Origin of the sequence: Bordetella hinzii LMG 13501 (assembly GCF_001548475.1) — a bacterium.
In the GTDB taxonomy this organism is placed as follows: domain Bacteria; phylum Pseudomonadota; class Gammaproteobacteria; order Burkholderiales; family Burkholderiaceae_B; genus Bordetella; species Bordetella hinzii.
The window spans coordinates 1-45,306 of the sequence record NZ_LRUJ01000040.1 but is presented as its reverse complement, the minus strand read 5'-3'; the positions used below and the strand labels follow the sequence as shown (position 1 = coordinate 45,306).

Here is a 45,306-nt window from a genome sequence, read left to right as displayed (position 1 = left end):
GACACCGGGGACTTGGCCGGCCTGTTGCCCGCCGGCCCGCCGGCGCTGCGCGAGGTGCCGGCCGGGCTGCGTCCGCGCGGACAGGCCCTGCCCGAAGCCGGCTGCGCCCTGCTGTGCTGGCCGGGCGCGCCGCCGGTCACCGCCTGCGTGGCGGCGCCCTGGCCCAAGCCCGGACGCATCGTGATCGAGCGGGTGACGCCCGCGGTGCCCGATGGCGCGGTCAAGCGCATCGTCCATGAAGCCATCCAGGTCGAAGCCGACGTGTTCATCGACGGGCATGACGCCCTGGCGGTGGACGTGTGCTGGCGCGCCTGCGACCAGGCCGAATGGCAGCGCCAGCCCATGCAGCCCCTGGGCAATGACCGCTGGCGGGCCGAGTGGCGGGCCGCGCGCATCGGGGCGCACGAGTACCAGGTGCAGGCCTGGGTGGATGTCTGGGCCACTTGGTGCCAGGAGTTGCAGGCCAAGTTCGAGGCCGGCCAGGATGTGCGGCTGAGCCTGCGCGAGGCCGCGCAATGGCTGGCCGGCGTGCTGGACAACGACGCCCCGGCCTCGGCGCGGCGCGCCCTGGCGGCGCTGGAGCAGGCGCTGGACCAGGGCTTGTCGGCCCGCCTGTTGGGCCAGCTGCGCGCGCCCGGCGCCTGGCTGCGCGGAGCCGGGACGCGGCCTTTCCTGGGCGCCTGCCCGCCGCTGCCCTTGCGGGTGGACCGCGCCGCCGCCCGCTACGGCAGCTGGTATGAGCTGTTTCCGCGTTCGCAGTCGGCGGCCGGGCACGGCCGTTTCGACGATGTGATCGCGCGGCTGCCGGACATCCGGGCCATGGGTTTCGATGTGCTGTATCTCACGCCCATCCATCCCATCGGTCACACGCGGCGCAAGGGCCGCAACAACAGCCTGCAGGCCGAGGCCGGCGATGTCGGCAGCCCTTACGCCATCGGTTCGGCCGAGGGCGGCCATGACGCCATCGCGCCCGAGCTGGGCAGCCTGGCGGACTTCGAGCGCCTGGTTGACGCGGCGCGCGGCCACGGCCTGGAGCTGGCCCTGGATTTCGCCATCCAGTGCTCGCCCGACCACCCCTGGCTGCGCGAGCATCCCGAGTGGTTTTCCTGGCGCGCCGACGGCTCGCTGCGCCACGCCGAGAATCCGCCCAAGAAGTATGAAGACATCGTCAACGTGGCGTTCTACGACGGCGCGCGGCGCCGCATGGGTCTGTGGCGCGCCCTGCGCGACATCGTGCTCTTCTGGGCCGGGCGCGGCGTGCGCATCTTCCGGGTGGACAACCCGCACACCAAGCCCCTGCCGTTCTGGCAATGGCTGATCGCCGAAGTCCATGCGCGCGCGCCGGATGTGATCTTCCTGTCGGAGGCCTTCACGCGGCCGGCCATGATGTACCGCCTGGCCAAGGCCGGCTTTACGCAGTCATATACCTATTTCACCTGGCGCAACGGCAAGGCCGAGATCGAAGCCTATCTGGCCGAGCTGTCGCGCCCGCCGGTGGCGGATTTTTTCCGGCCGCACTTCTTCGTCAATACGCCCGATATCAATCCCTATTACCTGCAAAACCATGGCCGGCCGGGCTTTCTGGTCCGCGCGGCCCTGGCGGCCACGGCATCCGGCCTGTGGGGGATCTACAGCGGCTTCGAGCTCTGCGAGGCGCGGGCGCTGCCGGGCCGCGAGGAGTACGCCGACTCGGAGAAATACCAGCTGCGTCCGCGCGATTGGCTGGCCCCGGGCAATCTGCGCGCCGAGATCGGCCGACTCAACGCCATACGGCGCGCCAATCCGGCTTTGCAAAGCCACCGCGGCTACCGCGCCCTGCCCGCCGGCCCGGAGCCGGTGCTGGCCTATCTGCGCCAGGCCGATGGCGCCAGCAACCTCGTGCTGGTGATGATCAACCTCGACCCCGGCCGCGCGCTGCTGGCCAGCGCGCGGCTGGATGCGCCCGGCCATGGCGAGAACCTGCTGACGGGCGCGCATGAGCATTGGCCCGAGGGCGTGGTGCGCGCCTGGCTTTCCCCCGAATCCCCCTATGGCATCTGGCGGTTGCCCGCCGCGCCCCTGCCCGCGAGCCCGATATGAACGCTGTTCCCGCCTCCTCGCCCGATTGGTACAAGGATGCCGTCATCTATCAGTTGCACGTGAAGTCCTTCTTCGACGCCAACAACGACGGGGTGGGCGACCTGCCCGGCCTCATCGCCAAGCTGGACTATGTCGCCAGCCTGGGCGTCAATGCCCTGTGGCTGCTGCCTTTCTATCCTTCGCCGCGCCGCGACGACGGTTATGACATCGCCGACTATCGCGGGGTGCACCCCGAGTATGGCCAGGTGGCCGATGTACGCCGCCTGATCCGCGCCGCGCACGCGCGCGGCTTGCGCGTCATCACCGAGTTGGTGGTCAACCACACCTCGGACCAGCACCCCTGGTTCCAGCGCGCCCGGCGCGCCCGGCCCGGATCCGCGGCGCGCAACTACTACGTGTGGTCGGACAACGACCGCGCCTATGCCGGCACCCGCATCATTTTCTGCGACACGGAAACGTCCAATTGGACCTGGGACCCGCAGGCCCAGGCCTATTATTGGCATCGCTTTTATTCGCACCAGCCCGACCTGAACTACGACAATCCCCAGGTCTTGCGCGAGATGCTCAACGTGATGCGCTTCTGGCTGGACATGGGCGTGGACGGGCTGCGGCTGGACGCCGTGCCCTATCTGGTCGAGCGCGAAGGCAGCAACAACGAAAACCTGCCCGAGACCCATGCGGTGCTGCGCCGCATCCGCGCCACCATGGACCGCGAGTACCCCGGCCGCATGCTGCTGGCCGAGGCCAACCAATGGCCCGAGGACGCCCAGGAGTACTTCGGCCAGGGCGACGAATGCCATATGTCCTTTCATTTCCCCCTGATGCCGCGCATGTATATGGCGATCGCCCAGGAGGACCGCTTTCCCATCGTCGATATCCTGCGTCAGACGCCGGACATTCCGCCCAACTGCCAATGGGCCATCTTCCTGCGCAACCACGATGAGCTGACGCTGGAGATGGTCACCAGCCGCGAGCGCGACTATCTGTGGCAGGTCTACGCGGCCGATCCGCGCGCGCGGATCAACCTCGGCATCCGCCGGCGCCTGGCGCCCCTGCTGGAGCGCGACCGCCGCCGCGTGGAGCTGATGACCAGCCTGCTGCTGTCCATGCCGGGCACGCCGGTGCTGTACTACGGCGACGAGCTGGGCATGGGCGACAACATCCACCTGGGCGACCGCGACGGCGTGCGCACGCCCATGCAGTGGTCGCCCGACCGCAATGGCGGCTTCTCGCGGGCCGACCCCGAAAGCCTGCGCCTGCCCGTGCTCATGGGGCCGCTGTACGGCTATGAGGCCATCAACGTCGAAGCCCAGCAGCGCGACCCGCATTCGCTCTTGAACTGGACCCGGCGCCTGCTGGCCCAGCGGGCCCAGACGCAGGCCTTCGGCCGGGGCGGCCTGCGCTTTCTGTCGCCGGGCAACCGCAAAATCCTGGCCTATCTGCGGCAATGGGAGCAGACCACCATTCTGTGCGTGGCCAACCTGTCGGCCTCGGCCCAGCCGGTGGAGCTGCCGCTGCAGGCGCATGCCGGCCTGGTGCCGGTGGAAATGCTGGGCGGCGCGGTCTTTCCCGCCATCGGCGAACTGCCCTATCTGCTGACGCTGCCGCCCTATGGCTTTTACTGGTTCGACCTGAGCCGCGAGGCGCTGGCGCCCGATTGGCAGTCCCAGGCCCCGGAGCAGATGCCGGAGCTGGTCACCCTGGTGCTGCGCTCGCGGGGCGGCACGGAGCTGACCGACGCGGCGCGCCAGCTGCTGGAGACCGAGGCCCTGCCCCAGTATCTGACGCGCCAGCGCTGGTATGCGGGCGCGCCGAGCGGGCGGCTGCGCCTGCGCGACACGCCGCCTTTGCCGCGCGAGGCCGAGGACGCGCCGGCCGCCCAGGTGCGCTATCACTGGGCCACGGTCAGCCAGGACGAGGATGGCGGACAGCGCCTGAGCATCCCGTTCTCGCTGGTGTGGGGCGAAGAGGCCCAGGCCAGCTATCCCATGGCGCGCCTGCGGCGCGGGCCCGAAATCGGCCTGCTGGCCGACGCCTTCCTGCAGGCGGATTTTCTGCGCGCGCTGGCCGCGGGCCTGTGCGCGGCGCCCGGTCCGCGCGAGCCCCTGCCGCCTTTCGCTTCGGGCACGGCGCCGCGCGCCAGCCTGCGCTACCGGCGCCTGGCGCAGGACTGCCAGGCGCCGCCCGCCGACGCGCCGGTCCAGTGGCTGGGCGGCGAACAGAGCAATAGCTCGGCCGTGGTCGACGGCCGCATCATCGTGAAGATCCTGCGCAGCACCGTGCCGGGCCCCAATGCCGAGGTCGAGATGAGCGCCCAGCTGGCCCGCGCCGGCTATGCCAATACGCCGGCGCTGCTGGGGACGCTGGAGCAGCGCGACGCCGACGGCGCGGTGCGCACACTGGCGCTCTTTCACCAGTTCGTGCCCAACGAGGGCGACGCCTGGCGCTGGACGCTGGACTACCTGCACCGCACCCTGGCCACGGCGCTGCCGGCCGGCGAAGACGCCGACGCCTTCGAGGCCAGCCTGGCCGGCTATCTGGCCTTTGCCGCCGTGATGGGGCGGCGGCTGGCCGAGCTGCACGCCGCCTTGCTGCCGGCTGCGGCCCCCGCGCGCGCCGAGCCCGGACCGACAGCCGACCGCGTGAATGCCCAGTGGCGGGCCGCGCTGGCGGCGCTCGAATCGCAGCTGCCGGCCCTGCCGCAAGCGCTGCGCGCCAGCGCGCAATGGCTGCTGGAACACGAGTCGGCGCTCGCGTCGCGGCTGCGGCGGCTCGCCGGCTGGGCCGGCAGCGCGCCCACGCTGCGCGTGCACGGCGACTTCCATCTGGGCCAGGTGCTGGTGGCGCAGGCCGATGCCTATCTCATCGATTTCGAGGGAGAGCCGTTGCGTGACGCCGCCGAGCGTGCCGCGGCCGATACCGTCTACAAAGACCTGGCCGGCATGCTGCGCTCCTTCGACTACGCCGCCGCGCTGGCCGCGCGCGACAGGGCCATGCCCGCCCCGCCGGCGGAGGCCGACGGCACGCCGCCGGCCGCGCTGGTGGCGGGCGCCCCGCAGCAGGACGCCTTGCTGGAGCGCTTCCGGGCGCGCGCCGGCCAGGCTTTCCTGGAAGGCTACCGCCAGGCCAGGCCCGACAGCCTGGCCCTGCCGCCCGAGGCCGAATCGTCCTTGCTGGCCCTGGCCCAGTTCGAGAAAGCCGCCTATGAGGTCTGCTATGAGGCGGCCCACCGGCCGGACTGGCTGTCGCTGCCGCTGGCCGCCCTGGCGGAAATGGGCCGCGGGCTGCTGCTATCGGAGGCGCTGGACGCCGAAGGCGGTGGCGCATGAGCCGCGATCCCCTCTCCGCGGCCGAGCGCGAGGCCTTGATCCACGGCGTGCACGGGGATCCCTTTGCGCTGCTGGGCCCGCACGACGGCTGGCTGCGCGTGCTGGCGCCCGGCGCCTCGCGCGTCAGCGCCCACCTGGCCGATGGCAGCCTGATCGATCTCCAACCCTGCGCCGCGACGCTGTTTTCCGCCGCCGTGCCCGGCCTGCAGGGGCGCGGCCCGCTGGCCTATCGCCTGCGCATCCACTGGAGCGACCGCATCGAGGACATCAACGACCCCTATGCCTTCGGCCCGCTGGCCGACGAGGCGACCCTGGCCGCGCATGCCCAGGGCGATTGGCGGGCCGTCCAGGCGCTGGCGCCGGCGCTCACCGAGCACGAGGGCGTGCCGGGACTGCGCTGCGCGGTATGGGCGCCCAATGCGCGCTGCGTGGCCCTGGTGGGCGACTTCAATGGCTGGGATGTCAGGCGCCATCCCATGCGCCTGCGCCACCGCGCCGGCATCTGGGAGTTCTTCCTGCCGGATGCCCGTCCCGGGCAGCGGTATAAGTTCGCCCTGCTGGGCCAGGACGGGCAGTGGCGCTGGAAGGCCGACCCTTGGGCGCGCCGCGCCGAACTGCCGCCGGCCACCGCCTCCGTGATCGACGACGGCGGCGTGCACGCCTGGACCGACGCCGGCTGGATGGCCCGCCGCGCCGCTGGCCAGGCGCCGCAGGCGCCGATTTCCATCTATGAAGTCCATGCCGGCTCCTGGCACGACCCCGAGTCGGGCGATTGCCTCTGGGACCAGCTTGCCGACCGGCTGCCGGCGTATGCGGGCGCGATGGGATTCACCCACGTCGAGTTGATGCCCATCATGGAGTACCCATTCGGCGGGTCCTGGGGCTACCAGCCGCTGGGCATGTTCGCGCCCACGGCCCGGCTGGGGCCGCCCGAGGCCTTCGCGCGCTTCGTGGACCGTTGCCATGCCGCCGGCGTGGGGGTCTTGCTGGACTGGGTGCCGGCCCACTTTCCCGACGACCCCCATGGCCTGGCGCGCTTTGACGGCACGGCCCTGTACGAATACGCCGATCCGCGCGAGGGTTATCACCCCGATTGGCACAGCTGCGTCTACAACCTGGGCCGCAACGAGGTGCGCGCCATGCTGCTGGCCAGCGCCCAGCACTGGCTGGAGCACTATCACGTCGACGGGCTGCGCGTGGACGCGGTGGCCTCCATGCTGTATCGGGACTACAGCCGCGCGCCGGGCCAATGGCTGCCCAACCGCCACGGCGGGCGCGAGAACCTGGAATCCATCGATTTCCTGCGCGCCCTGACCGACAGCGTGCGCGCCCGCGGCGACGGCGCCATCACTATCGCCGAGGAGTCCACCGCCTGGCCGGGCGTGACCGCCGCCACCGCCAGCGGCGGATTGGGCTTTGACTACAAATGGAATATGGGCTGGATGCACGACACGCTGCGCTATCAGCAGCGCGACCCCATCCACCGGCGCCATCACCATGCCGATATGACCTTCGGGCTGGTCTACGCCTTCTCCGAACGCTTCATCCTGCCGCTCTCGCACGACGAGGTGGTCCATGGCAAGGGCGCCCTGGCGGCCAAGATGGCCGCGGGCGACGCGCCGGCCCGGCTGGCCGCGCTGCGGGCCTACCTGGCCTTCATGTGGGCCCACCCGGGCAAGAAGCTGCTCTTCATGGGCGGCGAGATCGGCCAGTGGCGCGAATGGGACCACGACCGGAGCGTGGACTGGGCGCTGTTGGACGAGCCGGGCCATCGCGGCGTGCAGCGCACCGTGCGCGCGCTCAACCAGCTGTACGCCAGCCTGCCGGCCCTGCACGCCGGCGATGCCGACCCGGCCGGTTTCGCGTGGGTCATCCTGGACGACACCGACAACAGCGTGCTGGCCTTCGAGCGCCATGCGGCCGGCCATGCGCCGGTGCTGGCGGTCTGCAACTTCACGCCCGTGCGGCGCGAGGACTATCGCGTGGGCGCCTGCCGCGGCGGCGCCTGGCGCGTGCTGCTCGATTCCGGCGCCGACGAGGCGCCTGCGGCGCGGCCGCGGACCACGGGACAGCCAGCCCATGGGCGGGCCGACAGCCTGGTGCTTGCGCTGCCGGGCATGACCACGCTGCTGCTCACCCCGGACCACAGGGAGTCTTGATGGACACGTATTTGCACGCCCCGCTTGCCGCAGGCCTGCCTTATCCGCTGGGCGCGACCAGCGACGGCCTGGGCATCAATTTCGCGGTGTTCTCGGCCAACGCCACCCGCATCGACCTCTGCCTGTTCGATGCGCGGGGCCGCAAGGAGCTGCGCCGCGTGCCGCTGCCCGAATGCACCGACGAGGTCTGGCACGGCTACCTTCCCGAGGCCGAGCCGGGCTTGCTCTATGGCTATCGCGCCCATGGGCCGCACGCGCCAGCGCAGGGGCATCGCTTCAATCCCAACAAACTGCTGCTCGATCCCTATGCGCGCCAGCTGCATGGGCCGCTGCGCTGGGGCGACGCGCTGTTCGGCTATCGGCCCGGCCACGGACGGGCCGACCTGAGCCTGGACCGGCGCGACAGCGCGCCGCTCATGCCCAAGGGCGTGGTGACGGCGCAGCTGCCCTTCAACTGGGGCCCGTCCAAACCGCCCGGCACGGCCTGGGGCGACACCATCATCTACGAGGTCCATGTGCGCGGCGCGTCCATGATGCGCGAGGACCTGCGCCCGCCGTTGCGCGGCACGGCCGCCGCGCTGGGCGACCCGCGTTTCATCGACCACCTCGGCCGGCTGGGCGTGACCGCCGTCGAGCTCATGCCGGTGCATGCCTTCCTTCAGGATAGATTCCTGCTCGAACGCGGTCTGCGCAACTATTGGGGCTACAGCACACTGTCGTACTTCGCGCCCGAGCCGGCCTATACGCCGCAAGGCCCGAATGAATTGCGCCAGGCCGTGCGCCGTCTGCATGCCGCCGGCATCGAGGTCCTGCTGGATGTGGTCTACAACCATACTTGCGAAGGCAACCAGCTCGGCCCCACGCTGTCCTGGCGCGGCCTGGACAACGCCAGCTATTACCGGCTGATCCCGGGCGATGAGCGCTATTACATCGACGACACGGGTTGCGGCAACACCGTCAACCTGTCCCATCCGCGCGTGCTCCAGATGGTGATGGATTCGATGCGGGCCTGGGCCGACTCCTATGGGGTGGACGGCTTCCGGTTCGACCTGGGCACCACGCTGGGACGCGAGGGCACGGGCTTCGATCCCGGTTCGGGTTTTTTCGACGCCATCCTCCAGGATCCGGTGCTGTCGCGGCTGAAGCTGGTCTCCGAACCCTGGGACCTGGGGCCGGACGGCTACCAGCTGGGCAACCACCCGCCCGGCTTCGCCGAGTGGAATGGCGTCTTCCGCGACAGCACGCGCCGCTATTGGCGCGGCGACGAGGGGCAGCGCGGCGGACTGGCCGAGGCCCTGTCGGGCTCGCGCCCGATCTTCGACCGGCGCCACCGGCGCCCATGGAGCAGCATCAACTTCCTGGCCGCGCACGACGGCTTTACGCTGGCCGACCTGGTCAGTTACGCCGAGCGCCACAACGAGGCCAACGGCGAAGACGGCCAGGACGGGCATGGCGAAAACTTCAGCGCCAATTGGGGCGCCGAAGGCCCGACCCGTGACGCCGCCATCCTGCGCACGCGCGCCCGCGTGGCCCGGGCCCTGCTGGCCACGCTCTTCTTTGCCGACGGCACGCCCATGCTGTTGGCCGGCGACGAGTTCGGGCGATCGCAGTCGGGCAATAACAATGCCTATTGCCAGGACGGTCCGCTGTCGTGGCTGGACTGGGAACAGGCGGCCTCGCCCGAAGGCCGCAAGCTCAGTCTCTACGTCGCGCGCCTGATCGCGCTGCGCCGCGCCCACCCCAGCCTGCGGGCCGGCCGCTACCTCGACCCCCAGGCCGAACTGGCGCCCGGCCTGCCGCGCAGCGCCTGCTTCGAGCCCGGCGGCCAGCCGCTGTCGGAATGGGAAGCCGGGCGCGCGCTGGCCCTGCGGCGCGTGGCGCCGCGGCCCGACGGCACGCTGGACGTCACCTTGCTGCTGCTCAATCCCAATGGGCAAGACGAGGCCTTCGCGCTGCCCGAGCCGGCCCTGGCCTGGATGCGCGACCTGGACTCCGCCGCCTCCCTGCCTGTCGCGCCACAGCCCGCCGGGCCGGTGCGTGTCCAGGCCCATAGCGTCGTGCTGCTGTCGGCCGTGGGGGATGCCCAATCATGAGCAGCCTTCTCCTCGATGGCAGCGCGCCTTGCGGCGCTTTTCCGCAGGCCGACGGCTCGGCCGTCTTCCGCATCTGGGCGCCCGATGCGCCGGCCGGCATGATGCTCTGCGTCGAAGGCCATGCGCCGCGGCCCGTGGCGCCCGACGCGCAAGGCTATTGCGCCCATCGTCTCGACGCCTGTCCGCCGGGCAGCCGCTACCACTACCGGCTGGCCGACGGCACGCGCATGCCCGATCCGGCATCGCGCCTGCAGGACGGCGATGTGCACGACGACAGCGTGGTGGTCGACGACAGCGCCTATCCCTGGCGCCACACGCATTGGCAGCCCCACGCCTGGGAAAGCTCGGTCATCTACGAGGCGCACGTGGGCCTGGCCGGGGGCTATGCCGGCCTGCGCGAGCGGCTGCCGGCGCTGGCCGCGCTGGGCATCAATGTCCTGCAGCTCATGCCCATCGCCGATTTCCCCGGGCCGCGCAACTGGGGCTATGACGGCGTGCTGCCCTATGCCCCCGACCGCGCCTATGGCGAGCCGCGGGCGCTCCGGCAATTGATCGACAGCGCCCATGGCCTGGGCATGGCCGTGATGCTGGACGTGGTCTACAACCATTTCGGCCCTGACGGCAATTACCTGCCGCGCTATGCCGCGCGCTTCTTCCGCCAGGACAGGGCCACGCCCTGGGGCGCGGCGATCGACTTCCGGCAGCCGGCGGTGCAACGCTTCTTCGAGGACAGCGCCGTGCACTGGCTGCAAGACTATCGCTTCGACGGCCTGCGCCTGGACGCCGTGCATGCCATCCCGGCCCCCGACTGGCTGCGCGCCCTGCCCGCCCGGCTGCGCCAGCGCCTGCCTGGGCGCCGCCTGTATCTCGTCATCGAGGACGAGGCCAACCGGGCCTGCCTGCTGGACGCGGGCTATGACGCCCAATGGAACGACGATTGGCACCATGTGATGCACCATCTGCTGACCGGCGAGGCGCAAGGCTATTACAGCGGCTATTGCTCCGGGCCGGCCGGCATCCTCGCGCGCTGCCTGACCGAAGGCTGGCATTACCAGGGCCAGCCCTCGCCCTTTCATGGCGGGCGGCCGCGGGGCGAGCCCAGCGCGCATCTTCCGGCTTCGGCCTTTGTGTGTTTCCTGCAGAATCATGACCAGACCGGGAACCGCGCCCACGGCGAGCGCCTCACCCGCCTGGCCGCCACGCCGCAACGCCTGCAGGCGGCCATTGCCCTGCAGTTGCTGACGCCGGCGGTGCCGCTGATCTTCATGGGCGAGGAGTACGGCGCGCAGACGCCCTTTCTTTATTTCACCAGCCATGCCGACGCGGCGCTGGCCGATGCCGTGCGCCAGGGCCGCGCGCGCGAGTTCGCGGCCATGCCCGGTTATCGCGACGAAGGACGCGGCCTGCCCGATCCCAATGCGCCAGAGACTTTCGAGCGTTGCCTGCCGTGGCCGCGCAACGGCGAGCATCGCGTCTGGACCGCGTACTACACGCGCCTGCTCGACCTGCGCGCGCGCTGCCTGGCGCCGCGGCTGGGCGGCACCCGCGCCGAGGACGCCACCCCGCTGGGCGAGGCGGCCGTGCACGCCGCCTGGCGGCTGGGCGACGGGGCGCGGCTGCAGGCCTACACCAACCTGGGCGCATCGGCCTGCCGCCTGCCGCGCCGCCTGCGTCCGGCCGGCCAGGCGTCGCTGCGCTTTGAATCCACGCCCGGCTGCCTGGCGCTCATGAGCCAGGGCCTGCTGCCCCCCGACGCCACGGTTTGCCTCATCCAGGAGCCTTCATGACCCCAACATCGCGCGCGATCCGCGCGCTGGCGGCCCAGGCGGGCCTGCAGGAACACTGGACCGATGCCCGGCAGCAGCCGCGCCAGGTCGCCATCGACACCTTGCGCCGGCTGCTGGATGCCATGGGCCTGGCCTGCGCCAGCGAAGCCGATATCCAGGCCAGCCGGGCGCGCCTGCGCGCCCCTGGGCACAAGGGCCTGGTGATCGGCCGCGCGGGCGAGCCGCTGGCCTTGCCGGCCCGCGCAGCCGGCGATTGCTGGCTGGTACCGGAAGACGATGCGACCGCCGCCCGCCGCGTGAGGCCCGAGAGGGCCGCCGGCGGCAGCGCGCTGCGCGCGCCGCAAACGCCGGGCTACTACCAGCTGCGCCTGCCCGGCGGGACCTGCCTGCGGCTGGCCATCGCGCCCGGCGCCGCGACCGCGCCGGCCGCGCCGCGCCAATGGGGCGCCATGGCCCAGGTCTACAGCCTGCGCATGCGGCACGCCGATCCGGCGCGGGCCACCCGCGGACATGGCGACTTCGCCGCCGTGCGCCAGCTGGCCCAGCGGCTGGCCGCCGAAGGGGCCGATGCCCTGATGCTCAGCCCCGTGCACGCCATGTTCAGCGCCGATCCGGCCGCCTGCAGCCCCTATTGCCCCTCCAGCCGCCTGTTCTGGAACGCCGCGTTCGCCGCGCCCGCCGATATGCTCGGCGAAGACGCCCTGCGCGCGGCGATGGCCGCGCTGCCGTCCACGGACTGGGCCGCGCTGGACGATGCCGAGCTGATCGATTGGCCCGGCGCCAGCGCGGTCCGCATGCGCCTGATGCGCCGGCTCCACGAGCAGTTCCGCTTGCGCGAGGACGACGCGCGGGCGCGGTTCCAGACCTTTGTCCGCGCCGAGGGACAGGCGCTGGCCGACCATGCGGTCTTTGAATCCCTGCATGCCTCGCATGCCGCGCTGTCCGGCACCGTGCGCCCCTGGCCCGCCTGGGACACGCCCTGGCGCGACCCCCGCTCGGCCCGCGTGCGCGACTATGCCGCCGCCCACGGGCGCGACGTGGAGTTCCATTGCTTTCTGCAATGGCTGGCCGCCGGCAGCCTGCAGGCGGCCCAGCGCGGGGCGCGCCAGGCCGGCATGCGCGTGGGCTTGATCAGCGACCTGGCCGTCGGCGCCAGCCATTTCGGCAGCCAGGCCTGGAGCCGGCCGGATCAGTTCCTGGGAGGAGTGTCCATCGGCGCGCCGCCCGATATCCATCAGCCAGCCGGCCAGGTCTGGCGCCTGACCGCCTTTTCGCCCCAGGCCCTGCGCCAGCAGGATTACCAGCCCTTCATCGACGTGCTGCGCGCCAGCCTGCGCCATGGCGGCGGCCTGCGCATCGACCACATCCTGGGCTTTGAGCGCCTGTGGGTCGTGCCCGAGGGCGCCGAGGCGGCCGACGGCGCCTATCTGCATATGCCGGGGCCCGAGCTCATGGCGCTGGCTTCGCTGGAAGCCTGGCGCCACGGCGCGCGGCTCATCGGCGAAGACCTGGGCACCGTGCCGCCGGGCTTTGACACCCGCCTGCGCGAGGCCGGCATCTCGGGCATGAATGTGCTGTGGTTCATGCGGGACGAGGCCGGCGGTTTCCTGCCCGCCAGCCGCTGGCCCGCCGCCTGCGCGGCCCTGACGACCACCCATGATCTGCCGACCCTGGCCGGCTGGTGGGAAGGCCATGACCTCGCGCAACGCGACAGCGCGGGCCTGCTCGGCGGCGGCGCGCCGGCACTGCGCCAGGCGCGCGCGCGCGACCGCGAGGCCCTGGCCCGGCGCCTGGAGTTGCCGCCGCCGCTGCCCGCCGAGGCGCCGTTGCCCGACCTGCTTGCCTTTGTCGCCAGCGCGCCCTGCGCCCTCATGCTGGCTTCGCTGGAGGACCTGGCCGGCGAAAGGCTCGCGCCCAATGTCCCGGGCACCGTCGACACCTTCCCCAATTGGCGCCGGCGCCTGCCCGGCGATACCGTGGCCGCCTGCGACACGCCCTGCTGGCGGCAGAGGCTGGAGGCGATCCGCCGCGGACGGAGGCAAGCATGACGCCGCGCGCCACGGTCCGGCTGCAATTGCACGCCTCGTTCACCTTCGATGACGCGGCCCGCGTCCTCGATCATTACGCCGAGCTGGGCATCAGCCATCTCTATCTGTCGCCTATCACCCAGGCGCGGCCCGGCTCGCCGCATGGCTATGACGTGATCGACCCCACCCGGGTGAGCGAAGAACTGGGCGGCCTGCCGGGCCTGCGGCGCCTGGCCGCGCGGGCGGCGGCGCGGCGCATGGGCCTGATCGCCGACATCGTGCCCAATCATCTGGCCGCCGATGCGCGCAATCCCTGGTGGCAGGACGTGCTGCGTTCGGGCCGGGCCAGCGCCCACGCGCCCGCCTTCGACATCGATTGGGAGGCGGGCGGCGGCAAGCTGCTGCTGCCCATTCTCGCGCGCCCCTATGGCGATGCCTTGGCCGGCGGCGAGATCCGCCTGCTGCGCCAGGATGGCGCCAGCCGGGTGCAGGCCGGCGGCCAGCTGCTGCCGCTGACCGACCCGCAAGCCGATCCGGCCGCCCATGATCCCGGCCAGCCCGAAGGCCGCGCGCGGCTCCATGCGCTGCTTGAAAACCAGCACTATCGCCTGGCCTGGTGGCGCTGCGCCGCCGAGCAGCTGAACTGGCGGCGCTTCTTCGAGATCAGCGAACTGGCCGGCGTGCGCGTGGAGGACAAGACGGTGTTCGAGGCCATGCACGCCCTGCCGCTGGCCCTGTATGCCGAGGGCCTGCTGGATGGGCTGCGCGTGGACCACATCGACGGGCTCGCCGAGCCCGGGGCCTACCTGCGCCGCCTGCGCGCCGCGCTGCTGGCCGCCGCGCCCGGCCGCGAGCCCTATCTGGTGGTCGAGAAGATCCTGGCGCCGCATGAAGCCCTGGACACGCGCTGGCCGGTCGAGGGCAGCACCGGGTATGACTTCATGGACGAGGTCGGCGCGCTTTTGCACGCCAGCCCCGCGCGCGGGCCGCTGCTGGCCTTCTGGCGCGCCCTGGGCGGCGACCCCGCGCCGGTCGCGGCGCAGATCCGCGGCGTCCGCCTGGCCCTGCTGCGACGCAATCTCGCTTCGGAAAGACAGGCGGCGCTGCGCGCCTGGATGGCGGTGCTGGCGGCCGACCCGCGCACCCGCGATTGGGGCGAGCCGGCGCTGCGCCGGGTGCTGGACAGCTGGCTGGCGGGCTTCCCGATCTACCGCAGCTATGCCGAAGATGGCGCGGCCTCGCGGGCCGACCGCGCGGCCTGGGACGAGGCGGCGCGGCAGGCGCGGCTGGGCCCGCCCGACCCCCTGCTGCTGCGGGACTGGATGGACAGGCTGTCCCTGCCCGCGGCCCGCCCCGCGCTCAAGCGCCTGCAGCAGCTCACGCCGCCCTTGGCCGCCAAGGCCCTGGAGGACACTTTCTACTATCGCCATGGGCCGCTGCTGTCGCGCAACGAGGTCGGCGCCTGGCCGCAGCGTTTCGCGCTGGGCGTGCCGGGCTTTCATCTGCGCAACCAGGCGCGCCAGCGGCGCCATCCCCGTGGCATGCTGGCCACGGCCACGCATGACCACAAGCGCGGCGAGGATGCCCGGGCCCGCCTGGCCGTGCTCACGGAAATGCCCGCGCGCTGGAGCACGCTGGCCAGCCGCTGGCTGGACACGCTGCCTGAGGGGCCGCTGGCGGCCACGGACCGCTACATGCTGCTGCAGACGCTGGTGGCCGCCTGGCCCGCCGCCTGGACCGAGGCCGTGCGCGATGAAAGCGCCATCCGCCAGTGGCTGGCCCGGGTGGGCGCCTGGCAACGCAAGGCCTTGCGCGAGGCCAAGCTGCGCACTTCGTGGCAGGATCCGGACCCCGCCTACGAGGCCGCCGCCCAGGCCTGCCTGGATGCCTTGGATCCCGCCGCGCCAGACCGGCGGGCCTGGGACAGCCTGGCCGCCATCGCCGCGCCCCTGGTCGCGCCCGGGCAGATCAACAGCTTGGCGCAGACGCTGCTGCGCAATACCGCGCCGGGCGTGCCCGACCTTTATCAGGCGGCCGAAACCTGGGACGACAGCCTGGTCGACCCGGACAACCGCCGCGCCGTGGATCATGCGCGCCTGGGGAATCTCTTGCGCGGGCCGGCCGCCAGCCCAGCCCGGCCGCGCGACTGGACCAGCGGGCGCATCAAGCAATATCTGATCCAGGCGGCCCTGCGCCTGCGGGCCGCGCGTCCGGCCGCCTTCGAGTCCGGCTATCAGCCCGTTTGCGCGCGCGGCCGGCGCGCCGCCCATGTGGTGGCCTATCTGCGCGGCAGTGGTGAACAGCGCGTGCTGGCCGTCGCGCCCAGGCTATGCAGCCTGCGCCTGGCCGGCCTGGCGCGCGGAGAGGACGCGGCCGGCTTCTGGGAGGACACCGTGTTGGAGCTGCCGCCCGGCTCGCACTGGACAGACGTGCTGGCCGGCGGCGGCTGCCGCATTGGCGCGGACGGGCGCCTGCCGCTGGCGCGGCTGTTGCGGCAGTGGCCCGTCGCGCTATGCGCCAGCGAACCCTGAGCCTACACGCGCCCCGTCACCAGCAGCACGATGGCGATGATCAGCAGGATGCCGACCACCCCGCTGGGGTAATAGCCCCAGCCGCGGCTGTACGGCCAGGCGGGGATGGCGCCGATAAGCAAGAGGATCAACAGGACGAGCACGATGGTGGACATACAAGCACTCCTTGGCATGGACGGGACGGCCGGATCGGACCGCCCGCCCCGGAGCAGCAATCCGCGTGCCCGGCCGGCGCCCGGCCTGGTCTACACCGACGACAGCCAGCCCGGCCTGCGCCGCGAACCCGACGGCAAGGGCGGCTTTCGCTACCTGGACCGCCGCGGACGTCCCGTGACCCAGCCCCGCACACTGGCGCGCATACGCGCGCTGGCCATTCCTCCCGCCTACACCGATGTATGGATCTGCGCCCGCGCCAATGGCCATCTGCAGGCCACCGGGCGCGATGCGCGCGGCCGCAAGCAATATCGCTACCATCCCGAATGGACGGCGCGGCGCGATGCCGACAAGTTCGGCCAGCTCGCGGCCTTCGGCGCGGCGTTGCCGCGGATCCGCCGCCGGGTCGAGCGTGACCTGGCCCTGCCGGGGCTGCCGCCGGCGCGCGTGCTGGCCCTGGTGGCGCGTCTGCTGGACCAGACCCTGATCCGCATCGGCGGCGCCGAATATGCGCGCAGCAACCGCTCCTATGGACTGACCACGCTGCAGCGCCGCCATACCCAGGTCAACGGCGCGCAGATCCGGTTCCAGTTCACCGGCAAAAGCGGCGTGCGCCATGATGTCACCCTGCGTGACCGCCGCCTGGCGCGCCTGCTGCGGCGCTGCCTGGAGATCCCGGGCCAGCGCCTGTTCCAGTACGAAGACGAGCATGGGCGCCGGCACGCGGTGGACTCCAGCGCGGTCAATGCCTATCTGCGCCTGGCGAGCGGCGAGGACTTCACGGCCAAGCACTATCGCACCTGGGCCGCTTCGGTCATGGCTTTCGAGATGCTGCGCGCCGGCGGCCAGGCCGGGCCGCCGGCCATCAAGGAAGTGGTCGCCGCGGTGGCGCGCCGCCTGGCCAATACGCCGGCGGTGTGCCGCCGCTGCTATGTGCATCCGGCGGTGCTGGCGCAGGCCGGGCGCCTGCCCGGGCCGGGGCGCGCGCCCGCCGGCCCGCGCGGGCTGCAGGCCGCGGAGCGCCGCTTCCTGGCGTTCGTGCGCGGACAGGAGTCGCGCTAGGAGGCGCTTTCCTCTTGCACCGTGTAGCCCTCGGCGGCATAGGCTTCCAGCCGGTTGTACAGCGTCTTGGGGCTGACGCCGAGGATGGCCGCCGTCTGTTTCTTGATGCCGCCGCAGCGCGCCAGGGTCGCCAGGATGAGACGCCGGTCCGCTTCGGCCAGGGTAGCCCCCACGCGCAGCGTGACGCTGCCGGGGCGGTCTTCCTCGGGCGCGGCGAGCTTGGGCGGCAGCAGCGGCGCATCCAGCACCTCGCCCTCGGCCATGACATAGGCGCGGCGCACGTAGTTGCGCAGTTCGCGCACATTGCCGGGCCAATCATGCATGGCCATGCGCCGCCGCGCATCGTCGCCGAACACCTTGGAGGTGCCGTAGTCGGCATTGAGCAAGGCCAGGAAGCGGTCCGCCAGCACCAGGATGTCGTCACCCCGGGCGCGCAGCGGCGGCAGTTCCAGCGGGAAGACCGCCAGGCGGTAATAGAGGTCTTCGCGCAGCTTGCCTTCGCGCACGGCCTGCTCGGGCGAGCGGTTGGTGGCGGCCACCACGCGCACGTCGCAGGCGATCTCGCGCTGCGTGCCCACGCGCAGGAAACGGCCCGTCTCCAGCACCCGCAGCAGTTTGACCTGGAGGTCCAGGGGCATCTCGGTGACTTCGTCCAGGAACAGCGTCCCGCCATCGGCGCGCTCGAAATAGCCCTTGTGCTGGCGCTCGGCCCCGGTGAAGCTGCCGCGCTCGTGCCCGAACATTTCGCTTTCGATCAGGTTGGGCGCGATGGCGCCGCAATTCACGGCGACAAAGGCCTGTCCGCGGCGCGCGCTGCAATCGTGGATGGCGTGCGCGGCCAGCTCCTTGCCGGTGCCGCTCTCGCCGATGACAAACACGGTCATGTCGCTGGGCGCGACGCGCGAGATCTGGCGGTAGACGGCGCGCATGGGTTCAGACTCGCCGAACATATGTCCGCAATGCCCGCCCCGCTCCGGCTGGCCGGCGCGCGAAGGCGCGGCCTGCGGCCGTCCGGTCGCCACGCGCGCCAGGATGGCTTGCAGGCGTTCCATGCAGACCGGCTTGACCAGATAGTCACTTACGCCCAGGCGCAGGGCCTGCACGGCGCCGTCCATGCTGCCGTAGCCGGTGATGATGACGACATCGCAGCCCACTGCCGCGGCATTGCGGCAGACCTCCATGCCGTCTCCGCCGGGCACGCGCATGTCGGCCAGCAGCAGGTCCGGCGGCTGCATGTCCAGCTGTATCAAGGCCTCCTTGATACAAGTGGCCTGCGCCACCGTATAGCCGCTGTCGCGGGCCACCTCGGCAAGCGTTTCTCGTACAACGTCGTCGTCTTCGAGAATAAGTAGATGAGGCATAGCATCTCCCTGATCTGACGTTCTGCGAGCGCCCCAGCCACCTCGCCCTGTCGTCGATACCAGCCCCTCGGCGAACGGTTCGAGAGCGCGAGTCCACTATGCCTCATCTGGATGCAGATGTAGTAAGTATCGCGATATTGTTTTCGCTTTATTGCATTTACATGCAGGTCCCCCGTTGGGATCTTACATTTGCTTATCCATTACGCAACCGGCCGTTTCCGCCAGTAGCGAGCGGACACGGTCGGCCAGCGCGTCCAGACCGAAAGGTTTGAGGATCAGCTCCACGGGTGGCCCCAAGGAAGACACATCCTGGCTGCCGCCTTGCGCGTAACCCGTCATGAGCAGCACCGGCAGCTCGGGCCGCGCGCGGCGCGCGCGCCCGGCAAGCTCGCGGCCGTCGAGACCGGGCAGGCCGATATCGGTGATGAGCAGGTCCAGCCGCGCGGCCGCGTCGAGCTGGCGCGCGCCGTCCTGCCCGTCCGCCGCGCACAGGACCGTCAGGTCCAGGCCCGCCACGGTCTCGCGCACCATCTCGCGCACGGAGGCATCGTCTTCGACCAGCAGCACGACCGCGCGCGGCCCGGTCGTGCGCCATCGCCGCGGCCGAGGGCGCCAGCGCCTGCTGCTGCGCCAGCCAGCGGCCGCGGTAGCGCGGCAGGCAGAGCCGCACTGTCGTGCCCGCGCCGGGCTGGCTCTCGATGGTGAGAGCGCCGCCCGCCTGCTGTGCGAAGCCATAGCTGGTGGACAGGCCCAGGCCGGTGCCGGCGCCTACCGGCTTGGTGGTGAAAAACGGCTCGAACACATGGGCCAGCACGTCGGGCGCCATGCCGCAACCCGTGTCGCTGACGGCCACCTCCACGAATTCGCCTGGCACGGCCTCGGGAAAGCGCCGCAGGCAGCCGGCGTCCAGCTCCACATTGCGTGTGCTGAGGACCAGCCTGCCGCCTTCGGGCATGGCGTCGCAGGCGTTGATGACGAGGTTGAGCGCCGCGCTTTCGAACTGATTGGCGTCGCAACGCACGGTACCGATATCCGGGGCGAGATCGAAATCCAGCACGATGCGCTCGCCGGTATAGCGCCGGAACAGCTCGCTCATCGAGCGCAGCATGTCGCCCGCGTCGCAGGGCCTGGGATCGATGGGCTGGCGCCGTGAAAAGGTCAGCAGGCGCTGGGTCAGCTGCCCTGCCCGCTGGCAGGCTTCGCTGGCCATGCGCAGATAGCGCCGCATGCCGGCCAGGTCGCCGCCGTCCAGGCGGCGCTCCACCAGGTAGAGCGCGCCGGAGATGCCCTGCAGCATATTGTTGAAGTCGTGCGCGATGCCGCCCGTCATGCGGCCCACGGCCTCCAGCTTCTGCGCCTGGCGCAGGGCGTGCTCGGCCTCCTGCAGCGCTTCGGCCTGGGCCTTCAAATGCGTGTCGTCGCGTCCGGCCAGGTAGAGGTCGCCCTGGGCCGACGACATGGTCCAGGTGATGCAGCAATAGCCGCCATCGCGCTTGCGCAGGCGGTTTTCCATATGGTGCTGGCCTTCTCCGGCCAAGGCCTGGGCCAGCCGCGCCCGGGTGCTCTGGCGGTCGTCCGGATGCAGCAGCGTCGAAAAGCCCATGGCCACGAACTGCTCGGGCGACCAGCCCAGCATGCTGCGCACCGCCGGGCTGACGCTGAGCAGGCGTCCGCGTCCGTCCATGATCGCCAACACTTCGGGCGACAGCCGCCAGATGCGGTCGCGCTCGGCGCTGGCCTGTTCGACTCTTTCTTGCAGTTGCAGCGCATGGGCGGAGCGCTCGGTGGCGTCGCACAGCCGCTCGGCGACTTCCTCCACGCAGGCCTGGTCGGCCGCCGGCAGCCCCTGGGGGCCGGCGGCGCGCACCAGCAAGGCGCTTTCGGGACGGCCCCATCGGCCCAGGGGCACCACCAGGCCTTCCTGCGCCGCGCCGGGCAGATGCGGCACCGGCAGGCTGCGCTCGCGCTGGATGGCGCGGCGCACGGCGGCCCGCACGGCGCGCGAGGGCGGCGCCATCTCGCCCGAGGCCGACCAGCCCGCCATCATGCGCACGGACTCGCCCTCATGGCCGCTGCGCAGCAGACAGACCTGGCTGAGCCCGAGATGCCGGCCCAAGGCCTCGCAAGTGGTCTGCTCGATCATGGCCGGCGTCTCCAGCAGGCGCAGGCGGTCGCCCAGCGCCAGCTGGAAACTCTTGTGCCGCTGTTCGTCCCACAGCTCGGTCTCCGCCAGCTTGCGCGCCGAGACATCAAGCAGCATGGCCGTTACGCGGTCGGCGCTCTCCTTGCGGGCGCGCACCTCGTAACAGGCCGACGGCGGCATGCCGTACTCGATCTGCGCCGCCTCGCCGGTGTCCATGACCTGGGCCAGCACTTCCATCATGCGCGGCGGCGCCTGGCCGAGCATCTCGCGCAGGCTGCGGCCCAGGCAGGCCCCGGCCTGGCGGCCGCACTGCAGCTCGAAAGCCGGATTGACTTCCAGCAGGCGGAAATCCCGTATCGCGCCCCGATCGTCGCGTACCGCCTCGGCCAGGAAAAATCCCTCCTGCATGCCGTCGAACATGCTGCGCCAGCGCTGCGCGCTGTGCCGCAGCGCCTGTTCGGTGCGGTGGCGCTCGATGGCCAGCGCGGCCGTGCGCGTGACCAGGGCGATGGCCTCGATGTCGTGGGGCGTGGGCAGCCGGGGTTCGGCGTAGTGATTGCAGAAGACACCCAGCAGCTGCCCGTCGGGACGCCTGATGGGCGTGGACCAGCAGGCGCGCATGCCCAGGGTCTGGGCCTTGTCCCGGCCCCACACCCAGGCCGGATCGCGGGCGATGTCGGCCACGTAGACGGCCTCGCCGCGGCGCACGGCCTCGGCCCAAGGGTCGCGGGCCGGCGCCGACAGGCTTTCGTCGATGAATCGCAGATACTCGGGCGGCAGGCTGGGCGCCGCGGCCGTGCGCAGGCCGCCGCCGTCATCCATGAACAGAATCGAAGTCCGCAAGGGCACGCTGGACTGGGCCTCCACGGTGCGCAGGACATGCTCCAGCACCTCGATCAGGGGTTCGCCGGCCGCGATGCGCTGCAGCATGATGCGCTCGTCTTCCAGGCGGGCCAGCATATTCGTCCAGGCGTCGCCCAGGGGGTGGGACTGCGTCAGCATCTCGCGCCTCCAGGGTGACCGGTTCAAGCATCCTGCATGATGCGCGCCGTCCATCGTAGGCGTTGTTGCGATTTGCGCCAGCATGTAAACGAGGCGGCGGCACGAGGCTTGCTGGCCGGGGAGTTCTGCGCCGCGCCGTCGCGGCGCGCAACCCAGGAGATGCTCCATGACCGCAAAAACCCTGCAGGACCTCTTTATCCACGAACTCTCCGACATCTACAGCGCGGAAAAGCAATTGACCAAAGTCCTGCCCAAGCTGGCGCGCGCGGCCCAGGACCCCGGCCTGGCCGAAGCCTTCACCCACCACCTGGAAGAAACCCGGGGCCAGGTCGAACGCATCGACCGCATTGTCGAGGCGGGCAACCTGCGCCTCAAGCGCATCAAGTGCGCCGCCATGGAAGGCCTGGTCGAGGAAGGCCGCGACGTGATCGAGGAAATCGAGCAAGGCCCGGTGCGCGACGCCGCGCTTATCGGCGCGGCGCAGAAAGTCGAGCACTATGAGATCGCCAGCTACGGCACCCTGTGCACCTTTGCCGACCAGCTTGGCCTGCCCGACGCGGTCAAGCTGCTGAAGGAGACCCTGGCCGAGGAGAAAGGCGCCGACCAGAAGCTCAATGAGCTGGCCCTGAAGCGGGCCAACCAGAAGGCCGCGCAACAGGGCAAGGCCGGCTGATCCCGCCGCTAGGCGGCGGCCCGGTCGAGCTGGTGGTATTTGCGCCCCAGTTCGACCGTGGCCCGGTAGAAACCTTCCTTGCTGCCGCAGTCATAGCGCACACCCTCGTACTCATAGCCGTGGACCGGCTGGCGGCGCATCAGCGCCGCGATCGCGTCGGTCAGCTGGATCTCGCCGCCCACGCCGGGGCGCGTGGCCGCCAGGCAGGCAAAGATTTCGGGTTGCAGCACATAGCGGCCCACCACCCCCAGCGTCGAAGGCGCCTGGTCCGGCGCGGGCTTCTCGACCATGGCCTCCAGCGCCAGGGTGCGCGGCGCGAAGGGGCGGCCCTGGACAATGCCGTAGCGGTCGGTGTGTTCGGGGGGCACATTCTGCAAGGCCAGCACGCTGCCGCTGAATTCGCGCGCCAGCTTGATCATCTCTCCGATCACCGGCCGGGGCGCGTCGATCAGGTCGTCGGCCAGCAGCACGGCAAAGGGTTCGTCGCCCACGATGGCCTGCGCGCAAAGCACCGCATGGCCCAGGCCCAGCGGCGCGGGCTGGCGGGTGTAGACGCATTTGACCGACTCCGGCAGCACATCGCGCACCGCGCGCAGCAGCGCCGTTTTCTGCTTGCTCTCCAGGTCGCGCTCCAGTTCCGGCATGCGGTCGAAGTGATCTTCGATGGGCCGTTTGTTGCGCCCGGTGACAAAGATGAGTTCGGTGATGCCCGCGGCCACCGCCTCTTCGACGGCGTACTGGATGAGCGGCTTATCGATAATGGGCAGCATCTCCTTGGGCATGGCCTTGGTGGCCGGGAGAAAGCGCGTGCCGAGGCCGGCAACGGGAAAAACGGCCTTGCTTAAGGTGTGCATGGTGTGCCTCGCGAAAGTGGGCCAGCCTAGTCTGGCGCCTTGCCTGAGCAAGCCGCGTGCCGGACCCGCGCGGCCGCGGGAACGGCGGTTGCTGCCCTGCCGGCCAGGCGCGCCGCCTTCCGTGGCGCGCAGGACCGCAAGGAGACGAACATGACCGACCGACCTTCCCGCCCCGAAGCCACCGCGCAGCGCCAGCGCGAGCTGCAGGCCGAGCAGGACGCTCGCGACGAGGCCCGCGGCGCGTCCGGCGGCAAGCCGCCCGCGCAGCCCGGCGAGCGCGATCAGCCGCAGCCTCCCCTGCCCGCGCAACACCAGCAAAAGCCGGGCGAGGAAGGCCAGCTCGACCCGGCGCCGCGCTACACCGCGCCGGACTATCGCGGCAGCGAGAAGCTGCTGGGCAAGGTCGCGCTGATCACGGGGGGCGATTCTGGGATCGGCCGCGCCGTGGCGGTGCTGTTCGCGCGCGAAGGCGCCGACGTCGCCCTGGTCTATCTGGACGAACACAACGACGCGGCCCGCACCCGCGAGGCCGTGCTGGCCGAAGGCGCGCGCTGCCTGACCTTGAGCGGCGATGTCCGCGACCCGTCTTTTTGCGAGGAGGCCGTGGCCAAGACCGTGGACAGCCTGGGCGGACTGGACATCCTGGTCAATAACGCGGCCTTCCAGGAACATGCGCCCACGCTGCGCGACCTGTCCGACGAACGGCTGGATGAGACCCTGCGCACCAATGTCTGCGGCTATTTCTACATGGCCCGGGCGGCCCTGCCGCATTTGCCCGAAGGCGGCTGCATCATCAACACCGGCTCGGTCACCGGGCTGCGCGGCAGCCCCGAGTTGCTGGACTACTCCGCCAGCAAGGGCGCCATCCACGCCTTCACGCGCTCCTTGGCGGCCAATGTCATCGGCCGCGGCATCCGCGTCAACGCGGTGGCGCCGGGCCCGGTCTGGACACCGCTGAACCCGGCCGACCAGCCGGCGGGCCAGGTGTCCGCCTTCGGCAGCCAGACCCAATACGGCCGTCCCGCCCAGCCGGAAGAAATATCGCCCGCCTATGTCTTTCTGGCCGCGCCCTGCTGCTCAAGCTACATCACGGGCATTGTCCTGCCCATCACCGGCACGGCCGGCGACGGCTGAGTCGCGCTGCGGCGGCGTGAGGGGGTCGAAGTCCTCCCAGCGGCCCTGGACCCAGCGGCCGTTGGCCCGCTCGACGTCGACTCCCCCCGCGGCGCGCAGCACCGCCGCTGCTTCGGCCTGGCGCGCGGGGTCCACCCGCAGGGCCAGCATCACGCCCTCGTGGCGGATGGCCGGATGGCCGTCGGCCGCGCCGGCCTCGTCCCGGCCCATGCGCTTGCGGCGGCCATTGATCCACAGGGCGCCGGCCAGCGCGCCGATATAGGCGCCCACGCCGGCCGCGGCGATCACGGCCAGCATGGAGCCGGTCAGGCGGGCGACCAGAAAGCCGGCCGTGCCGGCCAGCACCAGGCTGGCGAACGCCGCGCCGGCGAAAGCCCCCAGCGCGGCGCCGCGCGCATCCGGGTCGGCGCGCCGGTCGCCGCCCACGGGATAGCTGGCATGGCGGCCCGCCGTGTTGACGTAGAAGGTATGCATGTCGGCCTCGGCGAACCCGCGCTCGAATAGCTGGCCGGCCGCCACAGCGGCCTGGTCGAAGGTCTCAAAACGGGCGGCGATGATCTGTGACATGGACGTCTCCTTGGGATGGGCGGCCCCGCGACCGCCGGACCTGGGCGAGCAAGCCGCATACCCGGGCATCGACCGGCCGCCGCCGCGCGCCGGCGCGCGCAGCATGGCCGGCGGCCTCCCGTAAGGCCTGCCAGCGCGCCGGCCAATCCGGCAAGCCGCCCAGCACCTGCCAGCCTTCGGCCAGGGCTTGGCGCCAGGGCAGCCGCATCCAGGCCACCAGCAAGGCATTGCGGGCCAGCAGGCGGCGGCGCGCCGGCGCGTCGCGATGGACCGAGGGCCGGTGCTGCACGGCCAGCGCCGGGGCATAAAGGATGCGCCAGCCGTCCTGCAGCAGGTCCAGGGCCAGCAAGGCTTCCTCGCCGCCGATGAACAGGGGCGGCCAATAGCCGCCGACGCGCCGGAAGGCGGCCGCGCGCATCACGCAGGCCCCGGCCATGAATCCCACCAGGGCCGGGCCGATCGCGGCCTCGCCGGGCAAGGGGCTGGCCGCCATGGGCGCGCAGGCCGGGTCCGGCACGGCCGACAGTCCCACCAGCACGCGCGCGCTCAGGACCGCGACATCGGGATGGCGGTCCAGCATCTCGCAGGCGCGCTCAAGAGAGCCTGGCAGCCAGCACACATCGTCGTCGCAGAAAGCCACGTAGTCCGTGCCGGCCGCCGCCACGCCCAGATTGCGGCCGGCCGCGCCCAGGTTGGCCGGCGCCTGTACCACCTGCACGCCCGGAAAACCGCGCCTGACCGCGCCGGCGCTGTCATCGCCGCTGGCGTTGTCGACCACCACCACGGGCACGCCGGGCGCGGCCTGGGCCAGGCGGCCGAGGGTGGCCAGCAGTTCGGCGCGGCGGTTGTAGGTCAGCACGACCACGCTGATCCGCGGCTCAGCCATGGTCATCGCCGGCAAGCCGCCAATAGTGCTCGGGCAAGGCATCGTCGCCCCGGCCCGGTATCAAGCCCAGCGGGCCGAGCTGGCTGGCGTAGGCGCCGACCGCGCGCCGTTTGATCGGCAGGTCGGCGGCCACCGTCAACCAGGGCGTGGCCCGCACGCCCCGGTCGCGCAGCGCGGCCAGGCGCCGCTGCACCAAGCCCGGGCGGCGGCGATAGAGGGCGTCTTCGTAGGCGACCCAGCTCATGCCCGGGCCCAGCCAGCGTCGCACCCGCAGCGCGGCATTGCTGACGCGGATATGGTCGTCGTGAAACAGGCCCAGCGGCATGAGCACCAGCGCGGGCCGCATCGCGGCCAGCTCGCGCGCCAGGCGCGGACTCAGGCCCGCGCACTGGCCGCCATATTGGCTGTCCAGCATCGCGAGCTGGCGGCCGACCGCGCGCAACAGGCCCAGGGCCCGGCGGTTCTCGTCGATGCGCGCCAGCACCGCCTGGCGGGCGCTGTGAAAGCCGCAGCGGCGGTCCCAATCGGGCGCCGGCATCTCCGGCGGCGGCAGCCCCGCGCACACCGTCAGCACCGTGGCGCCCGGCCTGCCGGCCAGGAATGCGCCGCAAGCCAGCACCGCGTCGTCGAAATGCGGTGAAAGCACCACGATGCCGCCCTGCTCGGCCGGCGCGCCGTCCTGTCTGTCTTTCCTCATCTGCCTGGCCCCGTCCGCCGTTGTCCCGGCCACGCGGCAAGCCACATGCCCGGGCGGGCACGCCGCTTGCCGCCCATGGCTGCGCGCCGGCAGCTTGCCGCCTGCCCTACTTGGAGAAAACCCATGCCTCGCCATCCCGCCCAACCCCCGGTCGAACCCGCTGATCCCTACGGACCGGGCGACAGTTCCGATATGCCCAGCGAGCGCCCCGCCGGCGAAACCGACGCCGGCACCGATGCCCAGGGCACGGGCGCGCGGCCGCGCGCCGAACCGCCCTATCTCGCGCCGGACGAAGACGCGCCGGACATCGAGCCCGACCGCGAGGTCGATGCCGCGCAAGCCGGCCTGGCGCATACGCGCCCCGACCCGGCCCGCAACGGCGGCGGCTGAAGGCGTCAGACCGGCCGCTCGCCCGCCCTTCCCGTGCGCGCGGCCCGGGCCCATACGCCAGCGACCGGCAACTCGCGCGCCAGCTGGCGCTCAGGCGCCAGGCGTGAAAAATACGCGACCGTGCGGCGCAGTCCCTCGCGCGGGTGCACATGCGGCTGCCAGCCCAGCCACTGCCTGGCGCGCCGGATGTCCGGCTGCCGATGGACCGGATCGTCCGGCGGCAAGGGCGCATAGACCAGCGGCGCGTCGCAACCGGTGGCCTCGCGCACCAGGGTCGCCAGCTCCAGCATGCTCATTTCATGCGGGTTGCCCAGATTGACCGGCTCGTTGACCTCCGCGCCGCTTTCCATCAGGCGGGCCAGTCCTTCGATCAGGTCGCCGACATAGCAGAAAGAACGGGTTTGGCTGCCGTCGCCATAGACGGTCAGCGCCTGGCCGGCCAGGGCCTGCACGATGAAGTTGGACACCACCCGGCCATCGCCCGGCGCCATGCCGGGTCCGTAGGTATTGAAGATGCGGGCAATTTTTACCGTCGTGCCGGTCTGGCGCGCGAAGTCGGCGCACAGGGTCTCGGCGCAGCGCTTGCCCTCGTCATAGCAGGCGCGCGGGCCGATGGGGTTCACATGCCCCCAGTAGCGCTCATGCTGCGGGTGGACCTGCGGGTCGCCATAGACTTCGCTGGTCGAGGCCTGCAGCACGCGCGCGCCCGTGCGACGCGCCAGCTCCAGCACATTGAGCGCGCCCTGCACACACGTCTTCAGGGTGTGCACCGGGTCGGCCTGATAGTGGGCGGGCGAGGCCGGACACGCGAGGTTATAGATGCGGTCCAGCCTATCCAGTTCGATGGGCTCGGCCACATCCTGGCGCAGCACGCTCAGGCGCTCGCGCCCGACCAGGGCCTGCAGGTTGGCGGCCTGGCCGGTCTGGAAATTGTCCAGGCAGATCACCTCGTCGCCGGCCAGCAGCAAATGCTGGCATAGATGCGCGCCGAGGAAACCGGCGCCGCCCGTGACCAGCACGCGCCGCCTGGGGGATTCGCTAGGTTTCATGCTTGCTCCTTGAGTGCGTGCAATGTCTCGTCCCATTCGGCGATGAATCGCGCCATGCCGAAACGCCCCAGCGCCTTGCGGCGCGCCGCCTCGCCCCAGCGCCGGGCCAGCGCCGGGTCTTGCGCCAGGGCGTGCGCGGCCTCCAGCCAGCCCTGTTCGCGGCTGTCGACATAGCCGTCCTCGCCATTGCGGATCAGGCAGGCCAGCTCGGTGGCGGCAAACCCGACCACGGGCAGGCCGCACAGCATGGCCTGCACCACCGATAGGCCAAGGCTGGCATAGCGCACGGGCGAAAACAGGTAGCGGTAGCGCGCCATGAAGGCCGGCACCTCGCGGTTGGGGACTTCTCCCAGCCCGCCAGGCAGCTCGCGCGAACCCATGCCGATCAGGTCCAGGGCCAGGCGCGCATGGGCGCGCCGGTAAAGGTCCAGCCCCAGGCGGCGGCCGCGCCGCGCCAGATGATTGATGACCGTGATGCCGCCCTCGCGGGAGCCGGCATCGATGATGCCCGGGTCGGGCACGCCATGCTCGATCACCCGAGCGGGCATGCCCGGCGCCTGCCACATCTGCGCGTTGTGGTGCGTCACGTGCAGCAGCAGGCCGCGCGGGTGGCGAAATGGATGCCAGCTATCGGTCGGATGGGGCTCGGGCGGGTTGTGCTCCACATAGAGGCTGGGCAGGGCCAGCTGCGCCGGCCGCAGCAGCTGTGGCGCATCGGCCAGGTTGTCACGCGATTGGTAGACGATGAGGTCCAGCGTCTCGTCGCGCAGTTGTCCGGGGTCGACCACGCGCACATGCGCGGGCCAGTCCAGTTCGGGCGTGGGCGGGGTGTAGCCGGGCCGCATGCCGGCCACCGGCACCAGCCATTCGTGCGGCACGTGGGCCAGCGCGTGCAGATAATTGCCATGCACGTTCCACGTCAGGATGCGCAAGGGGCGTTCAGCTGGCATGGCGCCCTCCCCCCAGCACGTCGTGCGCGCGCGCCAGCACCTCGGCTGGCGTCACCGCCAGCGCGCAGGGATGACCGATCGGGCAGACGGCATGCATGCAGGGCCGGCACGGCAGCTCGGCGGCCACGACCTTGTGGCGCTGCCGGTCCAGGGGCGCCCAGCGGCGCGCGTCGCTGCCGCAGGCCACCACCACGCTGGCCGCGCCCGCGGCCGCCGCCACATGCGAGACCCCGGTGTCATTGCTGATCAGCAGGCGGCAGCGGCTCAGCAGCGCCGCCAGTTCGCCCAGCGTTGTCTTGCCGCAAAGATTCGCCGCCGGGTAGCGGCACAGGCCGGCCAGCTCGCCCACCAGGCCAGCCTCGTCCGGCGCGCCGGTCAGGGCCACCTGCCAGCCGCCGCGCGCCAGCGCATTGGCCACCGCGGCATAGTGACGGACCGGCCAGCGGCGCGACGGCAGGCGGGCGCCAGGATGCAGGACCACGGTGCGATTGGGCTGCAGGCCATGATCGGCCAGCAGGCGCCGCGCCGACCCGTCCTCGCCCGGGAACAAGGGCAACTCCAGCTCCACGCTCTCGACGGGCAGGCCCATGTGTTCAATGAGGGCCGTGTAGCGCAAGGGCTCGGGGAGGTCTTGCGGCCACGCCAGCCGCCAGCCCGTCCGCGCCTGGGCGGGATGCGGCACGAAACCCGCCCAGCGCCGCGCGCCCAGCCGGCGCACGACGCCGTTGGCATGCAGGCCGCTGCCGTGCAGCTGCAGGGCGAGGTCGAAACGGCGTTCGCGCGCGGCCTCGAAGAAGCCGGGCAGCTCGTCCGGACGGGGCGTTTGCTCGGGGAACAGCTCCATGCCCGGAAAGGGCAGCAGTTCGTCGATGTAATGGCCGAAGCGGCGCGCGAAATCCGCCGCGCCCGGCAGCCCGACCAAGGTGATGCGGGCTTGCGGGCAGGCCGCCCGCAAGGCGCGCAGGGCCGGCACGCTGCACAACAGGTCGCCCAGCTGCAGGGCGCGGAAGACCGCGATGCGGCGCGGCGGCGGCAATGCGCTCATGGGAAGCGCCCTCCGAAGCGCGCCATGCCGACCAGGCGCCAGGCAATGGACAGGGGCGGCACCAGCGCCGAGGTCAGCGCCAGGTCGGCCAAGTCGCGCGGCCGGCGCGAGGTGCCGCGCGCGCGGCGCGCAAAGAACACCAGGGTCAGCGCCAGCCAGAGCCCGGCCGCCGCCCCGGCCAGCCAGAACTGGCCCGCCAGCGCCGCGCCCAGGGCCGCCAGGGCGGCCAGCGTGACCGAGAGATAGAACCAGGGCGGCCGGGCCCGTATGCGGCTGCGGTAAAGATAGGGATGCTTGAGCAGCAGCAGGCAGTCGAACATCACCTTGCGTTGCATGGCCAGGCCGGCGGCGAAGCGCGCCGGCCGGATGGGATGCAGCACGCGCACCCGCGGCGCGTACACGACGGACAGGCCCTCCTCTATCAAGGAGAAATGCAGGTCCGAGTCTTCGCGCCAGGCCATGGTGAAGCGGGTGTCGAAGCCGCGCACCCGCTCCAGGGCCTCGCGGCGCACCAGGCAGTTGGCCGTCACGAATTCGGCGCTGGCCAGGCCGGCGGCGTCGCGTTCATAGTCATTCGGCCGCGGCGGCAGCGGCATGACCACACGGCCGCTGACCGCGCTGACGCCTGGGGTCATGGCCAGCACCCCCTGCCCCAGCCAGTCGGGCGCGGGCACGGTGTCGTCGTCGGTGAAGGCGATGATCTCGCCGCGCGCGCTGCGCCAGCCCCGGTTGCGCGCCGCCGCCGGTCCGCGCTGGCCCGTGGCCGGCAGATAGCGCAGCGAGGGTCCGTCGCGCCGCGCCGCGGCCAGCTCCTCGGTCACCTGGCGGGTGGCCGCGTCGGGGCCGTCGTCGCAGACAATGATCTCGAACAGGCTGGCCGGAAAGTCCTGGGTCTGCAGCGCTTGCAGGCAGCGCGTGAGCAGGTCCGGGCGGCGCAGCGTGGGTATCACCACGGAGACCAGGGGCGGCGCGATGTTCATGCCGGTTTCTCCACGAGGTAGCTGCCGATGGCCAGGGCGTCCAGCGGCGAGGTGTAGAAGGCTTCGAGCGCTTCGCGCGGCGTGCAGACAATGGGTTGGCCGCGCGTGTTGAAAGAGGTGTTGACCAGCACCGGCACGCCGGTGCGCGCCTCGAAGGCGCGCAGCACGTCGTAATAGCGCGGGTTCTGTTCGCGCCGCACGGTCTGCACCCGGGCGGTGCCGTCGATATGGCGCACCGCCGGAATGCGCGCGGCGCGTTGCGGCAGGACGTCGTAGACGAACAGCATGAAGGGCGCGCGGATGCCGGGCTTGCCCGCCGCGTCGAACCACTCGTGGGCGCGCTCTTCGATGACCACCGGCGCGACCGGCCGGAAATCCTCGCGGTCCTTCAGGCCGTTCAGGCGCGCCTGCATGGCCGAGTCCAGCGGCGAGGCCAGGATGGAGCGTCCGCCCAGCGCGCGCGGACCGAACTCCATGCGTCCCTGGAACCAGGCCACCACCTTGCCCTGGGCCAGCAGATCGGCCGTCGCCGAGGCGATGTCGTCCTCGCGCCGGTAGGCCAGATGCGCGCGGTCCAGGGCGCGGACGATGTCCTCGTCCTCATAGGCCGGGCCCAGATAGGCGTGCTCCATGGTCCAGCGCCGCCCGTCCGAACGCCGGTGGTAATCCACATAGAGCGCCGCGCCCAGCGCCGTACCGGCATCGCCCGCCGCCGGCTGGACCCAGACCCGCTCGAAGGGACCCTCGCGCGCCACGCGGGAGTTCATCACGCAGTTCAGCGCCACGCCGCCGGCCATGCAGAGCTCTTTCGCGCCGGTCTGGCGATGCAGCCATCCGGCCATGTGCAGCACCGTCTCTTCCAGCACATGCTGCAATGAGCTGGCAATATCCTTGTGCCGGTCATCGAAGGCTTCGCCGCGCCGGCGCGGCGGGCCCAGGACTTCGGCCAAATCGGCCGGCGCGAGCGAGAAGCCGCCGTCGTCCTCCAGGCGCAGGATCTCGCGCAGCGCCTGCCGCATGCTGGGCTTGCCGTAGGAAGCCAGCGCCATGACCTTGTACTCGTCGCTGGCGTGCAGGAAACCCAAGTGGCGAGTCACGTCCTCGTACAGCAGGCCCAGGGAATGGGGCATGGCAATCTGCTTGAGCCGGGAGTACTCTCCGCCCGAGAAGTGGCCATAGCTGGTCGTCACGCCCTCGCCCCGGCCATCCAGCGTGAGCACGGCCGGGGCCTCCAGGGGCGCGGCCAGATAGGCGCTGGCCTCGTGGCAAAGATGATGATCCAGGAAGACCCAGCGCTGCTGTATCTCGGCCAGCGACAGGCCCTCGAAGCGCGCCGACAGATGCAAGGGCGCGCCGGCGGCCAACTGGCGCGGAGCATTGGTGATATACGACAGGAAAAGCGGATCCCAGGGCGAGGTCCCGCCCTGGGGCGAGCCCGCGCGCGAGGGCTCCAGCGGCAGGCGGATGTCGCCCTCGGGCGTGACCGCGCTGTGGTCCAGCAGGGCCGGATCGAAGGCGTAGGCGATGTGCTGCACGTCGCGCAGGCGGATGCCGGCCTGGGCGAGGCAATAATCGATGGCATGGAAAGGCAGTTGCCAGGCTGTGAAAGGCAATGGCCGCTTGCCATGCTTGACCCGCGTGAAACGCTCCTCTTCGGCGGCGGCCAGGACCTGGCCATCGCGCAGCAGCGCGGCGGAACAATCATGGAAAGCCGCATTGATACCCAGGGTATACATAGTCCTCTCCGTTTATCGGCTGATACGCGCCGACAGCAATTCCCGTGCCGCGTCCGCGACCTCGCGCGGTTCCACGCCGGCCAGGCAGGCATGATGGCCCTGCGGACAGACACTGCGGCGGCAGCCGCGGCAAGGCACTTCGCGGTTGAGCACGCGCTGCGGCGTCTGCCACGGCGTGTGCTGGGGATTGGTCAGGGCGTAGAGGTCGACCACGGGCACGCCGAGCGCGGCCGCGATATGGGCCGGCCCGCTGTTGTTGCAGATCAGCACCGCCGCGCCCTCGATGGCCGCGCCCAGTTCGCCCAGGGTCAGCTGGCCGGTCAGGTCGATCAAGCCCGGCAGGCGCTGGCGCCGGGCCGCCAGGGCTTCGCCCAGCCCGCCCTCGTCCGCCCCGCCCAAGAGCAGCATGCGGCGGCCCTCGCCGCGCAACGCCTCCAGCGCGCCCGCCAGGCGTTCGGCCGGATAGCGCCGCGACGGCGCGCTGGCGCCGCCGTGCGCGGCGATCCAGCCGCCCTGCTCCGCCACGCCCAGGCGGCTGAGCTTGCGGCGCAGGCCCACGCGGTCGATCTCGCGCACCAGGAAACCCAGGCGGGTGTCGTCGGTGGTGGCGCCCACGGTACGCACCAGGGTCAGCTGCCGCAGCACCTCGTGGCGCCTGACCCGGTGCGGCTCGGGCTCGCTGACCCAGTCCGTCAACAGCTGGTAGGGGTTCTCGCGGCTATAGGCCAGCACGCGCGGCACACCGGCCAGCCGCAGCATCAGGGCCGCCGGCAACGCGCTCTGGCTGTGCACGGTGAAGATGACGGCCGCGTCGGGCCGCAGTTCGCGCAGGCGCTCGATGGCCTGGCGGTCGCCGTCGGCGCTGGCGCCTTCGCGTTTGACCCACGAGGCATCATAGGCCAGCACATCGTCCACATCGGCCAGATGCGGCGCCAGGGCCGCCCCGGCCGACGAGGTCAACAGCGAAATGCGGCGGCCCGGCGCGCGCAGGGCGCGCAAGGCCGGCGTGCTCATCAGCACATCGCCCATATTGTCCAGCCTGACGCCCAGCACATGGCGCGCCTCGCTCCAGGGCGACGGCCCGGCGCTCATGTCCACGCTCCCTGCAGGCGGCGCGCGGCCTGCGCCAGGTCATCGACCCAGAGATCCGGCACGCGCTCGGCGCGCAGCCGCCACTCGGTTTCATTGCCCACGTCGAGCAGCACGCTGCGGCAGCCGGCCTGGTGGCCGGCCTGCACGTCGTCCAGGATGTCCCCTATCATCCACGAGGCATTCAGGTCCAGGTGCAGGTCCTCGGCGGCGCGCAACAACAGGCCGGGCGCCGGCTTGCGGCAGGCGCAGATCCCGCCATAGCCCGCCACCCGGCCTTGCGGATGGTGCGGACAGTAGTAAAAGCCGGCCAGCACCGCCCCCTCTTGCGCGAACATCGCGCACAACGCGCGCGCCACGCCGCGCAAGGCCTGCGCCGCGAAGCGGCCCAGCGCCACGCCGGGCTGGTTACTCACCACCACCAGCGGCGCGCCGAGCGCGGCCAGCGTCCGCAGCCCGCGCCGCGCGCCCGGCGCCCAGCGCATGCGCGCCGGGTCGACGTTATACGGCACGTCCCGCAACAACGTCCCATCCTTATCCAAGAATATGGCGGCGCGGGGCATCCCGGCGCGGGGCATCCCGGGGCGGGCCATCCCGGGGCTGGCCATCCCGGCGCTTGCCGCCCCGGCGCCGGCAAGCGGCATCAAGGCCATGATGTCTCCTTGACCGGCAGCACCATCACCTCCGGGATCACGCTGTCGTCGGGCTGCGTCAGCACGAAGCGGATGGCGCGCGCGACATGAGCCGGATCTTGCAGCGTGTCGGCGTCGATGTCGGGAAAGCGGTCCAGCAGGAAAGGCGTGCGCATGCCGCCGGCGATGATGGCGCTGACCTTGATGCCGGCCGGCCGCAGCTCGGCGTGCAGGGCCTGGCTCAGGCCCATCAAGCCCCACTTGCTGGCGTGATAGGCGCAGGCGTTGGGCCAGGCCCGCCGCGCGGCGGTCGAGGCCACGTTGACGATGTGGCCGTCGCCGGCCAGGTGCTCGCGCGCCAGCTTGGACAGCAGGAAAGGTCCGGTCAGGTTGGTGCGCAGCACGCGCTCCCAGACATCGGCGTCTATCTTCTCGATGGGCGCGGTGACATCCACGCCGGCGCAATTGACCAGCGCGTCCAGCTTGCCGAAGTGGTCCACCACGGCGCGCAGCACCCGGCGGCCGTCCTCCAGCACGCCCACATCGCCCACGAAGGGCTCCACCTCGCCCTGGTCGGCGCGCAGCGCGGCCGCCAGCTCATGCGCGCGGCGCTCGTCGATATCCAGGGCCGCGACACGGGCGCGGTCCGTGGCCAGCTGCGCGCACAGGGCCGCGCCCAGGCCGCTGCCCGCGCCGGTCACCAGGATCACACGGCCGGCCAATGATTTGAAGTCTTGCATGCGGATTCTCCAGGGTTGGGTCAAGCCGTGGCGCGCACGGCCGCCGGCGCCTGCCGGCGGGCCGGCGGCAACGCGGTCAGGCGGCCATAGACCGCCAGCAGGTCGCGCGCCACGCGGCTCCAGGTGTAGAGGCGGCGGGCCCGCAGGCGTCCCGCCTGGCCCATGCGCGCGGCCAGCGCCGGATCGGCGGCCAGGACGGCCAGCCGCCCGGCCAGGCGCCGAGGGTCCTTGGGCGGGACGAGAAAGCCCGTGCGGCCGTCCACCACGGTGCTGCGTATGCCGCCGGTGTCGGCGCCCACGACCGGGCGGCCGCAGGCCATGGCTTCCAGCGGCGTGATCCCGAAGGGCTCGTACCAGGGCGTGGTGACGAAGACGTCGCTGGCGCAGTAATAGTCGGCCAGCTCCATGCGGGCGCGGCGGCCGGCGAACTCCACCACGCCGGCCAGCCCCTCCTCGTCGCAGATGGCGCGCAACCGCCGCAGCTCGGCCGATGGCGGTTCGCCGGGCCCGTCGCCGCCCACCACGCACAGGCGCGCGTCCACCCCATGGTCCTCGCGCAACCGCGCCACGGCGCGGATGACGTTGTCCACGCCCTTGCGCGGCACGAGGCGGCCCAGCTGGAGCACGCGGAAGCCCTCCGGCCGCCAGCCCAGGCGGCGCCGCGCCTGCGCCATGTCGCAGGCGCGCATCTCGTCCGGGTCATAGCCGCAAGGCACGATGGCCACGCGCGCCGGATCGGCGTCGTACAAGGTCATGAGGTCGCTGCGGTCCTGCGCGCATTCCGCGATCACGCAATCGGCCTGGCGCACGATGTCTTCCTCGATCGCGAAACGCCGGTCCGGAAAACCGTCGGCCGCCTGCTGGTATTGCCGGCGCACCTTGCCCAAGGCATGGAAAGTCACCACCAGCGGGCAGCCGATACTGCGGGCCGCCGGCAGGCCGGCCAGCGCCGACATGAAGAAATTCGCATGCACCACGTCATAGGGCCGGCGCGCGAACACGCGCAGCAGATAGCGCTCAAAGGCCGGCATCCAGTCCAGCAAGGCCTCCTTGGGCAGGTAGTACGCCGGACCGGCCGGCACATGGACGACGCGCACGCCCGGCAGCCATTCGGCCAGCTCGGGCTGCAAGGGCGAATCACGCCGCGTGTAGACATCGACGCGGTGTCCGGCCGCGGCGAACTGGCGGGCGATCTGCGCGACGTAGACATTCTGTCCGCCGCTGTCCACGCTGCCGGCGGCCGCCAGCGGAGAAGCATGCTCACTGATCAGGGCGATGTAGGCCATGATGGGCTCCAGGGATAAGGGACGAGCGCGGCCCGCGCCCGGACGTGGGCGCGTCCGCGGAACCGGCGGCGCCCGCCGATCACCAGTAGGGGGGCTGCTCGTAGTAGGCGTAGGTCTGCCGCGCCCAGCCCTCGTCGGCCATCGCCGGCCAGTTGTCCTTGTCAAAGCCCTTGTCCGCCTTGAAGCGTTCGGCGCTGACATCCAGCACGAAGCACTTGCGGTCGGTGTCCAGCGTCAGCGCGCTCCAGGGGATGGCGTAGAGCTTGTCGCCCAGTCCCAGCACGCCGCCGCGCGAGAGCACCGCGTAGGCGATGCGGCCGTGCGGGACATCGAGCATGATGTCCTGGATGGAGCCGAGCATTTCGCCCTCGCTGTTGTAGACATCGTTGTCCTGCAGGGTGCCGGCGGCCATCACATGCGGGCCGGGGCCGCTCGGCTTGGATTTGGGGCCGCCGACGATATTGGCGCCGTTCTTGCGGGTTTCCTGCATGCTCATCTCCTCGACGCGCGCGACGCGCAGCGCACGCGGTTCTCGATCTCTTTGACGCCCGCGCAGTCGTCGACGCAATCCTCCACGGCGTGCTTGGTGCGCCGGTCGGGCACCGTGCCTTGCAGGGTGACCTGCCCGTCGCTGACGCTGACCTCCACATCGCTGACGTCCAGGCCGCTGTGGGCCAGCCGCTCGCAGACCATCTCGCGCACCCGCTCATCCGACCGTGTATATCCTTTGGGATCGATGCGCGCGCCGCGCGTCCCGTCATCGGGCTGGCCGCCCCAATAGCCCAGGGCTCCCTCGTCGCCGGCGCCCGAGGCGCGCGCCCCGCGCTCCCAGGTGGAGCGCAGGTCCTGGCGCTGATAGCCGGGATCCTCGCCGCGGAAGCCGCCGTAACTGCCCTGGCCAGGGTCGGCGCTGCGGCTGCCCAGCCATTCATCCTGGTTCAGCGGCCGCGAACCGGGATAGCGCCCGCCCTCTTCGTACTGCGGACCATGGCGGTTGGGCCGGTCATAGCCGTACTCGGGCGGGCGTTCGGGCCACTGCCGGCCATAGCCGGGCTCCTCGGCGCCCCAGCGTCCGCTGCGGGCCGACGCCTGCCAGCGCGCCTCGCGCGGCGGCGGAGCCTGGCTGCCGCCGCCGTCCTCGTCCCAGCGCTCATCGAAGGGCCGCTGGTTGCGCAGCGTGTCAAAGCCGCCACCGTAGTCGCTGCCCAGATCACCCTGATGCCCCCGGCTTTCGCGCCGCTGTCTGTCATTGCGTTGCATAGTGCATCTCCTGCCAAGCATGGCGCCGCATGAGGCAGCGCCGGTCCCAGGAGAGGAGCAAGTGCTGTGCCGGGGGGCCTTTCGCGCCGCCCGCGGCCGTGCTTCGGCACTTCTTACCTGGGAGCGGCAATTTCGCCATCGGGCCGGCGCGCCACGGCGGCCACGCTGGCCACCAGCTCGCGCGGATCGACCGGCTTGGCCAGATGCAGCTGGAAGCCAGCCAGCAAGGCCCGCAGGCGGTATTCGGGCGCGCTGTGCCCGGACAGCGCCACGGCCGGCAGGCGGCCGGCCAGCGGCACATGTTCCTCGGCTTCGCGGGCGCGCAGCCGCGCCACGACCTCGTCGCCGTCCATATCGCCCAGAGAGATATCGCAGACCAGCGCGTCGGGCCATTGGGCGTGCGGGCGGCCCAGCAGCGCATCCAGCGCTTCCTGGCCGCTGGAGCAGACTTCCGCTCGCGCGCCGGCGCTGCGCAGCACTTCGGACAAAAGATCGCGCGCCTCTCCCTGGTCGTCGACCAACATGACCGACAGGTCCTGCAGGCTGGGGAGATCCCTGCCCGCCGCCGGCGGCACATCCAGCGCCGAGACCGGCCGCAAGGTGAACTCCACCGTATAGGTCATGGCGCCGTCGGCCTCGCGCTGCTGGCTGAAGCGTCCCCCCTGGCGTTGCGCCTCGGCCGCCAGCGTGGCGGGATCCAGGGCGGCGGCGCGGTCGAGTTCGGGATCCAGCAGCGGCGCCTGCGCCGCGGCGTCCGCGGGCGGCGCCCGTCCGTCGGTGATGGACAGCCGCGTTACCGGCCCGTCGCGGGCCAGCCGCAAGGCCATGCGGCCGCCGGCCGGGGTCAGCGCCAGCGCGTGCAAATGCAGGTCCCACACCAGGCGCTGCAAGGCGCTGGGATCGCCCGTGATGCGCGCGGCCTCCGCGCCGATCACGGTATAGAGCGTGATGCGGCGGGCCTGCAGCATCTCCCGGCTGGCGTCCAGGACGCCGGCCACCACGGTCACCAGGTTGACCGGCTGGCGTTCGGCCGCATGGTCGGCCTCCTCGAGCTGGCTGAGCTGGCGCTGCAGCTGCCACATCTGCGCGTAGACCGTTCCCTGCGCGAGCAATTCCTCGTGCGAGCCCGACTCCACCACGCGCCCATGGTCCAGGACCACGATGCGGTCGGCGTTGACGATGGTCGACAGCCTATGGGCGATGATCAGCGTCGTATGGTCGCGCGCGATGCGCTCCAGCTCGTTCTGGATGGCGCGCTCGGTGCGCGTGTCCAGCGCGGAGGTGGCTTCGTCGAAGATCATGATCGCCGGGCGCTTGAGCAGCGCCCGCGCGATGGCGATGCGCTGGCGCTCGCCGCCCGACAGCTTCAGGCCGCGTTCGCCGACCGGGGTGTCGTAGCCGGCCGGCAGGCTCTGGATGAAGTCATGCACCCGCGCCGCCGCGGCGGCTTCCTCGATCTCGGCGCGCGTGGCGCCTGGCCGGCCGTAGCCGATGTTGTAGGCAATGGTGTCGTTGAACAGCAGCGTGTCCTGCGGCACGATGCCCACGCGCCGCCGCAGGCTCTTGACCCGCACCTGGCGCAGGTCCTGGCCGTCGATCAAGATGCGCCCCTGGTCGGGGTCATAGAAACGCAGCAGCAGCCGGGCCAGCGTGGATTTGCCCGAGCCGCTGCCGCCCACCACGGCCAGCGTGCTGCCGGCCGGGATGCGCAGATCGATATTCCACAGGATCTGACGGCCGGGCTCGTAGCCGAAGGACACCGCCTCGAAGCGCACCTCGCCCGGCCCGGCGGCCAGCTCGGGCAGGCCGGGCTCATCGCCCGGCTCCGGCGGCAGGCGCAGGAGCGCGCAGACCCGTTCGGCGGAGATGAAGGCCTCGCGCGCCTGGCGCACGATCAGGCCCAGGGTATTGAGCGGCAGGCAGATCTGGATGATGTAGGCGTTGATCAGCACCAGGTCGCCCACGGTGATGCGCGCGCCCACCACCTGCTGTCCCGCCAGCAGCATGACAATGCCGACCCCGGCGGCGATGATGCCGGCCTGGCCGATATGCAGGCGCGACAGCGACTGCTGGTTGCGCACGCCCGCCTGCACCCAGGCACCCAGCACCTGGCCCAGGCGCCGCGACTCCCCTTCCTCGGTGGCGTTGAGCTTGACCGCCTCATAGTTCAGCAGGCTGTCGACGACCCGGCCGCCGGCCTGCGAGTCCAGGTCGTTGAGACGCCGCTGCAAAGGCGTGCGGCGGCGGATGAGCGCCGAGGTATAGAAGGCGTAGGCGGCGAAGGTCGCCGCCACCGTGAGCGCAAAGCCCAGGCTGTAGCCGGCCACCAGGATGACCACGACGGAGATGATCTCGACCAGGGTGGGCAACAGGGCAAACAACGCCGTGCCGACCAGAAAGCCCACGCCGGTCGTGCCGCGCTCCAGGTCGCGCGCCATGCCGCCGGTCTGGCGCGTGCCATGAAAGCGCGCGCCCAGGGCCTGCAGGTGCGCGAACATGCGCAAGGTGAAGTCCGCCACCGTGCGCTGGGCCACGGGCGAAAACACCACATCCCGCAGCTCCGTCAGCAGGCTGCCGGCAAAGCGCAGCAGGGTATAGCCCAGCAGCAGGAAGACCGGCAAGGCCAGCGCGCCGGACACGCTCAGCGCGTCGACCACATGCTTGAGCGCCACCGGCACGGCCACCATGAACAGCTTGGCGGCCACCAGCAGCACCAGCGCCAGCCCGGTGCGGCCGCGCTGCTTCCACAGGGCCGCGCCGATGGTGCGCAGCACTTCGCGCCGCGCGAAGCGGGCGCTGTCTTCCGTGGCGGGCATGGCGCTTGCTGCCTTAGCGGCGCGAAGAGCGTGTCAGCACGCAGGCGGTGACCACCGCGCCCACCAGGGCCGCCACGGCAATGGATTCCCAGGCGTGGCGGTGCGCGCAGTCGTCGGCGGCGCGGGTGACGCGCCGCAGGCCCTGGCCGGCGGCCTCGCTCCAGTCGGCCGCCCGCTCGCCGGCGGCGTCCCACTGGCGCTTGAGCCGGTCGCGGCCGGCCTCGATGTCGGCATCGCCGAAGGCCGCGGTGCGGCGCAGCAATTCTTCGGTCCCATGCAAAAGGCGGTCCAGGGTCCCGCCGTCGCGATGATGTTTGCTGTGCATAGATCCTCCTGTTCAATACGGCACGCGCCCGATGCCGTGCCTGCGGCCCGAGACGGCAAGTCCCGTGCCAGCCCCTGCCGGAGAAACCGATGGCCCCTGCCCTTATCCTTCTGCTCTATGTGCTGATGCCGCTATGGCTGCTGGCGGGCGTGGCCGACTGGCTGTGCCACCGCAACACGCATATCGCGCAAACGGCCGGCTACCGCGAGTCGCTGCTGCATCTGCTGATGTTCGGCGAGGTTGGCGTTGCGCTGCTGGCCGGGCTCTTCCTGGAAGTGACGGCCGGGGTCTTCGCGCTCATGATGCTGTGCTTCCTGCTGCACGAGGCCACCGCCCTGTGGGACGTCAGCTACGCCGTGCGCCGGCGCCGGGTCACGCCGCTGGAGCAGCATGTGCACAGCTTTCTGGAGCTCCTGCCCTTGACGGCGATCCTGCTGCTGGCCGTGGGGCATTGGCCGCAGTTCCTGGCGCTGTTCGGCCTGGGACAGGCGGATTGGGGTTTCCGGCTCAAGGAAACGCCGCTGCCCGCCGGCTATATCGTGACGCTGCTCTCGGCGGTCGCGCTCCTGGAGGTCTTGCCCTATCTGGAGGAGTTCTGGCGCGGCTGGCGCCGCCGCAGGACCACGGCGGCCACGGCGCGCCGCGCCTAGCCAGTCACGGCGTCCCGGCGCGCGCCGCCTTCACGCAGGCGATGAAGGTATGCGCCACCGTGGCGGCGAATGCCTCATCGAACCAGGGATAGGCGCCGCTCACGCCCACGGCCACGCCATCGACGCTGACGCTGCCCCACAGCGGCTGTTCCTGTTCGGCCAGGAGTTGCGGCGCCACTTCGCATACGCGATGGCCTGCCATGCCGCTGCGCCAGGACAGGCGCGCCTTGGCGCGCGCATAGGCGGCATAGTCGGCGTCCCAGTCCGCGCGGTCGCCCAGGCTTTCCTCGTAGAGGATGGCCGGCTCGAACGCCGATTGCCCCGGCGGCAGCAGGGGGTTCATCACCACGATATGCAGAAAGCCGCTGTCTCCGGCCTCGCGCGAGGCCATGGCGGCCTGCATCATGGGCATGGCCAGCCGCACCGCCCGCGCCGCCGTCTCGGGTCCGAAATAGGCGCCCTTCATGAGGCCCACCATTGCTTGAGCGTGGCCCGCAAGGCTTCGCCCCCGGCCGGATCCTTGCGCAGCGCCTGCATATAGGCCCCGAACTGCTTGAGCGTGATGTGCGGCGGCATGGGCGGAATCTCCGGATCGGCCATCACTTCCAGCACCATGGGCCGATCGGCCGCCAGGGCGCGATCCAGCGCCGGCCCGACCTGGGCGGCGTCCTCGATGCGCGCCCCTTCCAGGCCCAGCAGCCGCGCATACTCCGCGTAGGCGAAGCCCGGCAGGCGCTGCGAATCCTCGAAACGGGGGTCGCCGCCCATGACGCGCTGCTCCCAGGTCACGAGATTGAGGTCGCCATTGTTGAGGACCAGCACCACCAGGCGCGGATCCTTCCAGTCGCGCCAGCGGTCGGCCACCGAGATGAGGACGTTGATCCCGTTCATCTGCATGGCCCCGTCGCCGACCAGCGCGAAGACCGGCCTGTCCGGCCAGGCCAGTTTGCCGGCCAGGGCGTAGGGCATGGCGCAGCCCATGGTCGCCAGGCCGCCCGACAAGGAGGCCAGCATGCCCGGACGCACATCGACATCGCGCGCATACCAGTTGGCGGCCGACCCCGAATCGCAGGTGATGATGCTGTCCGGCGGCAGGCGCCGCGACAGCTCCAGGAAAGGCCGTTGCGGATTGACGCCCCGCCCTTCGGTGGCCGCCCGCGCCGCCACCGCCTCGCGCCAGCGCGCCACCTGTTTTTCGATGCCGTGCCGCCAGCCGAGGTCGCTTTTCTGCTCCAGCAGGGGCAGCAAGGCGGACAGGGTCTGTCCCGCGTCGCCGACCAGGCCGACCTCGATGGGATAACGCAGCCCCAGGGCGCGGCCGTCGCGGTCGATTTGCACGCAGGCCGCCTGCCCCTCGGGGGGCAGGAATTCCGAATAGGGAAAGGTCGTGCCCACCATGAGCAAGGTGTCGCAGTCCTGCATGAGGCGCCAGCTGGGCACCGTGCCCAGCAGACCGATGCTGCCGGTCACATAGGGCAGGCTGTCGGAAAGCGCCGCCTTGCCCAGCAGCGCCTTGGCCACGCCCGCGCCCAGGCGGTCGGCCACCGCGGCCAGGGCCTCGGAGGCGCCCAGCGCGCCGGCCCCGGCCAGGATGGCGACCTTGCGGCCGCGGTTGAGCACGGCGGCGGCGTTGTGCAGGGCATCCTCGCCGGGCACATGGGCGTGCGATACCGCGCCGATGCCCGTATGCATCATGCCGTGGGCCCGCGGCGGCGTCGGCACGGCGGGCAGGTCCTGGACATCGTTGGGCACGATGATGCAGGTCACCGCGCGGCGCTCCAGCGCGATGCGCAGGGCGCGGTCCACCAGGTGGCGCGCCTGTTCGGCCGTGCTCATCAATTGCACGAAATCATGCGCGACGTCCTTGAACAGGGCGGCCAGGTCGACCTCCTGCTGGAAGTCCCCGCCCAGGCTGCTGCGCGCCTGCTGGCCGACGATGGCCACGACCGGCTGGTGATCCAGCTTGGCGTCGTACAGGCCATTGAGCAGGTGGATGGCGCCCGGCCCCGAGGTGGCCAGACAGATGCCGGCCTGGCCGGTAAATTTGGCATGGGCGCAGGCCATGAAGGCCGCCTCTTCCTCGTGGCGCGCCTGGATGAAGCGTAGCCCCTCGTCCTGGCGCCCGAAGGCGCCGATCAGGCCGTTGATCCCATCGCCGGGATAGCCGAACACCCGGTCGATGCCCCATTGCGCCAGGCGCGCCAATATGAAGTCCGCCACTGTCATCTTTGCCATGTCTGCTCCCTGTCGTGCTGCGTGCTCGATGGCGGGCCAGCGGCAAGCGGCGTTCCTGCCTCAGGACGGGCCCTCAAGCCCCTCCAGCCGGTTGTAGAGCGTCTTGGGGCTGATGCCCAACATGGCCGCGGCATCCTTCTTCACGCCCCGGCAATGCGCCAGCGTGGCGCGGATGAGTTTCTCGTCGGCCTCGGCCAGGCTGGAGCCGATGGGCACGTAGAGGCGTTGGCCCGCGCCCATCTCCGCGCCCGGCGGCGCTTCGGCGTCGATCTGCTCGCCTTCAGCCATGATGTAGGCGCGGCGCACCCAGTTGCGCAGCTCGCGCACGTTGCCCGGCCAGGCGTAGTCGCGGATAAAGGCCAGCGCCCGCGCGCCGAAGCGCCGCTGCGCGCCATCCTTGCGGTTCAAGGCCTGCAGAAAGCGCTCGGCCAGCATGACTTTGTCTTCGCCCCGTTCGCGCAGCGGAGGCAGGCACAAGGGGAAGACGCTCAGGCGGTAATACAAGTCCTCGCGCAGGCGTCCCTCCGTGATGGCCGCGTCGGGGGCGCGGTTGGTCGCCGCCACGATGCGGACATCGCAGCGGGTCTCGTGCTGGGTTCCCACCCGCATGAAGCGCCCGGTCTCCAGCACCCGCAGCAGCTTGACCTGCAAAGCCGGCGGCATTTCGGTGATCTCGTCCAGAAACAGCGTGCCGCCGTCGGCGCTCTCGAAATAGCCTTTGCGCCGCTGCTCGGCCCCGGTGAAACTGCCGCGTTCGTGGCCGAACATCTCGCTCTCGGCCAAAGTCGGCGAGACGGCCCCGCAGTTCACGGCGATGAAGGGCTTGGCGCGGCGCGCGCTGGCCGCATGCACGGCCTGGGCGGCCAGCTCCTTGCCGGTGCCGCTCTCGCCGATGAGCAGCACGCTGGCGTCGGTGCGCGCCACGCGGACGATCTGCTCGCGCAACGCCTGCATGGCGGGCGCCTCGCCGGCCATGCCCCCGGCGGGCGCATCGGCGGCCGGGCCCGCGCCTTGCATCACGGCCGTCAGGCGGGCCAGGTCGACCGGCTTTTCCAGATAATCGCTGGCGCCCAGCCGCAGCGCGCGCACCGCGCTGTCGGTGCTGGCGTGGCCGGTGACGACCACCACGCGCACCTCGCTCAAGTCCAGGCCCTCGAACAGGCGCATGCCGTCTTCATCGCGCAAGCGCAGGTCGGTGAGCACCAGGTCCGGCCGCTTGCGGTCCCACTCCAGCCGCGCGTCGCGCACCGTGGCGGCCTGGGCCACCGAACAGCGGGCGTCCTGCGCCACTTCCGCCATGACCGATCTCACGGCCGCATCATCGTCGACAATCAGTACATGAGGCATGACATCCTCCTTGACGCGCATCGTCCGGCCTGCCGGACCTGCGCCTTGTCAACCTGGCTTCATCCTAACGCCGCGCCATGCGGCCCCGGGTAATCGAACGCTACCGGGGGCATGAGACTGCATATCGGCGGCCGGCTCGGGGCGCCGGACGGGCGTCCGGGGCGGCCCCTCGTGGGGACGTGTTACGTAACGGTAGGGACTGCTTACGCACTCTCCGCGTCGCCAAGGAAGGAAAAAAC

The 45,306-nt window shown here is 71.3% G+C and carries 35 protein-coding genes and 1 pseudogene; 12 read left to right on the top strand and 24 right to left on the bottom strand.

Annotated features, from left to right (window positions below):
* The 7 genes from AXA74_RS20245 to treY all read left to right on the top strand — a co-directional run.
* Positions 1-2,079, top strand: a 2,079-nt coding sequence (locus AXA74_RS20245) for an alpha-1,4-glucan--maltose-1-phosphate maltosyltransferase (RefSeq protein ID WP_155680896.1), incomplete at its 5' end; no start/stop codon positions are given.
* On the top strand, positions 2,076-5,408 hold the full coding sequence (treS, locus tag AXA74_RS20240; RefSeq protein WP_032973064.1) for a maltose alpha-D-glucosyltransferase: 3,333 nt from the start codon (positions 2,076-2,078) through the stop codon (positions 5,406-5,408). The genes AXA74_RS20245 and treS, both read left to right, overlap by 4 nt.
* Positions 5,405-7,567, top strand: a complete 2,163-nt coding sequence (gene glgB, locus AXA74_RS20235; protein ID WP_032958058.1) for a 1,4-alpha-glucan branching protein GlgB — start codon at positions 5,405-5,407, stop codon at positions 7,565-7,567. The genes treS and glgB overlap by 4 nt, the downstream gene beginning before the upstream one ends.
* Positions 7,567-9,660 carry a glycogen debranching protein GlgX gene (glgX, locus tag AXA74_RS20230; RefSeq protein ID WP_032958056.1) on the top strand — a complete coding sequence of 698 codons (2,094 nt, stop codon included), beginning with the start codon at positions 7,567-7,569 and terminating at the stop codon, positions 9,658-9,660. Before glgB ends, glgX begins: the two co-directional genes overlap by 1 nt.
* Positions 9,657-11,447 (top strand): malto-oligosyltrehalose trehalohydrolase, encoded by a 1,791-nt coding sequence (treZ, locus tag AXA74_RS20225; RefSeq protein ID WP_032979356.1) that lies wholly within the window; start codon positions 9,657-9,659, stop codon positions 11,445-11,447. The genes glgX and treZ overlap by 4 nt, the downstream gene beginning before the upstream one ends.
* On the top strand, positions 11,444-13,495 hold the full coding sequence (gene malQ, locus AXA74_RS20220) for a 4-alpha-glucanotransferase (RefSeq protein WP_032979355.1): 2,052 nt from the start codon (positions 11,444-11,446) through the stop codon (positions 13,493-13,495). Before treZ ends, malQ begins: the two co-directional genes overlap by 4 nt.
* The gene (gene treY / locus AXA74_RS20215) at positions 13,492-16,005 is read left to right on the top strand and encodes a malto-oligosyltrehalose synthase (RefSeq protein WP_032979354.1); all 2,514 of its coding nucleotides are present in this window, start codon (positions 13,492-13,494) and stop codon (positions 16,003-16,005) included. Before malQ ends, treY begins: the two co-directional genes overlap by 4 nt.
* A gap of 2 nt (positions 16,006-16,007) precedes the next feature.
* Here treY and AXA74_RS24000 read toward each other — a convergent pair whose 3' ends face one another.
* Positions 16,008-16,160, bottom strand: a complete 153-nt coding sequence (locus AXA74_RS24000; RefSeq protein WP_032957421.1) for a DUF3309 domain-containing protein — start codon at positions 16,158-16,160, stop codon at positions 16,008-16,010.
* 16 nt (positions 16,161-16,176) lie between these two features.
* Here AXA74_RS24000 and AXA74_RS20210 point away from each other — a divergent pair, with 16 nt between their 5' ends.
* A complete protein-coding gene (locus AXA74_RS20210) occupies positions 16,177-17,220 on the top strand; it encodes a DNA topoisomerase IB (protein ID WP_048940125.1) in 1,044 nt (347 codons plus the stop codon).
* Here AXA74_RS20210 and AXA74_RS20205 read toward each other — a convergent pair.
* The 3 genes and pseudogenes from AXA74_RS20205 to AXA74_RS20200 form a co-directional block, all read right to left on the bottom strand.
* Positions 17,217-18,581: a sigma-54-dependent transcriptional regulator gene (locus tag AXA74_RS20205; RefSeq protein ID WP_032972277.1), complete on the bottom strand. Its 1,365-nt coding sequence runs from the start codon at positions 18,579-18,581 to the stop codon at positions 17,217-17,219. The genes AXA74_RS20210 and AXA74_RS20205 overlap by 4 nt on opposite strands.
* Before the next feature lie 183 nt (positions 18,582-18,764).
* Positions 18,765-19,112, bottom strand: a complete 348-nt coding sequence (locus AXA74_RS24725) for a response regulator (RefSeq protein ID WP_230588845.1) — start codon at positions 19,110-19,112, stop codon at positions 18,765-18,767.
* Between the two features lie 178 nt (positions 19,113-19,290).
* Positions 19,291-21,654, bottom strand: a pseudogene (locus AXA74_RS20200) (GAF domain-containing protein); the annotation flags it as partial.
* A gap of 238 nt (positions 21,655-21,892) precedes the next feature.
* Here AXA74_RS20200 and AXA74_RS20195 point away from each other — a divergent pair.
* Entirely contained in the window at positions 21,893-22,399 is a 507-nt protein-coding gene (locus AXA74_RS20195) for a YciE/YciF ferroxidase family protein (RefSeq protein ID WP_060833255.1), read from the top strand.
* An 8-nt stretch (positions 22,400-22,407) separates the two neighbouring features.
* Here the strand turns inward: AXA74_RS20195 and galU are convergent, their stop codons facing one another.
* Positions 22,408-23,253 (bottom strand): UTP--glucose-1-phosphate uridylyltransferase GalU, encoded by an 846-nt coding sequence (gene galU, locus AXA74_RS20190; RefSeq protein ID WP_032955922.1) that lies wholly within the window; start codon positions 23,251-23,253, stop codon positions 22,408-22,410.
* A 150-nt stretch (positions 23,254-23,403) separates the two neighbouring features.
* On the opposite strand from galU, the gene AXA74_RS20185 reads away from it, so the two are divergent.
* Positions 23,404-24,387, top strand: a complete 984-nt coding sequence (locus AXA74_RS20185) for an SDR family oxidoreductase (RefSeq protein WP_032955923.1) — start codon at positions 23,404-23,406, stop codon at positions 24,385-24,387.
* On the opposite strand, the gene AXA74_RS20180 is transcribed toward AXA74_RS20185, so the two are convergent.
* The 3 genes from AXA74_RS20180 to AXA74_RS20170 are packed head-to-tail and all read right to left on the bottom strand — an operon-like array spanning position 24,331 to position 26,537.
* Entirely contained in the window at positions 24,331-24,954 is a 624-nt protein-coding gene (locus tag AXA74_RS20180; protein ID WP_051593974.1) for a hypothetical protein, read from the bottom strand. The genes AXA74_RS20185 and AXA74_RS20180 overlap by 57 nt on opposite strands.
* Positions 24,926-25,840: a glycosyltransferase family 2 protein gene (locus AXA74_RS20175; protein ID WP_080700966.1), complete on the bottom strand. Its 915-nt coding sequence runs from the start codon at positions 25,838-25,840 to the stop codon at positions 24,926-24,928. The genes AXA74_RS20180 and AXA74_RS20175 overlap by 29 nt, the downstream gene beginning before the upstream one ends.
* Positions 25,833-26,537, bottom strand: a complete 705-nt coding sequence (locus AXA74_RS20170) for a PIG-L deacetylase family protein (RefSeq protein WP_048940123.1) — start codon at positions 26,535-26,537, stop codon at positions 25,833-25,835. The genes AXA74_RS20175 and AXA74_RS20170 overlap by 8 nt, the downstream gene beginning before the upstream one ends.
* 123 nt (positions 26,538-26,660) lie before the next feature.
* Between AXA74_RS20170 and AXA74_RS20165 the strand changes: the two genes are divergently transcribed.
* A complete protein-coding gene (locus AXA74_RS20165) occupies positions 26,661-26,927 on the top strand; it encodes a hypothetical protein (protein ID WP_032955924.1) in 267 nt (88 codons plus the stop codon).
* Positions 26,928-26,932: 5 nt separating this feature from the next.
* On the opposite strand, the gene AXA74_RS20160 is transcribed toward AXA74_RS20165, so the two are convergent.
* The 13 genes from AXA74_RS20160 to AXA74_RS20100 form a co-directional block, all read right to left on the bottom strand.
* A complete protein-coding gene (locus tag AXA74_RS20160) occupies positions 26,933-27,976 on the bottom strand; it encodes a UDP-glucuronic acid decarboxylase family protein (protein WP_197723102.1) in 1,044 nt (347 codons plus the stop codon).
* Positions 27,973-28,926: a glycosyltransferase gene (locus AXA74_RS20155; protein ID WP_032979353.1), complete on the bottom strand. Its 954-nt coding sequence runs from the start codon at positions 28,924-28,926 to the stop codon at positions 27,973-27,975. Before AXA74_RS20155 ends, AXA74_RS20160 begins: the two co-directional genes overlap by 4 nt.
* Positions 28,916-29,971: a glycosyltransferase family 9 protein gene (locus tag AXA74_RS20150; RefSeq protein WP_048940121.1), complete on the bottom strand. Its 1,056-nt coding sequence runs from the start codon at positions 29,969-29,971 to the stop codon at positions 28,916-28,918. The genes AXA74_RS20155 and AXA74_RS20150 overlap by 11 nt, the downstream gene beginning before the upstream one ends.
* On the bottom strand, positions 29,968-30,951 hold the full coding sequence (locus tag AXA74_RS20145) for a glycosyltransferase family 2 protein (protein ID WP_032962598.1): 984 nt from the start codon (positions 30,949-30,951) through the stop codon (positions 29,968-29,970). Before AXA74_RS20145 ends, AXA74_RS20150 begins: the two co-directional genes overlap by 4 nt.
* On the bottom strand, positions 30,948-32,687 hold the full coding sequence (locus tag AXA74_RS20140) for a carbamoyltransferase family protein (RefSeq protein WP_032955929.1): 1,740 nt from the start codon (positions 32,685-32,687) through the stop codon (positions 30,948-30,950). The genes AXA74_RS20145 and AXA74_RS20140 overlap by 4 nt, the downstream gene beginning before the upstream one ends.
* Positions 32,688-32,699: 12 nt before the next feature.
* A complete protein-coding gene (locus tag AXA74_RS20135; RefSeq protein WP_032962600.1) occupies positions 32,700-33,779 on the bottom strand; it encodes a glycosyltransferase family 9 protein in 1,080 nt (359 codons plus the stop codon).
* On the bottom strand, positions 33,776-34,354 hold the full coding sequence (locus AXA74_RS20130) for a D-glycero-alpha-D-manno-heptose-1,7-bisphosphate 7-phosphatase (RefSeq protein WP_032962737.1): 579 nt from the start codon (positions 34,352-34,354) through the stop codon (positions 33,776-33,778). Before AXA74_RS20130 ends, AXA74_RS20135 begins: the two co-directional genes overlap by 4 nt.
* A gap of 65 nt (positions 34,355-34,419) precedes the next feature.
* Positions 34,420-35,148 (bottom strand): SDR family oxidoreductase, encoded by a 729-nt coding sequence (locus tag AXA74_RS20125; protein WP_032955932.1) that lies wholly within the window; start codon positions 35,146-35,148, stop codon positions 34,420-34,422.
* Between the two features lie 20 nt (positions 35,149-35,168).
* Entirely contained in the window at positions 35,169-36,434 is a 1,266-nt protein-coding gene (locus AXA74_RS20120; protein ID WP_032955934.1) for a glycosyltransferase, read from the bottom strand.
* Positions 36,435-36,513: 79 nt separating this feature from the next.
* Positions 36,514-36,924, bottom strand: a complete 411-nt coding sequence (locus AXA74_RS20115) for a PRC-barrel domain-containing protein (protein ID WP_032955936.1) — start codon at positions 36,922-36,924, stop codon at positions 36,514-36,516.
* Between the two features lie 2 nt (positions 36,925-36,926).
* Complete coding sequence (locus tag AXA74_RS20110) at positions 36,927-37,694, bottom strand: BON domain-containing protein (protein WP_051593973.1); 768 nt, start codon at positions 37,692-37,694, stop codon at positions 36,927-36,929.
* Positions 37,695-37,807: 113 nt separating this feature from the next.
* Complete coding sequence (locus AXA74_RS20105) at positions 37,808-40,510, bottom strand: ATP-binding cassette domain-containing protein (protein ID WP_060833254.1); 2,703 nt, start codon at positions 40,508-40,510, stop codon at positions 37,808-37,810.
* Positions 40,511-40,523: 13 nt separating this feature from the next.
* A complete protein-coding gene (locus AXA74_RS20100) occupies positions 40,524-40,835 on the bottom strand; it encodes a DUF883 family protein (RefSeq protein ID WP_032962605.1) in 312 nt (103 codons plus the stop codon).
* A gap of 89 nt (positions 40,836-40,924) precedes the next feature.
* Here AXA74_RS20100 and AXA74_RS20095 point away from each other — a divergent pair, with 89 nt between their 5' ends.
* A complete protein-coding gene (locus AXA74_RS20095) occupies positions 40,925-41,485 on the top strand; it encodes a hypothetical protein (RefSeq protein ID WP_032955942.1) in 561 nt (186 codons plus the stop codon).
* Positions 41,486-41,489: 4 nt separating this feature from the next.
* Here the strand turns inward: AXA74_RS20095 and AXA74_RS20090 are convergent, their stop codons facing one another.
* Genes AXA74_RS20090 through AXA74_RS20080 form a run of 3 tightly spaced genes read right to left on the bottom strand, consistent with a single transcriptional unit; the run spans position 41,490 to position 45,067 of the window.
* Positions 41,490-41,951, bottom strand: coding sequence for a hypothetical protein (locus tag AXA74_RS20090; RefSeq protein ID WP_032962738.1), 462 nt, complete (start codon positions 41,949-41,951; stop codon positions 41,490-41,492).
* Positions 41,948-43,720 carry a thiamine pyrophosphate-requiring protein gene (locus AXA74_RS20085; protein WP_032955944.1) on the bottom strand — a complete coding sequence of 591 codons (1,773 nt, stop codon included), beginning with the start codon at positions 43,718-43,720 and terminating at the stop codon, positions 41,948-41,950. Before AXA74_RS20085 ends, AXA74_RS20090 begins: the two co-directional genes overlap by 4 nt.
* Positions 43,721-43,780: 60 nt before the next feature.
* A complete protein-coding gene (locus AXA74_RS20080) occupies positions 43,781-45,067 on the bottom strand; it encodes a sigma-54-dependent transcriptional regulator (RefSeq protein ID WP_051593976.1) in 1,287 nt (428 codons plus the stop codon).
* Between the last annotated feature and the right edge of the window lie 239 nt (positions 45,068-45,306).

What these genes read in the sequence shown, in the direction of transcription:
- AXA74_RS20145 (WP_032962598.1), bottom strand. Translation starts at nt 30,951, where the DNA reads ATGAACATCGCGCCGCCCCTGGTCTCCGTGGTGATACCCACGCTGCGC.
- AXA74_RS20160 (WP_197723102.1), bottom strand. Translation starts at nt 27,976, where the DNA reads ATGAAACCTAGCGAATCCCCCAGGCGGCGCGTGCTGGTCACGGGCGGC.
- AXA74_RS20080 (WP_051593976.1), bottom strand. Translation starts at nt 45,067, where the DNA reads ATGCCTCATGTACTGATTGTCGACGATGATGCGGCCGTGAGATCGGTC.
- AXA74_RS20130 (WP_032962737.1), bottom strand. Translation starts at nt 34,354, where the DNA reads ATGCCCCGCGCCGGGATGCCCCGCGCCGCCATATTCTTGGATAAGGAT.
- AXA74_RS20115 (WP_032955936.1), bottom strand. Translation starts at nt 36,924, where the DNA reads ATGCAGGAAACCCGCAAGAACGGCGCCAATATCGTCGGCGGCCCCAAA.
- AXA74_RS20150 (WP_048940121.1), bottom strand. Translation starts at nt 29,971, where the DNA reads ATGAGCGCATTGCCGCCGCCGCGCCGCATCGCGGTCTTCCGCGCCCTG.
- treZ (WP_032979356.1), top strand. Translation starts at nt 9,657, where the DNA reads ATGAGCAGCCTTCTCCTCGATGGCAGCGCGCCTTGCGGCGCTTTTCCG.
- AXA74_RS20085 (WP_032955944.1), bottom strand. Translation starts at nt 43,720, where the DNA reads ATGGCAAAGATGACAGTGGCGGACTTCATATTGGCGCGCCTGGCGCAA.
- glgX (WP_032958056.1), top strand. Translation starts at nt 7,567, where the DNA reads ATGGACACGTATTTGCACGCCCCGCTTGCCGCAGGCCTGCCTTATCCG.
- AXA74_RS20120 (WP_032955934.1), bottom strand. Translation starts at nt 36,434, where the DNA reads ATGGCCTACATCGCCCTGATCAGTGAGCATGCTTCTCCGCTGGCGGCC.
- AXA74_RS20195 (WP_060833255.1), top strand. Translation starts at nt 21,893, where the DNA reads ATGACCGCAAAAACCCTGCAGGACCTCTTTATCCACGAACTCTCCGAC.
- AXA74_RS20155 (WP_032979353.1), bottom strand. Translation starts at nt 28,926, where the DNA reads ATGCCAGCTGAACGCCCCTTGCGCATCCTGACGTGGAACGTGCATGGC.
- AXA74_RS20095 (WP_032955942.1), top strand. Translation starts at nt 40,925, where the DNA reads ATGGCCCCTGCCCTTATCCTTCTGCTCTATGTGCTGATGCCGCTATGG.
- AXA74_RS24725 (WP_230588845.1), bottom strand. Translation starts at nt 19,112, where the DNA reads ATGGTGCGCGAGACCGTGGCGGGCCTGGACCTGACGGTCCTGTGCGCG.
- AXA74_RS20135 (WP_032962600.1), bottom strand. Translation starts at nt 33,779, where the DNA reads ATGAGCGCCGGGCCGTCGCCCTGGAGCGAGGCGCGCCATGTGCTGGGC.
- AXA74_RS20170 (WP_048940123.1), bottom strand. Translation starts at nt 26,537, where the DNA reads ATGAGGAAAGACAGACAGGACGGCGCGCCGGCCGAGCAGGGCGGCATC.
- AXA74_RS20185 (WP_032955923.1), top strand. Translation starts at nt 23,404, where the DNA reads ATGACCGACCGACCTTCCCGCCCCGAAGCCACCGCGCAGCGCCAGCGC.
- glgB (WP_032958058.1), top strand. Translation starts at nt 5,405, where the DNA reads ATGAGCCGCGATCCCCTCTCCGCGGCCGAGCGCGAGGCCTTGATCCAC.
- galU (WP_032955922.1), bottom strand. Translation starts at nt 23,253, where the DNA reads ATGCACACCTTAAGCAAGGCCGTTTTTCCCGTTGCCGGCCTCGGCACG.
- treY (WP_032979354.1), top strand. Translation starts at nt 13,492, where the DNA reads ATGACGCCGCGCGCCACGGTCCGGCTGCAATTGCACGCCTCGTTCACC.
- AXA74_RS24000 (WP_032957421.1), bottom strand. Translation starts at nt 16,160, where the DNA reads ATGTCCACCATCGTGCTCGTCCTGTTGATCCTCTTGCTTATCGGCGCC.
- AXA74_RS20090 (WP_032962738.1), bottom strand. Translation starts at nt 41,951, where the DNA reads ATGAAGGGCGCCTATTTCGGACCCGAGACGGCGGCGCGGGCGGTGCGG.
- AXA74_RS20205 (WP_032972277.1), bottom strand. Translation starts at nt 18,581, where the DNA reads ATGCCTCATCTACTTATTCTCGAAGACGACGACGTTGTACGAGAAACG.
- AXA74_RS20210 (WP_048940125.1), top strand. Translation starts at nt 16,177, where the DNA reads ATGGACGGGACGGCCGGATCGGACCGCCCGCCCCGGAGCAGCAATCCG.
- treS (WP_032973064.1), top strand. Translation starts at nt 2,076, where the DNA reads ATGAACGCTGTTCCCGCCTCCTCGCCCGATTGGTACAAGGATGCCGTC.
- malQ (WP_032979355.1), top strand. Translation starts at nt 11,444, where the DNA reads ATGACCCCAACATCGCGCGCGATCCGCGCGCTGGCGGCCCAGGCGGGC.
- AXA74_RS20105 (WP_060833254.1), bottom strand. Translation starts at nt 40,510, where the DNA reads ATGCCCGCCACGGAAGACAGCGCCCGCTTCGCGCGGCGCGAAGTGCTG.
- AXA74_RS20110 (WP_051593973.1), bottom strand. Translation starts at nt 37,694, where the DNA reads ATGCAACGCAATGACAGACAGCGGCGCGAAAGCCGGGGGCATCAGGGT.
- AXA74_RS20140 (WP_032955929.1), bottom strand. Translation starts at nt 32,687, where the DNA reads ATGTATACCCTGGGTATCAATGCGGCTTTCCATGATTGTTCCGCCGCG.
- AXA74_RS20175 (WP_080700966.1), bottom strand. Translation starts at nt 25,840, where the DNA reads ATGGCTGAGCCGCGGATCAGCGTGGTCGTGCTGACCTACAACCGCCGC.
- AXA74_RS20180 (WP_051593974.1), bottom strand. Translation starts at nt 24,954, where the DNA reads ATGTCACAGATCATCGCCGCCCGTTTTGAGACCTTCGACCAGGCCGCT.
- AXA74_RS20100 (WP_032962605.1), bottom strand. Translation starts at nt 40,835, where the DNA reads ATGCACAGCAAACATCATCGCGACGGCGGGACCCTGGACCGCCTTTTG.
- AXA74_RS20165 (WP_032955924.1), top strand. Translation starts at nt 26,661, where the DNA reads ATGCCTCGCCATCCCGCCCAACCCCCGGTCGAACCCGCTGATCCCTAC.
- AXA74_RS20125 (WP_032955932.1), bottom strand. Translation starts at nt 35,148, where the DNA reads ATGCAAGACTTCAAATCATTGGCCGGCCGTGTGATCCTGGTGACCGGC.